Annotated in this window: 54 protein-coding genes, 4 tRNA genes and 1 riboswitch (1 of these 59 running past the window's edge); of the genes, 41 read left to right on the top strand and 17 right to left on the bottom strand. The window is 60.6% G+C overall.

Annotated elements, in window-relative coordinates; all coding sequences use genetic code 11:
- The 4 genes from HU755_RS20635 to HU755_RS20620 form a co-directional block, all read left to right on the top strand.
- Positions 1-129, top strand: the 3' end of a protein-coding gene (locus tag HU755_RS20635; protein WP_186635981.1) for a PaaI family thioesterase. 348 nt of this gene lie to the left of the window's left edge; 129 of the gene's 477 nt are visible here — the last part of the coding sequence; its start codon lies beyond the left edge, outside the window; its stop codon occupies positions 127-129.
- Entirely contained in the window at positions 126-578 is a 453-nt protein-coding gene (locus HU755_RS20630) for a PaaI family thioesterase (protein WP_186551040.1), read from the top strand. Before HU755_RS20635 ends, HU755_RS20630 begins: the two co-directional genes overlap by 4 nt.
- 81 nt (positions 579-659) lie before the next feature.
- Entirely contained in the window at positions 660-2,564 is a 1,905-nt protein-coding gene (htpG, locus tag HU755_RS20625; RefSeq protein ID WP_186635978.1) for a molecular chaperone HtpG, read from the top strand.
- Positions 2,565-2,633: 69 nt separating this feature from the next.
- Positions 2,634-3,362, top strand: a complete 729-nt coding sequence (locus HU755_RS20620; RefSeq protein WP_186635975.1) for a dienelactone hydrolase family protein — start codon at positions 2,634-2,636, stop codon at positions 3,360-3,362.
- A 134-nt stretch (positions 3,363-3,496) separates the two neighbouring features.
- Here the strand turns inward: HU755_RS20620 and HU755_RS20615 are convergent, their stop codons facing one another.
- Together HU755_RS20615 and HU755_RS20610 are read right to left on the bottom strand one after the other, a co-directional pair.
- The gene (locus HU755_RS20615) at positions 3,497-4,360 is read right to left on the bottom strand and encodes a pirin family protein (protein ID WP_186635972.1); all 864 of its coding nucleotides are present in this window, start codon (positions 4,358-4,360) and stop codon (positions 3,497-3,499) included.
- A gap of 61 nt (positions 4,361-4,421) precedes the next feature.
- Positions 4,422-4,838, bottom strand: a complete 417-nt coding sequence (locus HU755_RS20610; RefSeq protein WP_186635969.1) for an OsmC family protein — start codon at positions 4,836-4,838, stop codon at positions 4,422-4,424.
- 153 nt (positions 4,839-4,991) lie between these two features.
- On the opposite strand from HU755_RS20610, the gene HU755_RS20605 reads away from it, so the two are divergent.
- Entirely contained in the window at positions 4,992-6,014 is a 1,023-nt protein-coding gene (locus HU755_RS20605) for an amidohydrolase family protein (RefSeq protein ID WP_186635967.1), read from the top strand.
- Positions 6,015-6,151: 137 nt separating this feature from the next.
- On the top strand, positions 6,152-7,777 hold the full coding sequence (locus HU755_RS20600) for a methyl-accepting chemotaxis protein (protein WP_186635964.1): 1,626 nt from the start codon (positions 6,152-6,154) through the stop codon (positions 7,775-7,777).
- Between the two features lie 181 nt (positions 7,778-7,958).
- Here HU755_RS20600 and HU755_RS20595 read toward each other — a convergent pair whose 3' ends face one another.
- Genes HU755_RS20595 through purM form a run of 3 tightly spaced genes read right to left on the bottom strand, consistent with a single transcriptional unit; the run spans position 7,959 to position 10,389 of the window.
- Positions 7,959-8,672, bottom strand: coding sequence for a DUF3108 domain-containing protein (locus HU755_RS20595; protein WP_186551033.1), 714 nt, complete (start codon positions 8,670-8,672; stop codon positions 7,959-7,961).
- Positions 8,673-8,680: 8 nt separating this feature from the next.
- A complete protein-coding gene (purN, locus tag HU755_RS20590; RefSeq protein WP_186551032.1) occupies positions 8,681-9,331 on the bottom strand; it encodes a phosphoribosylglycinamide formyltransferase in 651 nt (216 codons plus the stop codon).
- Positions 9,331-10,389 carry a phosphoribosylformylglycinamidine cyclo-ligase gene (purM, locus tag HU755_RS20585; RefSeq protein WP_186620336.1) on the bottom strand — a complete coding sequence of 353 codons (1,059 nt, stop codon included), beginning with the start codon at positions 10,387-10,389 and terminating at the stop codon, positions 9,331-9,333. Before purM ends, purN begins: the two co-directional genes overlap by 1 nt.
- A gap of 376 nt (positions 10,390-10,765) precedes the next feature.
- Here purM and HU755_RS20580 point away from each other — a divergent pair, with 376 nt between their 5' ends.
- The 5 genes from HU755_RS20580 to HU755_RS20560 all read left to right on the top strand — a co-directional run bounded on the left by HU755_RS20580 (position 10,766) and on the right by HU755_RS20560 (position 15,427).
- Positions 10,766-11,824 (top strand): DUF2066 domain-containing protein, encoded by a 1,059-nt coding sequence (locus HU755_RS20580; RefSeq protein WP_186635961.1) that lies wholly within the window; start codon positions 10,766-10,768, stop codon positions 11,822-11,824.
- Positions 11,825-11,858: 34 nt separating this feature from the next.
- Positions 11,859-12,932, top strand: a complete 1,074-nt coding sequence (locus HU755_RS20575) for an AI-2E family transporter (protein WP_186620338.1) — start codon at positions 11,859-11,861, stop codon at positions 12,930-12,932.
- 205 nt (positions 12,933-13,137) lie between these two features.
- Positions 13,138-13,842: a DnaA regulatory inactivator Hda gene (gene hda / locus HU755_RS20570; protein ID WP_186551028.1), complete on the top strand. Its 705-nt coding sequence runs from the start codon at positions 13,138-13,140 to the stop codon at positions 13,840-13,842.
- A gap of 214 nt (positions 13,843-14,056) precedes the next feature.
- Positions 14,057-14,674, top strand: coding sequence for a C40 family peptidase (locus tag HU755_RS20565; protein ID WP_186551027.1), 618 nt, complete (start codon positions 14,057-14,059; stop codon positions 14,672-14,674).
- A gap of 216 nt (positions 14,675-14,890) precedes the next feature.
- The gene (locus tag HU755_RS20560) at positions 14,891-15,427 is read left to right on the top strand and encodes a C40 family peptidase (protein ID WP_186551026.1); all 537 of its coding nucleotides are present in this window, start codon (positions 14,891-14,893) and stop codon (positions 15,425-15,427) included.
- Positions 15,428-15,560: 133 nt separating this feature from the next.
- On the opposite strand, the gene HU755_RS20555 is transcribed toward HU755_RS20560, so the two are convergent.
- Positions 15,561-16,874, bottom strand: coding sequence for a sorbosone dehydrogenase family protein (locus HU755_RS20555; protein ID WP_186635958.1), 1,314 nt, complete (start codon positions 16,872-16,874; stop codon positions 15,561-15,563).
- 66 nt (positions 16,875-16,940) lie between these two features.
- Positions 16,941-17,525, bottom strand: a complete 585-nt coding sequence (locus tag HU755_RS20550; RefSeq protein ID WP_186551024.1) for a hypothetical protein — start codon at positions 17,523-17,525, stop codon at positions 16,941-16,943.
- Positions 17,526-17,687: 162 nt separating this feature from the next.
- A riboswitch (cobalamin riboswitch) is annotated at positions 17,688-17,916 on the top strand.
- Positions 17,917-17,996: 80 nt separating this feature from the next.
- On the opposite strand from HU755_RS20550, the gene cobO reads away from it, so the two are divergent.
- The 14 genes from cobO (at position 17,997) to HU755_RS20485 (ending at position 29,551) form a co-directional block, all read left to right on the top strand.
- Entirely contained in the window at positions 17,997-18,608 is a 612-nt protein-coding gene (gene cobO / locus HU755_RS20545) for a cob(I)yrinic acid a,c-diamide adenosyltransferase (RefSeq protein ID WP_186635954.1), read from the top strand.
- Positions 18,605-19,987: a cobyrinate a,c-diamide synthase gene (locus HU755_RS20540; protein ID WP_186635951.1), complete on the top strand. Its 1,383-nt coding sequence runs from the start codon at positions 18,605-18,607 to the stop codon at positions 19,985-19,987. Before cobO ends, HU755_RS20540 begins: the two co-directional genes overlap by 4 nt.
- Positions 19,984-20,634 carry a 5,6-dimethylbenzimidazole synthase gene (gene bluB / locus HU755_RS20535; RefSeq protein ID WP_186635948.1) on the top strand — a complete coding sequence of 217 codons (651 nt, stop codon included), beginning with the start codon at positions 19,984-19,986 and terminating at the stop codon, positions 20,632-20,634. Before HU755_RS20540 ends, bluB begins: the two co-directional genes overlap by 4 nt.
- A complete protein-coding gene (gene cbiB, locus HU755_RS20530) occupies positions 20,631-21,539 on the top strand; it encodes an adenosylcobinamide-phosphate synthase CbiB (protein WP_186635946.1) in 909 nt (302 codons plus the stop codon). Before bluB ends, cbiB begins: the two co-directional genes overlap by 4 nt.
- Complete coding sequence (cobD, locus tag HU755_RS20525; protein WP_186635943.1) at positions 21,532-22,524, top strand: threonine-phosphate decarboxylase CobD; 993 nt, start codon at positions 21,532-21,534, stop codon at positions 22,522-22,524. The genes cbiB and cobD overlap by 8 nt, the downstream gene beginning before the upstream one ends.
- Positions 22,521-23,972, top strand: a complete 1,452-nt coding sequence (locus tag HU755_RS20520; protein WP_186635940.1) for a cobyric acid synthase — start codon at positions 22,521-22,523, stop codon at positions 23,970-23,972. Before cobD ends, HU755_RS20520 begins: the two co-directional genes overlap by 4 nt.
- A gap of 123 nt (positions 23,973-24,095) precedes the next feature.
- Positions 24,096-24,617, top strand: coding sequence for a bifunctional adenosylcobinamide kinase/adenosylcobinamide-phosphate guanylyltransferase (gene cobU, locus HU755_RS20515; RefSeq protein ID WP_186635937.1), 522 nt, complete (start codon positions 24,096-24,098; stop codon positions 24,615-24,617).
- Entirely contained in the window at positions 24,614-25,669 is a 1,056-nt protein-coding gene (cobT, locus tag HU755_RS20510; RefSeq protein WP_186635933.1) for a nicotinate-nucleotide--dimethylbenzimidazole phosphoribosyltransferase, read from the top strand. Before cobU ends, cobT begins: the two co-directional genes overlap by 4 nt.
- A complete protein-coding gene (gene cobC, locus HU755_RS20505; protein WP_186635930.1) occupies positions 25,666-26,241 on the top strand; it encodes an alpha-ribazole phosphatase family protein in 576 nt (191 codons plus the stop codon). Before cobT ends, cobC begins: the two co-directional genes overlap by 4 nt.
- Before the next feature lies 1 nt (position 26,242).
- On the top strand, positions 26,243-26,974 hold the full coding sequence (locus HU755_RS20500) for an adenosylcobinamide-GDP ribazoletransferase (protein WP_186635926.1): 732 nt from the start codon (positions 26,243-26,245) through the stop codon (positions 26,972-26,974).
- A 173-nt stretch (positions 26,975-27,147) separates the two neighbouring features.
- Entirely contained in the window at positions 27,148-27,552 is a 405-nt protein-coding gene (locus tag HU755_RS20495; RefSeq protein ID WP_186623748.1) for a MarR family winged helix-turn-helix transcriptional regulator, read from the top strand.
- 54 nt (positions 27,553-27,606) lie between these two features.
- Positions 27,607-28,815: an MFS transporter gene (locus tag HU755_RS20490; protein ID WP_186635923.1), complete on the top strand. Its 1,209-nt coding sequence runs from the start codon at positions 27,607-27,609 to the stop codon at positions 28,813-28,815.
- Complete coding sequence (locus tag HU755_RS27715; protein ID WP_272978114.1) at positions 28,812-28,934, top strand: hypothetical protein; 123 nt, start codon at positions 28,812-28,814, stop codon at positions 28,932-28,934. Before HU755_RS20490 ends, HU755_RS27715 begins: the two co-directional genes overlap by 4 nt.
- A gap of 56 nt (positions 28,935-28,990) precedes the next feature.
- The gene (locus HU755_RS20485; protein ID WP_186635920.1) at positions 28,991-29,551 is read left to right on the top strand and encodes a glutathione peroxidase; all 561 of its coding nucleotides are present in this window, start codon (positions 28,991-28,993) and stop codon (positions 29,549-29,551) included.
- Between the two features lie 198 nt (positions 29,552-29,749).
- Here HU755_RS20485 and HU755_RS20480 read toward each other — a convergent pair whose 3' ends face one another.
- The 3 genes from HU755_RS20480 to HU755_RS20470 form a co-directional block, all read right to left on the bottom strand.
- Positions 29,750-31,021, bottom strand: a complete 1,272-nt coding sequence (locus HU755_RS20480; protein WP_186623750.1) for an OmpP1/FadL family transporter — start codon at positions 31,019-31,021, stop codon at positions 29,750-29,752.
- A 146-nt stretch (positions 31,022-31,167) separates the two neighbouring features.
- Positions 31,168-31,650 (bottom strand): hypothetical protein, encoded by a 483-nt coding sequence (locus HU755_RS20475; RefSeq protein ID WP_186551011.1) that lies wholly within the window; start codon positions 31,648-31,650, stop codon positions 31,168-31,170.
- 274 nt (positions 31,651-31,924) lie between these two features.
- Complete coding sequence (locus HU755_RS20470; protein ID WP_064586664.1) at positions 31,925-32,149, bottom strand: hypothetical protein; 225 nt, start codon at positions 32,147-32,149, stop codon at positions 31,925-31,927.
- A 962-nt stretch (positions 32,150-33,111) separates the two neighbouring features.
- On the opposite strand from HU755_RS20470, the gene HU755_RS20465 reads away from it, so the two are divergent.
- Positions 33,112-33,435 (top strand): sel1 repeat family protein, encoded by a 324-nt coding sequence (locus HU755_RS20465; protein WP_186551010.1) that lies wholly within the window; start codon positions 33,112-33,114, stop codon positions 33,433-33,435.
- Positions 33,436-33,610: 175 nt separating this feature from the next.
- A complete protein-coding gene (gene rmuC / locus HU755_RS20460; RefSeq protein WP_186623768.1) occupies positions 33,611-34,975 on the top strand; it encodes a DNA recombination protein RmuC in 1,365 nt (454 codons plus the stop codon).
- Between the two features lie 94 nt (positions 34,976-35,069).
- Here rmuC and HU755_RS20455 read toward each other — a convergent pair whose 3' ends face one another.
- Together HU755_RS20455 and HU755_RS20450 are read right to left on the bottom strand one after the other, a co-directional pair.
- Positions 35,070-38,540 carry a PAS domain-containing hybrid sensor histidine kinase/response regulator gene (locus HU755_RS20455; RefSeq protein WP_186635917.1) on the bottom strand — a complete coding sequence of 1,157 codons (3,471 nt, stop codon included), beginning with the start codon at positions 38,538-38,540 and terminating at the stop codon, positions 35,070-35,072.
- A gap of 224 nt (positions 38,541-38,764) precedes the next feature.
- Positions 38,765-39,307: a TetR/AcrR family transcriptional regulator gene (locus HU755_RS20450; RefSeq protein ID WP_186623758.1), complete on the bottom strand. Its 543-nt coding sequence runs from the start codon at positions 39,305-39,307 to the stop codon at positions 38,765-38,767.
- Between the two features lie 103 nt (positions 39,308-39,410).
- Here HU755_RS20450 and HU755_RS20445 point away from each other — a divergent pair, with 103 nt between their 5' ends.
- The 4 genes from HU755_RS20445 to HU755_RS20430 all read left to right on the top strand — a co-directional run bounded on the left by HU755_RS20445 (position 39,411) and on the right by HU755_RS20430 (position 44,184).
- Complete coding sequence (locus tag HU755_RS20445) at positions 39,411-40,598, top strand: MFS transporter (RefSeq protein ID WP_186636061.1); 1,188 nt, start codon at positions 39,411-39,413, stop codon at positions 40,596-40,598.
- A 49-nt stretch (positions 40,599-40,647) separates the two neighbouring features.
- Positions 40,648-40,959, top strand: a complete 312-nt coding sequence (locus HU755_RS20440; RefSeq protein WP_186551007.1) for a cupin domain-containing protein — start codon at positions 40,648-40,650, stop codon at positions 40,957-40,959.
- 105 nt (positions 40,960-41,064) lie between these two features.
- A complete protein-coding gene (locus tag HU755_RS20435) occupies positions 41,065-42,216 on the top strand; it encodes a TDT family transporter (protein ID WP_186635914.1) in 1,152 nt (383 codons plus the stop codon).
- A 96-nt stretch (positions 42,217-42,312) separates the two neighbouring features.
- Positions 42,313-44,184, top strand: a complete 1,872-nt coding sequence (locus HU755_RS20430) for an MFS transporter (protein ID WP_186635911.1) — start codon at positions 42,313-42,315, stop codon at positions 44,182-44,184.
- Positions 44,185-44,282: 98 nt separating this feature from the next.
- Here the strand turns inward: HU755_RS20430 and sugE are convergent, their stop codons facing one another.
- The 3 genes from sugE to rdgC all read right to left on the bottom strand — a co-directional run bounded on the left by sugE (position 44,283) and on the right by rdgC (position 46,751).
- Positions 44,283-44,597: a quaternary ammonium compound efflux SMR transporter SugE gene (gene sugE / locus HU755_RS20425; protein ID WP_007962927.1), complete on the bottom strand. Its 315-nt coding sequence runs from the start codon at positions 44,595-44,597 to the stop codon at positions 44,283-44,285.
- 120 nt (positions 44,598-44,717) lie between these two features.
- The gene (locus HU755_RS20420; RefSeq protein ID WP_186551004.1) at positions 44,718-45,683 is read right to left on the bottom strand and encodes a bile acid:sodium symporter family protein; all 966 of its coding nucleotides are present in this window, start codon (positions 45,681-45,683) and stop codon (positions 44,718-44,720) included.
- A gap of 147 nt (positions 45,684-45,830) precedes the next feature.
- Positions 45,831-46,751 carry a recombination-associated protein RdgC gene (rdgC, locus tag HU755_RS20415; protein ID WP_186551003.1) on the bottom strand — a complete coding sequence of 307 codons (921 nt, stop codon included), beginning with the start codon at positions 46,749-46,751 and terminating at the stop codon, positions 45,831-45,833.
- Between the two features lie 159 nt (positions 46,752-46,910).
- Between rdgC and HU755_RS20410 the strand changes: the two genes are divergently transcribed.
- From HU755_RS20410 to HU755_RS20395, 4 genes are all read left to right on the top strand, one after another.
- Positions 46,911-46,986: transfer RNA gene (locus HU755_RS20410), tRNA-Val, on the top strand.
- A 19-nt stretch (positions 46,987-47,005) separates the two neighbouring features.
- Positions 47,006-47,082: transfer RNA gene (locus HU755_RS20405), tRNA-Asp, on the top strand.
- Between the two features lie 191 nt (positions 47,083-47,273).
- Positions 47,274-47,349, top strand: a tRNA-Val gene (locus tag HU755_RS20400).
- Between the two features lie 19 nt (positions 47,350-47,368).
- Positions 47,369-47,445, top strand: a tRNA-Asp gene (locus tag HU755_RS20395).
- A 168-nt stretch (positions 47,446-47,613) separates the two neighbouring features.
- Here the strand turns inward: HU755_RS20395 and HU755_RS20390 are convergent.
- Complete coding sequence (locus HU755_RS20390) at positions 47,614-48,792, bottom strand: catalase family protein (RefSeq protein WP_186635908.1); 1,179 nt, start codon at positions 48,790-48,792, stop codon at positions 47,614-47,616.
- Positions 48,789-50,597, bottom strand: coding sequence for a di-heme-cytochrome C peroxidase (locus tag HU755_RS20385; protein ID WP_186635905.1), 1,809 nt, complete (start codon positions 50,595-50,597; stop codon positions 48,789-48,791). Before HU755_RS20385 ends, HU755_RS20390 begins: the two co-directional genes overlap by 4 nt.
- Before the next feature lie 269 nt (positions 50,598-50,866).
- Between HU755_RS20385 and HU755_RS20380 the strand changes: the two genes are divergently transcribed.
- From HU755_RS20380 to HU755_RS20355, 6 genes are all read left to right on the top strand, one after another.
- Positions 50,867-51,583, top strand: a complete 717-nt coding sequence (locus HU755_RS20380) for an FKBP-type peptidyl-prolyl cis-trans isomerase (protein WP_186551000.1) — start codon at positions 50,867-50,869, stop codon at positions 51,581-51,583.
- A gap of 292 nt (positions 51,584-51,875) precedes the next feature.
- Positions 51,876-52,331 carry a YkvA family protein gene (locus HU755_RS20375; protein WP_186550999.1) on the top strand — a complete coding sequence of 152 codons (456 nt, stop codon included), beginning with the start codon at positions 51,876-51,878 and terminating at the stop codon, positions 52,329-52,331.
- A gap of 112 nt (positions 52,332-52,443) precedes the next feature.
- Positions 52,444-52,785, top strand: coding sequence for a helix-turn-helix transcriptional regulator (locus HU755_RS20370; RefSeq protein WP_186635902.1), 342 nt, complete (start codon positions 52,444-52,446; stop codon positions 52,783-52,785).
- Positions 52,782-53,153 (top strand): hypothetical protein, encoded by a 372-nt coding sequence (locus HU755_RS20365; RefSeq protein ID WP_003223109.1) that lies wholly within the window; start codon positions 52,782-52,784, stop codon positions 53,151-53,153. The genes HU755_RS20370 and HU755_RS20365 overlap by 4 nt, the downstream gene beginning before the upstream one ends.
- On the top strand, positions 53,154-53,561 hold the full coding sequence (locus HU755_RS20360) for an SEL1-like repeat protein (RefSeq protein ID WP_186635899.1): 408 nt from the start codon (positions 53,154-53,156) through the stop codon (positions 53,559-53,561).
- Positions 53,562-53,799: 238 nt separating this feature from the next.
- On the top strand, positions 53,800-55,427 hold a 1,628-nt coding region (locus tag HU755_RS20355), incomplete at its 3' end, for a DUF6531 domain-containing protein (RefSeq protein ID WP_238350019.1).

The raw sequence follows: 55,427 nt of genomic DNA, 5'->3' as shown, positions 1-55,427 counted from the left end.
CGAGGTTTCGCCTACCAGGACGATCCCGAACAGCCGATCGCCCATGTCGTCGGCACGTTTATGCGCATGGGGATTGGTCTGAAGGGCAGCAAAGGCTTCGCTGGCACGATCAAGGGTGCCAACCAATGAGCCATGACCTCAAGGCGCAGCTGCAGCAGGCCCACGCGCAGGGCGATTACGCACCGCTGCTGGCATTGATTCCTTACGCCGGACTGATCGGCATCGAATGCTCGCGAGTAGGCGATGAGCTGCTGTTCAAGCTGCCGGCGAACAAAGACAACATTGGTAACCCTTTATTGCCGGCGATCCACGGCGGGGTGATTGCCGGGTTCATGGAGCTGGCCGCGGCCCTGCATCTGCTGATCTTTACCGGCACGCCAGGGGTGCCGAAGATCATCGACTTTTCCCTCGATTACCTGCGCGCCGGGCAGTTTCGCGATACTTGGGCCAGGTGTCAGGTGTGCAGGCAAGGGCGGCGCGTGGCCAACGTCGCGATCACTGCTTGGCAAAGCACTGAGGGCGAACCCATCGCCACCGCGCGCGCACACTTCAAAATCGATGAGCCCTTGAAATCCTGAACAGCGCCCCCAACTCAGATGACAACCCGCCGCCGACCATTCGGGTCGCGGCCAATGCCATCTGATTGGAGTTTGATGACCATGAGTGTGGAAACTCAAAAGGAAACCCTGGGCTTCCAGACCGAGGTAAAGCAGCTGCTGCACCTCATGATCCATTCGCTGTATTCGAATAAGGAAATTTTCCTTCGCGAATTGATCTCGAACGCCTCTGACGCTGTCGACAAGCTGCGCTTCGAAGCCCTGGCCAAGCCTGAGTTGCTCGAAGGTGGCGCTGACCTGAAAATCCGTGTGAGCTTCGACAAGGACGCCAAGACCGTCACCCTCGAAGACAACGGTATCGGCATGAACCGTGACGATGTGATCACCCACCTGGGTACCATCGCCAAATCCGGCACCGCCGATTTCATGAAGAATCTTTCCGGCGATCAGAAGAAAGATTCGCACCTGATCGGCCAGTTCGGCGTTGGCTTCTACTCGGCCTTCATCGTTGCCGACAAGGTTGATGTCTACAGCCGTCGTGCCGGCACTGCCGCCAGCGAAGGCGTGCACTGGTCGTCGAAAGGCGAGGGCGAGTTCGAAGTTGCCAACATCGACAAGCCAGAGCGCGGCACCCGCATCGTTCTGCACCTGAAATCCGGTGAAGACGAATTCGCCGATGGCTGGCGTCTGCGCAACATCATCAAGAAGTACTCCGACCACATCGCTTTGCCAATCGAACTGCCGAAGGAAGTCACTCCGGCCGAAGGCGAAGAGGCTCCGGCCGTTGAATGGGAAACCGTCAACCGCGCCAGCGCCCTGTGGACCCGTCCGCGCACTGAGGTGAAGGACGAGGAATACCAGGAGTTCTACAAGCACATCGCTCACGACTTCGAAAATCCGTTGTCCTGGAGCCATAACAAGGTCGAAGGCAAGCTTGAGTACAGCTCGCTGCTGTACGTACCGGCCCGTGCACCGTTCGACCTGTACCAGCGTGAAGCGCCGAAAGGCCTGAAGCTGTACGTGCAGCGTGTATTTGTAATGGATCAGGCTGAGTCGTTCCTGCCGTTGTACCTGCGCTTCATTAAAGGTGTGGTTGATTCCAACGACCTGTCGCTGAACGTGTCGCGGGAAATCCTGCAAAAAGACCCGATCATCGACTCGATGAAAACAGCGCTGACCAAGCGTGTGTTGGACATGCTGGAAAAACTGGCGAAGAACGAGCCTGAGCAATACAAGGGCTTCTGGAAGAATTTCGGTCAGGTCATGAAAGAAGGCCCGGCAGAAGACTTCGCCAACAAAGAGAAAATTGCCGGTCTGCTGCGTTTCGCATCGACCAACGGTGACGACGGCGAACAGGTTGTCGGTCTGGCTGATTACCTGGCCCGCGCCAAGGAAGGCCAGGACAAGATCTACTACCTCACCGGCGAAACCTACGCGCAGGTCAAGAACAGCCCGCACCTGGAAGTCTTCCGCAAGAAAGGCATCGAAGTGCTGCTGCTGACCGACCGCATCGACGAGTGGCTGATGAGCTACCTCAGCGAGTTCGACGGCAAGACGTTTGTCGATGTGGCGCGCGGTGATCTTGATCTGGGCAACCTGGACTCGGAAGAGGACAAGAAAGCCGCAGAAGAAGTTGCCAAGTCCAAAGAAGGTCTGGTCGAGCGTCTGAAAACCGCGCTGGGCGATTCCGTGGCTGAAGTCCGCGTATCCCATCGTTTGACCGATTCGCCAGCCATTCTGGCCATCGGTGAACAGGACCTGGGCCTGCAAATGCGCCAGATCCTCGAAGCCAGCGGGCAGAAAGTGCCGGATTCGAAGCCGATCTTCGAATTCAACCCGAACCACCCGCTGATCGAGAAACTCGATGGCGAGCAGAGCGAAGAGCGTTTTGGCGATTTGTCGCACATCCTCTTCGATCAGGCCGCCCTCGCGGCGGGCGACAGCCTGAAAGACCCGGCGGCGTATGTACGTCGTCTGAACAAGCTGTTGGTTGAACTGTCGGTTTGATCACGTTGTAGGAAAAACCCGCTTCGGCGGGTTTTTTCATTCTGGTGTTTAAGCAATCAGGAGTCAGAAATGAGCCAAGTCACTGTACGTTCCGTGGTCTATCAGATTGATGGTCAGCCTTATGAAGGTCGGCTGGCGTTCGACACCGGGCACGCAGGCGCGCGCCCGGGTTTGTTGATGGCGCCGAACTGGATGGGCGTCAGCGCCGGTGCCGAAGAGATCGCCAAATCGGTGGCGGCCAAGGGCTACGTGGTATTGATCGCTGACGTCTATGGTCAGGCTGTGCGTCCGCAAAACGCCGATCAGGCGCTTGCCGCGATGATGCCGCTCAAGGACGACCGTGCGCTGCTGCGCCAACGTCTGCAAGTGGCCTTCGAGCAGTTGCAAGCGCAGGGCGAGGCGGCGGTGGATACCTCGAAACTGGCGGTGTTCGGTTTCTGCTTCGGCGGCTGCTGCGCGCTGGATCTTGCGCGTACCGGCGCGCCGGTCAAAGCGGCGGTGTCGTTCCACGGTACGCTGGATTCACCGAACCCTGCGGATGCGCAGAACATCAAGGGGGCGGTGCTGGTGCTGCATGGCGCGTCCGATCCGTTGGTGCCGAAAGAGCAACTGCCAGCGTTCGAAGATGAAATGAATGCGGCGGGCGTGGACTGGCAACTGCTGAGCTACGGCGGTGCGGTGCACTCGTTTACCGATCCGCACGCCAATGTGCCGGGCAAGATGATGTACGACGAGAAGACCGCCAAGCGGGCGTTCAAGTCGATGCATGATTTGCTGGACGAGGTGTTCAAGGGCTGATTTTGCTTCCAGACGCTGGCTTGTGCAGTGTCTGTAAGGGCCTCTTCGCGAGCAGGCTCACTCCTACAATTGGAATGCGTTCCTCTGTAGGAGTGAGCCTGCTCGCGATAACAATTTTCCAGACGATGGAGATCTCAGGGCAGTTCAATCCGCTCGACTTCCCCCGGCACCGTCGGCCAATCCCTGGCCGCCCACTTGCGCCGTGCCTCATCAATCGCCGCCGGATCACTGGCAACGAAATTCCAGTTGATCCGCCTCGGCCCGTCCAGCGGCGCGCCGCCAAACACCACGGCGTGCACATCGCTTTCGGCAAACAGACTCATTTCTTCGCCAGCGGGCAGCACCACCAGTGCATGCGGCTCGATCGCTTCGCCATTCAACTGTGCATCACCACTCAACACATACACTGCGCGCTCGGCATGCTCGGTCGGAATCAGCAGTGTGGTCGCGGTTTGCATCTTCACTTCGGCGTACAGCGTAGGAGAAAGCACTGGTACCGGCGATTCCAGGCAAAAGCCCGACCCGGCAATCATCCGAATCTGCACGCCGAGGTTATCGCTGACCGGCAATGTTGCCGCCGGGTGATGGCTGTAATGCCCCGGGCCCTGCTCATGTTCTTTGGGCGAGGCCAGCCAGACTTGCAGGCCGTGCAGAGTGAAGGTTTCGGCGAGCAGTGGCACAGGCGTGCGCTCGACATGGGCAATCGCGCTGCCGGCAGTCATCCAGCTGACATCGCCAGCGCTGACCACCTGATCGGAGCCAAGACTGTCCTTGTGCTGCAACTGCCCCTGGAACAAATAGGTGAGGGTCGACAGGCCGATGTGCGGGTGCTGTCGGATGTCCATGCCTTTGCCCGACGGATAAACCGTTTCGAGCATGTGGTCGAAAAACACGAATGGGCCAACGCTGCGGCATCTGGCTGACGGCAGCGGGCGCAGAATCGGCTGGCCTTCGACGTCTTCGGCGCGCGGGCGGATGATCAGGGGTTGCGTGTCCATGGGGTATTCCAGGCTGAGCGGGTAATGCCAGAAGCATAACCCGCCGCTGGCAACAGGAGGATTACTGGCTGTCAAAGCCTTGAGGCGCATGGGTTTCGATGGTCACTTCGCTGGTGGTCATCAGCTTGTGAATCGGGCAGCGATCGGCGACGCGCAGCAGCTCTTCGCGCTGGGCGTCGGTCAGAACGCCTTTGAGGGTAAGGGTGACGTGCAGCGCATATTTGCCTTTCTGTTCTTCGCTGCTGTCACGTTTTACTTCGACACCGACGCCGGTCAGCGGAATGTCTTTCTTCTTCGCATACATCTTCAGGGTCAGCGCTTTACAAGCGCCGAGCGCAGCATCGAAGTAATCGTGTGGCTCGGGCGCGGTACCTTCGCCGCCGGCCGTCTTCGGCACGTCGGCAAATAATTCGTGGTCATCGATCTGCACGGTGTGACGAAAACCTTCGGCAGAGACGGTATTGACGGTAACAGTCATGGGAACCTCACAGGCAGTAGGAAGAGTCGTTCGAGGGAACAGGGTCTTGCAGTTATAGAACATTCCCACCGGTACGCGTTCCGCTTTCCCTGAGGGATGAACCCTTGTCGTCCGGGCGCGGTCTAGGCTATGCCCATCTGCCGGAGATTACTTGTGTCCTTGTCCCGTTTGAGTCTCGCCTGCCTGCTGGCGTTTGCCGCCAGTGCCAGCGCCCGTGAATACACCTACAGCGATGCGCATCTGCATTACGTGGATTTTTTCCAGGAAACCGCGGGCATGCAGAAATTGCTGACGGCCATGCAAGAGAACTCCATCGAACACGTGATGATTTCCGGCATCCCCGTGGCGAAGAAATGGCACGAAGACGAGCCCAAGCGTCCTCGCTACTACGCGGGTGATGATGCCGATGCCTATTGGTACAGCGCCACTGATGTCATCGTGGCCGATGCGGTGCAAAAACTCCCGCCTGAGCAGCGCCAGTACTTTCATCCGTTTCTTTCCGGTTTCAATCCCAACGACAAGAATTCCGCCGCGCACATTCAGCGCATGCTCGATTTGTATCCGGGGTTGTGGCAGGGCATTGGCGAAGTGTTCACCCGGCATGACGACCTGACGGCGCTGACCTCAGGTGACACGCCGCGGGCCAACAATGAAGCGATGACCAGGATTTATCACCTGGCCGCCGAGAACGATCTGCCGGTCATGCTGCATTCCAATATCACTTCCAAGCGTGAGAAAAATCCGCTGTACCTGAAGGAAGTAGAGGAGCCCCTGCGCAACCATCCGCACACCCGGTTCATTTGGGCGCACGCGGGCACCAGCGCCGAAATCCATCGGCACCAGACACAGTTGCCGTTTCTGCTGCCGACCCTGACACGCTTGCTGGAAGCCTATCCGAATCTGTTTATCGACCTGTCGTGGAGCATGCTCACGCCGTATCTGCTGGACGAGCAGGGCAAGCCTCGCGCGGAATGGCTGGCGCTGGTGGAAAAGTATCCGGATCGCTTTATGCTCGGCTCTGACGTGGTGGGACGGTTCAACAAGCTCGGTCAGGAAATGCACAGCTACCGACCGTTTCTCGATGCGCTGCCGGAAGCGGTGGCGCGGAAAGTTGCAAGGGACAACTTCCTGGCGATATTGCCTCGCAATACAGGCAAAACCGCTGATCAGCGCTGAACGTCGAGTTCTCCGGTTCGAACTAGCCGTTCGTCTCCCTATCGCCTTTTCGTCTTACGCAATTTCAGGGCAGTGCCGATACCTTCTAAAGCAACCCGCTGCAGGCTGATGCAGCGTCTTTGGAAGGAGCCAGTGTCATGAACATCCGTAATTTCAATATTGCCCCGCGCGCCGGCGTGGGGTTTGGCCTGTTGGCGTTGATGGTCTTCGCCCTTGGGGCGTTCGCTCTGCTGCAAATGTCGAACATGCGCGCGCAGTCCGATGAGGTCGACAACAACTGGCTGCCGAGCGTGATGGCGGTCGGGGACATGAGTCAGGACATGCTGCGTCTGCGCGCATTGACCATGCGCCTGCTGCTCAATCGAGACCCCAAGGCGCTTGAGCAGAACGTTGCCAAGCTCAACGAGCTGCGCAATGGTCTGACCGACACGCAGCGACGTTATGAGGGGCTTATCGCCTTGCCTGAAGAGCGAGCGTTGTTCGATCGCTTCAAGGTCGCCGAACACAAGTACCTTGAGCTTCAAGCGCAGGTGGTGCAGCTGTCGGGGCAGAACCGAGTAGCCGAAGCTTCAACGATTCTCAACGAGCAGATGAGCGCGCTGGCCGACGAGATCGCCGTCACCCTGCGCGAACTGGTTGATCTGAACAAGCAGAATGCCAATCTAGCCACCGAGGCGGCACGTCAGGTGTTCAACCATTCACGGGTCTGGGTCGGGGTGATGATTGCAGTGGCTGCGCTGATTACCATTGGGTTGGCGTTGCTGCTCACCCGCAGCATCGTCGTGCCATTGTCGCAGTCGCTCAGCGTGGCTGAAGTTGTGGCCGGTGGTGATCTCACCGGCGACATTCATATCGCTGGCAAAGATGAGCCGGCGCGCCTGCTGCAAGCGTTGAAGAGCATGCAGCACAACTTGCGCGATACGATCCGGCGAATCTCCGAGTCGTCCACTCAATTGGCCTCGGCCGCCGAGGAGCTGAGCAGCGTCACCGAAGACGCCACGCGCGGTCTGCACCAGCAGAGTCAGGAAATCGAACAGGCGGCTACTGCGGTCAACCAGATGACGGCGGCGGTCGAGGAGGTGGCGAACAACGCTGTGGCCACCTCCGAAGCCTCCCGCGAGTCTGATCGCATTGCCCAGCATGGCCGCGAGCAAGTGCAGCAGACCGTGTCGTCGATCGAATTCCTTGCCGAGGACGTGACCCATAACGCGGCCCGGGTGGAGGATCTGGCGCAAAAGGTTCATGGCATCAGCAAGGTGCTGGATGTCATCCGCTCGATTGCCGAGCAGACCAACCTGTTGGCCCTGAACGCGGCGATCGAGGCGGCGCGGGCTGGTGATGCCGGGCGCGGATTTGCGGTGGTGGCCGATGAGGTGCGCGCGCTGGCCCATCGTACCCAACAGTCCACGCAGGAAATCGAGCAGATGATTGGCGGCATTCAACAGGGCACCGATTCGGCGGTCAGCTCGATGCAGCAGAGCAATGCCCGGGCCCGTTCGACACTGGCGCTGGCCCAGGAGGCCGGAGCTGCGCTGGAGGAAATCGCCTCGGCGTTTACGCTGATCAACGAGCGCAACCTGGTGATTGCCAGCGCCTCGGAAGAACAGGCAGCGGTGGCGCGGGAAGTGGATCGCAACCTGATGAATATTCGTGATCTGGCGACGCAGACGTCGGCGGGGGCCAATCAGACCAGTGCAGCGAGTCAGGAGTTGTCGCGGCTGGCGGTGGATTTGAATGCGCTGGTGGCGAGGTTTTCAGTCTAAGCAGCGCTGCCCTTTGTAGGAGTGAGCCTGCTCGCGATTGCTTTCTGACATTCGATGATGTGCTGCCTGACGGTCCGCTATCGCGAGCAGGCTCACTCCTACAAGGTGGCGTCCGGCTCCAGTTGGATGTTCAGGCGAAAAAAAGCCCCGCATTCGCGGGGCTCTTTGTTCTTGCTTCGGATCAGCTGCCTTTGACAGCCTTGCCGTTGACCGTACCGTCGAGGAGCATGATGTTGTACTCCTTACCGTCGGTTTCAACCTGTTGCAGGCGCACCAGCAGGTAATCCCAGTCCTTGGCGAACCACAGGACGGTGATGCGCTTGCTTTGCGTCGGGTCGCGCACGCGCTCGACCTTGATCGCTTCGATCTGACCCGCCTTGGTTTCGACTTTTTCCGAACCCAGCACGCGGAAGTCATACGTATCGACTTCGCCGTCGTCGACCACCTGATAACTCATGGTCTTCTTGCCGGCGGCCACGTCATGTTGCAGCGCCAGTTGATAGGTGGACTTGTCGACCATGCCACGGTTCAGCGGGATCTTCACCGGGTCGCCACGGTCGGTGCCGGTGACCAGTTTGTTGGCCCAGTCGAAATCCAGGTCGGCCTTTTTCGCTTTGCCCAGACCACCGCGTTCAAAGTGGTAGGACTGTGGCAGCAAGGTGTCCTTGTCCAGGGTCAGGGTGCTTTCTTCGGTCAGGCTGGCGATCATCATCGACGCCTTGAAGCTGAGTTTCCAGACGCCATTGGCTTCCTTGGTCAGGCTGCGTTCGGCAGTGCCGCTCATGGGCAGCTGTTTCCAGTCGGCGGTGTAGCTGGCGGAGAACGGTTGAAGGTCCGCTGCCTGCGCAAAGGGCAGGGCGAGCAGAGCGCAAGCGAAGAGCAGGGCGCGACGCATAATATCTCCTAGTGTCGAATCAAGTGGCCGCTGGCCGCGAGTAACTGACCGTCGAGTAAAGCACCGTGCTCCCCGAGTGCCAGCCTGCCTTCGGCAAACCAGCGTACGGCCATCGGGTAGATCAGGTGTTCCTGAACATGCACTCGCTGCGCCAGACTCTGCGGCGTGTCGTGCAACTCTACCGGTAATACTGCCTGTACGACCAGTGGTCCGCCGTCGAGTTCCTCGGTAACGAAGTGCACGGAGCAGCCGTGTTCCGTGTCGCCGGCCTCCAGCGCCCGTTGGTGAGTGTGTAACCCTTTGTATTTGGGCAGCAGCGACGGGTGAATGTTGAGCAGGCGACCCTGATAGTGGCGGACGAAATCTGCGCTGAGAATGCGCATGAAACCGGCCAGCACCACCAGTTTCGGTTGGAATTCGTCGATCAGTTCGATCAGCGCGGCATCGAAGGCCTCGCGACCTTCGAACGTCTTGTGATCCAGCGAGCGGGTGGCGATGCCCGCATCGCGGGCGCGTTGCAGGCCGTAGGCGTCGGCGCGGTTGGAAATCACCGCAGCGATGCGAACCGGGCTGTCGCCGGTTCGCGTGCTGTCGATCAGAGCCTGCAAGTTACTGCCGGTGCCGGACAACAACACCACGACATCACAGGTTGCGGACATTAATGAGCCTTAAGGTTCTTCAGATCGACCTGGGCAGCGCCTTCGGCCGCTGCAGCGATCTGCCCGATGACCCATGGCTGTTCGCCGGCGTCACGCAGGGTGCTCAGCGCCACTTCAACGTGTTCCTGCGCCACGCAGATGACCATGCCGACGCCGCAGTTCAGCACGCGGTGCATCTCGGTTTCGTCAACGTTGCCTTTCTCTTGCAGCCAGTCGAAGACCGCCGGGCGAGTCCAGCTGGCGACGTCGACAACTGCCTGGGCGCCTTTTGGCAGAACGCGCGGAATGTTGTCTAGCAGGCCGCCGCCAGTGATGTGGGCCATGGCCTTGACTGCGCCGGTGTCTTTGATCAGTTTGAGCAGCGGCTTGACGTAGATGCGGGTCGGGGCCATCAGCAGATCGGTCAGCGGCTTGCCGTCGAGCTGGATGTTTTCGATGTCGGCGCCGGACACTTCGATGATCTTGCGGATCAGCGAGTAGCCGTTGGAGTGCGGACCGGACGATGGCAGGGCGATCAGGGCGTCACCGGTGGCGACTTTCGAGCCGTCGATGATTTCCGATTTTTCCACCACGCCGACGCAGAAACCGGCCAGGTCGTAGTCTTCGCCTTCGTACATGCCTGGCATTTCAGCGGTTTCACCGCCAACCAGCGAGCAACCCGACAGTTCGCAGCCAGCGCCGATGCCGGTGACCACCTGAGCGGCGGTGTCGACGTTCAGCTTGCCGGTAGCGTAGTAATCAAGGAAGAACAGCGGCTCGGCACCGCAGACCACCAGGTCGTTGACGCACATGGCGACCAGGTCGATGCCGATGCTGTCGTGCTTGTTCAGGTTCAGCGCCAGGCGCAGCTTGGTGCCGACGCCGTCGGTGCCGGACACCAGCACAGGCTGCTTGTAGCCGGCCGGGATCTCGCAGAGGGCGCCGAAACCGCCCAGGCCGCCCATGACTTCCGGGCGCGCAGTGCGCTTGGCGACGCTCTTGATGCGTTCGACCAATGCTTCACCGGCGTCGATGTCTACACCGGCGTCCTTGTAGCTCAGGGAGGGTTGCTTGCTCATGATCCAGGCCTTTAGGGGAGGGGATTCAGGGGGTAACGACCGAGTTCAGCGCGAACGTCGAAACCGATGGGGCGATGGCCTCACGCGAGTTTCGAGGTGCACGGCTGTTGCCGGTCTGCGAAGGCGCGCGATTTTATCAGGCTTGAGGGGCAGCGGCCATCCTCGCACCGACGGGCAGGGCCATAATCCACGGAAATTTTTTGCAATTGAGCCCTGTTACTGCCTGTATAAGGTGTGGCAATTAACCGTCTATCGTTATCACTGTGCAAAAACTTACCGCCGCCGTGTGAATGTTTTGCAACGGCTGAAGGTCACAAGCCTTGCTCAATCGGTTCACGCGGCCTGTTCCAGCCGCTCCTGTCGACGGGAATACTCCATGCGTTTGCGTAAATTGTTGCTTGTAGGTTGCTTGTCTCTGGTCAGCCTGGCGGGTCACGCCGAAAACCTCAAAGGCCTTTATCAAGTGCGTCAGCCGGTCAGCGGCCAGGCGCCGCAAGAGCGCGACCGCGCCACGCAGGCGGCGCTCGATACGCTGGTGTTGCGTCTGACCGGCGATCCGAAGGCTGCGCAGAACCCGGGTCTGGCGGCGATTCGCAAGGATCCGCAGCAGATCATCAGTCAATACGGTTTTGACGCCGGACCGCCGGAGGTGCTGAAGGTCGATTTCGATCCGGCGAGCACCGAACAGGCACTGCGCCGGGCGGGGCTGTCGCTGTGGGGCGCCAGTCGTCCGTCGATTCTGAGCTGGTGGCTGAATGACTCGGCAGACAGTTCGAGCCTGGTCGGTGATGGTCAGGCGGCCGCCGCGCCGTTGCGCACGGCGGCTCAACATCGCGGTTTGCCGTTGCGCTTGCCGCTGGCGGATCTGAGCGAGCAACTGGTGGCGACGGCGCCGGTGCTGGACGGCGCGGATCCGGCGACTTTGCGCAGCGCATCGGAGCGCTATAACGCCGACGCCTTGCTTGCGGTGCATGCACGTGAGGACGGCGGCCAGTGGCAAGCCAAATGGCAATTGTGGCTGGGCGAGCAGAAAGAGGCGGGCAGCGTGCAGGGCGCCGATCAGGCCGCCGTTGCCGATGCGGTGATGCTGGCGGTCGCCGAACGGCTGGCGCCGCGCTTCGCCGCCAGACCCGGCGCGTCGGGCCAGCAGACGCTGGAGGTGCAAGGGATGAATCTTGAACGCTACGCGGCGCTGTTGCGGTTACTCGAACCGTTTGGCGTGCGTCTGCAAAGTGTCGATGGCGATCGTATCGTGTATCGAGTCAATGGCAGTGCCGAGCAGATGCGTGCGCAGTTGTCGCTGGCGAAGTTGCAGGAGCTGCCTGCCGAAGCACCGGCTCCGGTGGCGCCTGCGCAGCCTGCGGTTGAGGGTGCGCCCGCGGTTACGCCACCAACCCCGACAGCGGCGGCGCCGTCCTTGCGGTTTCGCTGGTAAGTCTTTCCTTATATAGAAGCATCAGGAGTGGTAAATGGCCGATACGCGGCGTTGGTTCTGGCTCGGTGGGGTAGTCCTGCTTTGCGCGTTTGTATGGTTGCTGCACCCGATCCTCACGCCGTTTCTGGTGGCGTTGCTGCTCGCGTACCTGTTCGACCCGCTGGTCGATCGCCTGGAGCGACTCGGTCTGTCCCGGACCTGGGGCGTGATTTCGGTCTTCGCCTTGTTCACCTTGATCGTCACGGCGTTGATGCTGGTGCTGGTGCCGATGCTCGCCAAGCAGTTGCTACGCCTCTATGAGCTGGCGCCGCAAATGCTCGACTGGTTGCAGCACAGCGCTGTGCCGTGGGCGCAGGCGAAGCTGGGCTTGTCGGACGGCTTCTGGAAGTTCGACAAGGTCAAGGCGGCAATCAGCGAGCACATGGGGCAGACCACTGACATCGTCGGTGTGGTGCTGAGTCAGGCGACGGCGTCGAGCCTGGCGCTGATCGGCTGGCTGGCGAACCTGGTGCTGATCCCGGTAGTGAGTTTTTATCTGCTGCGTGACTGGGACGTGATGATGGGCAAGATCCGCAGCCTGTTGCCGCGTGATCGCGAAGCGCGCGTGGTTTCGCTCGCCGGTGAGTGCCATGAAGTCCTCGGCGCGTTTGTGCGCGGGCAGTTGCTGGTGATGGTTGCGCTTGGGGTGATCTATGCTGCCGGCCTGATGATCGTCGGCCTTGAGCTGGGGCTGTTGATCGGCCTCATCGCGGGGCTGGCGGCGATCGTGCCGTACATGGGATTTGTGATCGGAATTGGCGCGGCGCTGATTGCCGGGTTGTTCCAGTTCGGTGGCGACCTGTACCCGATGATCGGGATTGTCGCGGTGTTCATGGTCGGCCAGGCGCTGGAAGGGATGGTGCTGACACCGTTGCTGGTCGGCGACCGCATCGGCCTGCACCCGGTCGCCGTGATCTTTGCGATTCTGGCCGGCGGCGAGCTGTTCGGCTTTACCGGTGTGCTGCTGGCGCTGCCGGTCGCGGCGGTGATCATGGTGCTGGTGCGTCATGTGCACGACTTGTACAAGGACTCGGACATTTACAGCGGTGTGGACGAGCCGCAGTTGTAAGGGCGCAGGGCGGCCCGGCGAATCGTCGGGCTGGCCCGCGTCCTGCGGGCGCTGGCGTCAGAGAATCTTCATGAAACCAGTGTGTTAACGCAAACCTTTGATTTTGCTTGGACTCTGTCGCATTGTGCGCTCAGCTTCACGGGTATAAACTTCGCAAACTTTACACAGAGGCCACTAACGGTTCCTTGGGAACTGTTCAGTCAGCATGAAACCGATTCAGCTGCCCCTAGGTGTGCGTCTGCGTGACGACGCCACCTTCATCAACTACTACCCAGGCGCCAATGCCGCTGCACTCGGCTATGTCGAGCGCCTATGCGAAGCCGACGCCGGCTGGACAGAAAGTCTGATCTACCTGTGGGGCAAGCACGGCGTAGGGCGTACGCATCTGTTGCAGGCGGCGTGCCTGCGTTTCGAACAAATGGGCGAACCGGCGGTGTATCTGCCGCTGGCCGAGTTGATGGATCGCGGCGTCGAAATCCTCGACAACCTTGAACAGTACGAACTGGTCTGCCTGGATGACTTGCAGGTGATCGCCGGCAAGGCGGACTGGGAAGAGGCGATGTTCCATCTGTTCAACCGACTGCGTGACAGCGGTCGGCGTCTGCTGATTGCCGCCGCCACGTCGCCGCGCGAATTGCCGGTCAAGCTCGCGGACTTGAAATCGCGCCTGACCCTGGCGCTGATCTTCCAGATGCGTCCGCTCTCCGATGAAGACAAACTGCGTGCGCTGCAATTGCGGGCTTCGCGGCGTGGTCTGCACCTGACCGACGAGGTCGGGCATTTCATTCTGACCCGCGGCACTCGCAGCATGAGTGCGTTGTTTGAGCTGCTCGAACAGCTCGATCAGGCCTCGTTGCAGGCACAACGCAAACTGACCATTCCCTTTCTCAAGGAAACGCTGGGCTGGTAACGGCGCGGCTTTCAGCGCGATCCGGCATATTCCAGGCGCCAGAAAATCCGCTGTCGCGCATGCTGTGAAGGCTGCCAAACGGCCCAAACGGGCTTAAGCGCTTAGATGTAAACGAGAAACCGGGAAGTCACAAAAAGATCGATTGAATTTGCAAATGAGGCTGATAGCGGGCATAGTCTCGGCTTCTTTACAACTATCAGCCACGGTCGTGCCCATGCTAAAGCGCTTCGCACCCCTCGTGCCTCTCGCACTCGTCACCCTGTTGTTCGGTTGCGCTGCTCATTCTCCGGTTCAAGAGCAGCCTCAACAGGTTAAAAATTCTGCTACTGCCCAGTCCTCCGTTATTTACCAGGAAGAGCTGGACACCGAAAAAGAACTCAACGCATTCAACGGCAGCAAGCCTTATCAGCTTCCTGTTCTGGCCGACAGCATCCTCGAACGCGGCATGTCCCTGATCGGTACTCGTTACCGTTTCGGCGGTACTTCTGAAGCCGGTTTCGATTGCAGCGGTTTCATCGGTTATCTGTTCCGTGAAGAAGCCGGCATGAACCTGCCACGCTCGACTCGCGAAATGATCAACGTCGATGCGCCACTGGTGTCGCGCAGTAACCTTGAGCCGGGCGATCTGCTGTTCTTCGCCACCAATGGTCGTCGCGGTCGTGTCAGTCACGCCGGGATTTACCTGGGCGACAACCAGTTCATTCACTCCAGCAGTCGTCGCAGCGGCGGTGTTCGCATCGACAGCCTGGGTGACAGCTACTGGAGCAAGACCTTCATCGAAGCCAAGCGTGCACTCGCCATGGCACCGACCGTGGTCACTGCTCGCAAGTAATCGGCCGAGGTCGCTGCGTTCGCGGCGACCATCAGGCTCCCGGTAACGAAGTAGACACAAACTTTACAAGGTGAAGTTAAAGTCTTACTTGAAGTTTGCCGCGTAGCCGCTAGAATCTTGATCATATTGATGGCAAACCGCCTGCGTGTTGACGCAGGCGGTTTTGTTTTCTGTCCGTCGGCAGGAAAGCCGCAGCCAGATCAGGATGTTCTGCTTATGACGATGTCGGCCCGCCTCACCTTGATTCTTTGTGCCGCGCTGCTCAGCGCCTGCGCCAGTCGTACGCCGCCTCCTGCGCCGGTGGTTCGCGCCCCGGTCGTGTTCGGCCCCTCCCAAGCCTTTTCGCCTGCTGCCGAAGATGTGCTGTTTCGCGCCCTCGGTCTGGTCGGCACGCCGTATCGCTGGGGCGGCAACACGCCGGATTCCGGTTTCGATTGCAGCGGTCTGATCGGTTTCGTTTACCGTGACGCGGCCGGGATTTCGCTGCCACGCTCGACCCGCGAAATGATTGTCATGCGGGCACCGAATGTCGGCAAGGAAGGCTTGCAGACCGGCGACCTGATTTTCTTCGCCACCAATGGCGGTTCGCAGGTCAGTCATGCGGGGATCTATGTCGGCGAAGGGCGCTTCGTCCATGCACCGGCCACGGGCGGCACGGTGAAGCTCGACAGCCTGTCGAAGGCCTATTGGCAGAAGGCTTATCTGAGTGCCAAGCGGGTGTTGCAACCGGGGCAGTTGGCGCATAACCCGTAAATCAAATCTGACAAAATCCAATGTAGGAGTGAGCCTGCTCGCGATTGCGGTGTACCTGTGACGTAGATGTCGACTGGGACGCCGCAATCGCGAGCAGGCTCACTCCTACAGTTGTTATGCGTCAGGCGTCAGGTTATTTGGCAGAAGACACGCGCCACACCTTGTTCCCCACGTCATCTGCCACCAGCAACCCGCCTTGCTGGTCGATCACCACGCCCACCGGGCGGCCCAGCGCGTTTTCGTCCTTGTCGAGGAAACCGGTCAGCACATCCAATGGTTGCCCCCTCGGCTTGCCGCCGGTAAACGGTACGAAAATCACTTTATAGCCACTGTGCGGCTTGCGGTTCCATGAGCCGTGCTGGCCGATGAAGGCGCCTTCCTTGAACTGCGCCGGCAGCGCGTTGCCCTCGGCGAAGGTCAAGCCGAGCGAGGCGGTGTGCGGGCCAACGGCATAATCCGGCACGATGGCTTTGGCGACCAGATCGAGGTTCTGCGGTTTGACCCGCACATCGACGTGTTGGCCGTAGTAGCTGAACGGCCAGCCGTAGAAACCGCCATCCTTGACCGAGGTGATGTAATCCGGCACCAGATCGCTGCCGATCTCGTCGCGTTCGTTGACCGCCGTCCACAGTGCGCCGCTGGTGGGTTCCCATGCGAGGCCGTTAGGGTTGCGAATGCCTGAGGCGAAGATGCGGTGGTTGCCGGTTGCCCGGTCCACTTCCCAGATGGCGGCGCGGCCTTCTTCCTGATCCAGACCGTTTTCGCCGACGTTACTGTTCGAGCCAACCGTGACGTAGAGCTTGCTACCGTCCTTGCTGGCGATGACGTTCTTGGTCCAGTGGTGATTCAACGTGCCGCCAGGCAGGTCGACGACCTTGATTGGCGGCGTCTTGATCTCGGTGGTGCCAGGCTCGTAGTTGAAGCGCAGCAGGCGATCAGTGTCGGCTACGTACAAATCGTTGCCGACCAGCGTCATACCGAACGGCGAATTAAGATTCTGCAGAAACACCGTGCGGGTTTCTGCGACACCGTCGTGGTCAGCATCGCGCAGCAGGGTGATGCGGTTCGGGCTCGGTACGCCAGCGCCGGCCTTGCCCATGACCTTTTTCATCACCCAGCCGCGAATGCCTTTGCTGTCGTCAGGCTTGGGCGGCGCGTTGGTTTCCGCTACCAGCACATCGCCGTTTGGCAGCACGTAAAGCCAGCGCGGGTGGTCGAGACCCTCGGCAAACGCCGCCACCTGTGTGCCTGCCGCCGCCGTCGGTTTGCCACCCTCGGGCCAGCCGACGGCCGGGGCGATGTTCACCGTCGGGATCAGGGTCTTGTTCGGTTCTGGCAGTTTCGGTGTCGGCCCGGTGCCGTCGGAGACTTGCAGGCTGGAGGTTTCACCGCAGGCGGCGAGTCCACCGGCCAGGGCGATGACGAAAACGAGTTGGGGCTTGCGCATTGCTGATCTTCCCTATGAATGCATTCCTAAACATAGAGGAGGGCGCAGGCCCGATGGTTCAACCGCTCAACCGCGGGCTTCCTTGAACAGGACGGCGATGCCGGGGTGATAGTTGCCGGCTTCGCTGTGCAACTTGCGGTAGGCGTAAGGGAAATACCAGGCGACGGCGCAGGTATGCTCCTTTTGCAGGTCGTCGACCATGTCCTGCAACTCTTCGGGGCTGGCGCTGTGCTGAGCTTTTTGCGGTGCCACGAACAGGCAACCGAGCTTGAGGTCGCTGGCATAGCTGATGCGCCTGGCATCGAAGGTGATATCGAGCAGAGCCTGGGTCAGGTTGAGGTTGCTGACTTTCGGCCAGCGTTGCGTAGCCTGAATGAACGCGCGGTCTTCGGCGCCGGCAATGAGCAGATCGGCACGGGCGTTGCGCTCGCCTTCTTCGTTCTGTTTGCGCGTGGCCGTATCGTTCAGCGTAACCATTTCGGCCATCCACGCCGCTGCCGAGAGCAGTCCGAGATTGGCTTTTTCGTCGTGCCAGTACGGCGTGTCGTTGTCGCCGCGTACGGTGTTGTAGCGATCGATACAGTCAAACCAGCGTTCCAGCACCGGGCGCAGAAATTCCAGGCGCGGGTTGCTGATGATCATGCCTTGCATCGTCGTCATCCTTATTGTTGTAGTGGGCTTTTTCGGAAAAGCATGGCTCTTTGATATCACTTGTCGCAGTCTGGCACAAGATTGCCAGCCGATAATTGATTGGCAGCAGTTATTCATCATCCGGACGCCTCTTTAATTGACGCTCCACCCCCAACCCTCTAACCTTCGCCGCTTGTTTCAGGTGCTCTGTGACGTGCGTCGACAGAGTGAAACAGGGAAGCCGGTGAGGGTGTCTTCAAGCGAAGCGCATCACGATCCCGGCGCTGCCCCCGCAACGGTAAATGAGTGAAAACTGCGCCTTGAGCCACTGCCTCGAAAGAAGCGGGAAGGCGCGCAGTCAGGCGTACGCCGCTCATGAGCCCGGAGACCGGCCTGATCCATCCAGCGGCATCACGGTGGGCGATGCCAGGCTTTTTGCCGTCTATTCCTGTGCCTGCCCGCCGTTATCCAGCCTCAACGGAGAGCTCCCCCATGACTGATTCCCCCGAGCGTGACGAGCGCCATCTGGCGCGTATGCAGCGCAAAAAAGCCGTGATCGACGAACGCATCGCCAATTCGCCCGACGAGTGCGGACTGGTGCTGGTGCTCACCGGCAATGGCAAAGGCAAAAGCAGCTCGGCCTTCGGCATGCTCGCGCGCGCCATGGGGCACGGCATGCAGTGCGGCGTGGTGCAGTTCATCAAGGGCCGCAACAGCACCGGCGAAGAGTTGTTCTTCCGCCGCTTCCCCGAGCAGGTGCGTTTCCACGTCATGGGCGAAGGCTTCACCTGGGAGACTCAGGATCGCCAGCGCGACATCGCCGCCGCCACTGCCGCTTGGGAAGTCTCCCGCGTGTTGCTGCGTGATCCGTCGATCGGTCTGGTGGTGCTCGATGAACTGAACATCGCCCTCAAGCACGGCTACCTCGATCTCGATCAGGTACTCAGCGATTTGCAGGCGCGGCCGCCGATGCAGCACGTTGTCGTCACTGGTCGCGGCGCCAAGCCGGAAATGATCGAAATGGGCGACACGGTCACTGAGATGGGCATGCTCAAACACGCTTTCCAGGCCGGCATCAAAGCGCAGAAAGGCGTCGAACTTTGAATCAGCCCCGTCACTGCCCGGCGGTGCTGATCGCCGCGCCGGCCTCCGGTCAGGGCAAGACCACCGTCACCGCTGCGCTCGCCCGTTTGCATCGCAATCAAGGGCGCAAGGTACGCGTATTCAAATGCGGCCCGGACTTTCTCGACCCGATGATTCTCGAGCGCGCCAGCGGTGCACCGGTGTATCAACTGGACATGTGGATGGTCGGCGAGCAGGAAAGCCGTCGTCTGTTGTGGGAAGCGGCAGCCGAGGCGGATCTGATTCTGATCGAAGGCGTGATGGGGCTGTTCGACGGTACGCCGTCCAGCGCTGATCTGGCGCGGCACTTTGGCGTGCCGGTGCTCGCGGTGATCGACGGTACGGCAATGGCGCAGACGTTCGGTGCACTGGCGCTGGGTCTGGCGCGCTATCAGCCAGACCTGCCGTTTGCCGGCGTGCTGGCCAACCGTGTCGGCACCTTGCGCCATGCGCAATTGCTCGAAGGCAGCCTGACTGAAGGCCTGCGCTGGTACGGCGCGTTGTCCCGCGAGACGGGCATCGAACTGCCGAGCCGGCACCTCGGTCTGGTCCAGGCCAGTGAATTGAATGATCTGGATCTGCGCCTCGACGCGGCGGCCGATGCGCTGGCCAGCAGTTGCGAGGTCGCGCTGCCGCCGGCCGTCGAATTCGCCGCGCCGGATGTGTTGACTGCCGAGCCGTTGCTCGATGGCGTACGTATTGCCGTCGCCCGTGACGAAGCGTTTGCCTTCACCTACGGCGCCAGTCTCGATCTGCTGCGTGCGATGGGCGCCGAGCTGCGCTTCTTCTCGCCGATCCGCGACAGCCAATTACCCGAGGCGGACAGCCTTTATCTGCCGGGCGGTTATCCGGAGTTGCATCATGTTGCGCTGTCGAAAAACACGCCGATGCTTGAAGCGATCCGCGCGCATCATTTGGCGGGTAAACCATTGCTCGCCGAGTGTGGCGGGATGTTGTACCTGCTCGACTCCTTGACCGATGTCGACGGCACCCGCGCGGAACTGGTCGGGTTGCTGAAAGGCGATGCGGTGATGCAGAAGCGTCTGGCGGCGTTGGCGCTGCAAGCGGTCGATCTGCCGGAAGGTTCGTTGCGCGGGCATACCTATCACCATTCGCTGACCACAACAGAGTTGACGCCGATTGCCCGGGGCTTGAGTCCGAATGGCGGGCGTGGGGCGGAGGCGGTATACCGGGAAGGGCGGATGACGGCTTCTTATGTGCATTTTTATTTTCCGTCGAATCCTGCGGCTGTCGCTGCGCTGTTTGCGCCACACCTTGAAACCGCTATCGCGAGCAGGCTCACTCCTACAATGGAACACCCAAACCCTGTGGGAGCGAGCCTGCTCGCGAAAGGGCCATGACCGACCACACCTTCTCCGAAGCCGAACGCGCAGCGGTTTACAAAGCCATCGCCGAACGCCGCGACATGCGCCACTTCACCGGCGGCACCGTTGCGCCCGAGCTACTGAGTCGTCTGCTTGAAGCCGCACATCAGGCGCCGAGCGTCGGCCTGATGCAGCCATGGCGTTTCATCCGCATCAGCGATCGCGCCCTGCGTGGGCAAATCCGCAACCTGGTCGAAGAAGAACGCATCCGCACAGCCGAAGCCCTCGGCGAGCGCAGCGACGAGTTCATGAAGCTCAAGGTCGAAGGCATCAACGACTGCGCCGAAGTGCTCGTCGCGGCGCTGATGGACGATCGCGAAAAACATATTTTCGGCCGGCGCACGCTGCCGGAAATGGACATGGCGTCGCTGTCCTGCGCGATCCAGAATCTCTGGCTGGCTTCTCGTGCCGAAGGCTTGGGCATGGGCTGGGTCTCGCTGTTCGAGCCGCAGGCGCTGGCCGATTTGCTCAAGCTGCCGGCAGGCGCCAAGCCGCTGGCGGTGTTGTGTCTGGGCCCGGTCAAGGAATTCTATCCGGCGCCGATGCTGGTCCTCGAAGGCTGGGCGCAGGCGCGACCGCTCAATGAGTTGCTGTATGAAAATTATTGGGGAGTGAGGCCATGAGTGTGGCGTTGTTGAGTGTCGCCGCGGTGGCGCTGGATGCGCTGCTCGGTGAACCGAAACGCTGGCATCCGCTGGTCGCGTTCGGCAATTTTGCCGGGCGCATCGAGCAGCGTTTCAACGCCGGCGGCCGTGGCTGGCGCAGCCATGGCGTCACCGCATGGGTGATCGCGGTGCTGCCGCTGACCTTGCTCGCCACCGCATTTTCCTGGGCGCCCTATATCGGCTGGATCGTCGAGATTGTGGCGCTGTATTGCGCCCTCGGCATGCGCAGCCTCGGCGAGCATGTCGCGCCGGTCGCAGCAGCCTTGCGTGCCGATGATCTCGGCGAGGCGCGCAAGCGGGTCGGTTATCTGGTCAGCCGTCAGACCGATGAACTCGACAGCAATGCTGTGGCCCGTGCCGCCACCGAATCGGTGCTGGAAAACGGCAGCGATGCGGTGTTTGCCGCGCTGTTCTGGTTTGCCATTGCCGGTGCGCCGGGCGTGGTCCTCTATCGCTTGAGCAATACCCTCGACGCGATGTGGGGTTATCGCAACGAACGCTTCGAACGGTTCGGCTGGGCGGCGGCGAAAATCGACGACGTGCTGAACTACATTCCTGCGCGTCTGGTGGCGTTGACCTACGCGCTGCTGGGCAAGACCCGACTGGCCTTGAAGTGCTGGCGCACCCAGGCACCGCAGTGGGACAGTCCCAACGCCGGGCCGGTGATGGCCTCGGGTGCCGGGGCGCTGGGCGTCGAACTGGGTGGCCCGGCGATCTATCACGGCGAACTGCATGAGCGTCCTCAGCTCGGCGAGGGGCAGGCGGCGGATGCCGATTCGATCGAGCGTGGCTGGCAATTGGTCCAGCGCGGGGTATGGTTATGGTTGCTGATTCTCTGCGTGGGGGCTGAATTCTATGCTTGAGCACGGTGGCCGGCTGCGCAAGGCGGCACTCGATTACGCGATTGCCGAAGCCGACTGGCTCGACCTGTCGAGCGGCCTGGCGCCATGGCCGTTCCCGATCCCGGAGATCCCGCTGCGCGCCTGGGCACGCTTGCCGGAAACCGATGACGGTCTGGAGCAGGCCGCGTGCGATTACTACGGCGCTGCGCAGGTGTTGCCGGTGGCCGGTTCGCAAATGGCCATCCAGTTGCTGCCGCGTCTGCGCCGGGCCGGCAAGGTTGGCGTGTTGTCGCCGTGCTATGCCGAGCATGCCGAGGCCTGGCGCCGCAGCGGTTACATCGTCCGTGAAGTGCTGGAGCAGGAAGTCGAATTCTTTCTCGACAGCCTCGACGTGTTAGTGGTGGTCAACCCGAACAACCCGACCGGCCGGAGCCTGACCCCGGCGCGCCTGCTCGACTGGCATGCACGGCTGGCGCAACGCGGTGGCTGGCTGGTGGTTGATGAAGCGTTTATGGACAACACCCCGCAACTGAGCCTGGCGCCGTATGCGCATCAGGTCGGGCTGGTGGTGTTGCGTTCGTTCGGCAAGTTTTTCGGCCTGGCGGGGGTGCGACTCGGCTTTGTCCTGGCCGAGCGCAAGTTGCTCAAACTGCTCGCCGAGCAAGTAGGACCGTGGGCGGTGAGCGGGCCGACGCGAGTGCTCGGTACGGCTTGTCTGCAAGACACCGAGGGCCACACTCGCCAACGGATACGCAGCGATGAGGCCAGCGAACGGCTGGCGGCATTGCTGGCGCGTTATGGCTTTGAGCCGCAGGGCGGCTGCGCGCTGTTTCAGTGGTTGATCACCGAACACGCCCAGACGCTGTACGAATTCATGGCCCGTCGCGGCATCCTCTTGCGCCTGTTTACGCACAACAGCAGTGTGCGTTTCGGCCTGCCTGCCGATGCGGCTGAAGAGTTACGTCTCGAACAGGCGTTAATCGCCTTCGCCAAGGACCACCCATGACCACTTTGATGGTGCAAGGCACCACTTCCGACGCCGGCAAAAGCACGCTGGTGACCGCGTTGTGCCGCTGGGCGACCCGCCAGGGCGTGGCGGTGGTGCCGTTCAAGCCGCAGAACATGGCGCTCAACAGCGCCGTGACCGCTGACGGCGGCGAGATCGGCCGCGCGCAAGCGGTGCAGGCACAAGCGGCGAATCTGCAACCGCACACCGACATGAACCCGGTGTTGCTCAAGCCCAACAGCGACACGGGCGCCCAAGTGATTATTCATGGCCGCGCTGTGACCACGATGAACGCTGTCGCCTATCACGACTACAAGGCCATCGCGATGCAAGCGGTGCTCGCCTCCCACGAGCGACTGAGTGCGGCGTATCCGCTGGTGATGGTCGAAGGCGCAGGCTCGCCCGCCGAGATCAACTTGCGCGCCGGCGATATCGCCAACATGGGGTTTGCCGAAGCGGTAGATTGCCCGGTGCTGTTGATTGCCGACATCAATCGCGGTGGCGTCTTCGCGCATCTGGTCGGCACCCTGGAGTTGCTGTCGCCGAGCGAGCAGGCGCGGGTCAAGGGTTTCATCATCAACCGTTTTCGCGGCGACATCGCCTTGCTGCAACCGGGCCTCGACTGGCTCGAACAGCGCACCGGCAAACCGGTGGTCGGCGTGTTGCCGTACGTGATGGACCTGCATCTTGAGGCCGAGGACGGTATCGATCAGCGGCAGACCGACAAGGCCGAACAGGTGTTGAAAGTGGTGGTACCGGTGCTGCCGCGCATCAGCAACCACACCGACTTCGACCCGCTGCGCTTGCACCCCCAAGTGGATCTGCAATTCGTCGGCCCGGGGCAGGCGATTCCTGGCGCCGACCTGATCATCCTCCCAGGCTCGAAAAGCGTGCGCGGCGATCTCGCCTATCTGCGCGCCAATGGCTGGGACACGGCGATCAGCCGGCATCTGCGCTACGGCGGCAAGGTGCTGGGGATTTGCGGCGGTCTGCAAATGCTCGGCGAGCAGGTGCATGATCCGCTCGGGCTCGAAGGCGCTGCCGGCTCCAGTACCGGGCTGGGGTTACTGGCGTTCGAGACGCAGCTCGAAGCCGATAAGCAGCTGCGCAACGTCCGTGGACGGCTGGCGCTGGAAAACGCCGAAGTCAGCGGTTATGAAATTCATGCTGGCGTAACCACCGGGCCGGCGCTGGAAAACGCGGCGGTGCATCTGGACGATGGCCGTTGTGACGGTGCGCAAAGTGCGGACGGTCAAGTGTTCGGCACCTATTTGCATGGCTTGTTCGAATCGCCCCAGGCCAGTGCCGCGTTGTTGCGCTGGGCCGGGTTGAGTGACGTGCAAGAGGTCGATTACCACGGCTTGCGCGAGCGTGATATCGAGCGCTTGGCGGATCTGGTGGAGAAGCATCTGGATACCGGGCTGTTGCGTCAGCTTTGTGGGATTTGAGTGGGCTTCAAGGGCCTCATCGCGAGCAGGCTCACTCCTACATTTGAAATGCGTTCCCCTGTAGGAGTGAGCCTGCTCGCGATAGCGCCCTTAGCTTCAATGCATATTTTTCGGGATGAACTGATGCTCCAACTGATCCTCGGCGGCGCCCGCTCCGGCAAAAGTCGCCTGGCGGAAAAACTCGCCAGTGACAGCCATCTCGCCGTCACCTACATCGCCACCAGCCAACCGCTGGACGGCGAGATGAACCAACGCGTCGCCCATCACCGCGCGCGCCGCCCGGCCGAATGGGTATTGATCGAAGAACCGCTGGAACTGGCCCGCGTGCTGCGCGAAAGCGCCAGTGCCGAGCGTTGCCTGCTGGTCGATTGCCTGACGCTGTGGCTGACCAACCTGCTGATGCTCGACGACGCCGAACGTCTCAGCGCCGAACGTGAAGCCCTGCTCGAGTGCCTGGCCGCGCTGCCGGGGGAAATCATTTTTGTCAGCAACGAGACCGGAATGGGTGTCGTGCCGCTGGGCGAATTGACTCGCCGTTATGTCGATGAAGCCGGTTGGCTGCATCAAGCTCTGGCCGAGCGCTGTCAGCGTGTTGTCCTGACCGTCGCCGGCCTGCCCCTGACTTTGAAAGGACCTGCGTTATGACCCAACCCTGGTGGCTGAATCTGTGCAAACCGGTCGATCTCGACGCCGTCGCAAGCGCGGCAGCGCGACAGCAGCAACTGACCAAACCGGCCGGCTCGCTCGGGCGCCTGGAGTCGGTGGCGGTGCAACTGGCCGGTCTGCAAGGTCAGGTCAAACCGACGCTTGCGCAGGTGTGGATTGCGATTTTTGCCGGCGATCACGGTGTGGTGGCGGAAGGCGTTTCGGCTTATCCGCAGGAAGTCACCGGGCAAATGCTGCTCAATTTTGTCAGCGGCGGCGCGGCGATCAGCGTGCTGGCGCGTCAGCTCGGTGCGCAGCTGGAAGTGGTCGATCTGGGCACGGTGAATCCGGCGCTGAATCTGCCGGGCGTGCGCCATTTGAACCTCGGCGCAGGCACGGCGAATTTCGCTCAAGGCGCAGCGATGACTCAGGCGCAGGGCGAACTGGCGTTGCAGGCTGGTCGCGACAGCGTGTTGCGCGCGAAAGCCGCCGGCACGCAATTGTTTATCGGCGGCGAGATGGGCATCGGCAACACCACGGCGGCCAGTGCGCTGGCGTGTGCCTTGCTTGATTTCCCGGTGGCGCACCTGACCGGTCCTGGCACCGGGCTGAATGCCGAAGGCGTCAGCCATAAAGCGCAAGTGATCGAGCGCGCGCTGGCGCTGCATGCCGCACAGCGTGGCGATGCCTTGCAGACGCTGTGCAATCTCGGCGGTTTCGAGATTGCCGCGTTGGTCGGCGCTTATCTGACCTGCGCGCAGGAAGGGATCGCGGTGCTGGTCGACGGTTTTATCTGCACCGTCGCTGCGCTGGTCGCGGTCCGTTTGAATCCGGCCTCGCGTGATTGGCTGTTGTTCGGCCATCGCGGTGCCGAGCCGGGCCATCGCCATGTGCTGGAAACCTTGAGCGCCGAGCCGTTGCTGGAGCTTGGCCTGCGCTTGGGCGAGGGCAGTGGCGCGGCGTTGGCGGTGCCATTGTTGCGCCTGGCGTGTGACCTGCACGGGCAGATGGCGACGTTCGCCGAAGCCGCGGTGGCGGATCGTCCGGCATGACGCTGCGGGTGGATCTGCTGCGTCATGGCGAGACGGAGTTGGGCGGCGGCTTGCGCGGCAGCCTTGACGATGCGCTCACCGAAAACGGTTGGACGCAGATGCGCACAGCGGTGGTCGCGGGTGGGCCGTGGGATCGCATTGTCAGCTCGCCGTTGCAGCGCTGCGCGCGGTTTGCCGCCGAACTCGGTGAGCGACTGAACCTGTCAGTGCACCTCGACAAGGATTTGCAGGAACTGCATTTCGGCGCCTGGGAAGGGCAGAGCGCAGCAGCGTTGATGGAAACGGATGCCGAGGCACTGGGGCTGTTCTGGGCTGATCCGTATGCGTTCACGCCACCGCAAGGCGAGCCGGTCAGCGAGTTTTCCTTGCGGGTGTTGGCGGCGGTTGCGCGGTTGCACGCGGCGTACGCAGGAGAGCGGATTTTGTTGGTCAGCCACGGCGGTGTGATGCGCCTGTTATTGGCGCAGGCGCGCGGATTGCCGCGCGAACAATTGCTCAATGTCGAAGTCGGCCACGGCGCGCTGTTTGCGCTGACGGTCGCGGCGGACGGCGCGCTCAAGGAAGGTCACTGACATGTTGCCGCTGTGGATCGCCCTGCAATTTCTCAGCAGTCTGCCAATCCGCCTGCCGGGCATGCCTGAGCCGGAGCAACTTGGGCGGTCGCTGCTGTTCTATCCGCTGGTGGGATTGCTGTTCGGGCTGATCCTCTGGGCGCTGAATCTGCTGTTGGCCGGCGCGCCGTTGCTGCTGCACGCGGCGCTGTTGCTGACGGTGTGGGTGTTGCTCAGCGGTGCGCTGCACTTGGATGGCCTGGCTGACAGCGCCGATGCCTGGCTTGGTGGTTTCGGTGATCGCGAACGCACGCTGACGATCATGAAAGATCCACGCAGCGGGCCGATTGCAGTAGTCACGCTGGTGTTGGTGCTGCTGCTGAAATTCGCTGCGCTGCTGGCGCTGATTGAGCAAGGGCAAGGGATGGCGCTGATCATCGTGCCGGTGCTGGGCCGGGCGGCGCTGCTGGGGTTGTTTCTGACCACGCCGTATGTGCGTGCGGGTGGCTTGGGCCAGGCGCTGGCCGATCATCTGCCGCGCAGGGCCGGGTGGTGGGTGCTGGGGTTGAGTGCGCTGGGTTGCCTGTTGATCGCGGGGATCGGTGCGGTCGTGGCGCTGCTGATTTCACTTGGGGTGTTTGTCTGGCTGCGGCGGGTGATGCTGCGACGGTTGGGCGGGACTACCGGGGATACGGCGGGGGCGTTGCTGGAGTTGCTGGAAATGATGGTGTTGGTTGGGCTGGCGTTAGGCTGACAGTTTTGTAGTGATAATGCCGGCCTTATCGCGAGGAGGCTCACTCCTACAATTGAAATGCGTACCCCTTGTAGGAGTGAGCCTGCTCGCGATGGCGATTTTTCAGGCAGCAAAAATATCAGGAATTTCATCTGTAACTTGATTTAACACAGTCGCGGGTATATACACGCACCATGCTTCCTTCTCAGTGTTTGTGCACCAACCTGCGTCGCGCCGCGCGTGGCGTCAGCAGGCATTACGACGGCGCCCTCGACGGCTTCGGGATCAACGTTGCCCAGTATTCTCTGCTGTGCAATCTGCAGCGTCTGGATCAGCCGAGCATTTCCGAACTGGCCGAAGCCATGGGACTGGACCGCAGCACCCTTGGGCGCAATCTGCGCGTGCTGGAAGGCGAAGGGCTGGTGGCGTTGGCTGAAGGCGACGACCTGCGTAACCGCATCGTCAAACTCACCGAAACCGGCGTGCAACGCCTGGCAGCGGCACTGCCCGCCTGGGAAGCGGCGCAACAGCGGTTGATTGACCGTCTCGGTGCCGAGAAGCGCGAAACCTTGCTCAGACTGCTGGATGAACTGGCCTGAGGCCGGTTTTTTTCCAAACTCAAGCGGGTATATACCCGCAAGCGGAGAACAATAATGACAACGATGTGGCGTACGTGCGGTTGGGTGTTGCTGGGGAGTGCGCTGATCCTGGCGTTGTCATTGGGCATACGGCACGGCTTCGGCCTGTTCCTGTCGCCAATGAGTGCGCAGTTCGGCTGGGGGCGTGAGGTATTCGCCTTCGCCATCGCCTTGCAGAACCTGATCTGGGGCCTGGCACAACCGTTTACCGGCGCGCTGGCCGACCGCTTCGGCGCGGCAAAAGTGGTGCTGATCGGCGGCGTACTGTATGCCGCGGGCCTGGTCTGCATGGGCCTGGCTGATTCGCCGCTGAGCCTGTCGCTGAGCGCCGGCCTGCTGATCGGTATCGGTCTCTCCGGAACCTCGTTTTCGGTGATCCTCGGCGTCGTCGGTCGCGCTGTACCGCCAGAGAAACGCAGCATGGGCATGGGCATCGCCAGCGCCGCCGGCTCCTTTGGCCAGTTCGCCATGCTGCCGGGCACGCTCGGCCTGATCGGCTGGCTCGGCTGGTCGGCGGCGCTGTTGGTGTTGGGGCTGCTGGTGGCGATGATCGTGCCGCTGGTGAGCATGCTCAAAGACAAACCGTTGCCGCTGATGGGGCATGAACAGACGCTCTCCGAGGCGCTGCGTGAAGCCTGTGGGCATTCCGGTTTCTGGCTGCTGGCGTTCGGTTTTTTCGTCTGTGGTTTTCAGGTGGTGTTCATCGGCGTGCATCTGCCGGCCTATCTGGTCGATCAGCATCTGCCGGCGACCGTCGGCACCACGGTGCTGGCGTTGATCGGGCTGTTCAATATCTTCGGCACCTATACAGCCGGCTGGCTCGGCGGACGCATGTCCAAGCCGCGCCTGTTGACGGCGTTGTACCTGCTGCGTGCGGTGGTGATCGTGCTGTTCCTGTGGTTGCCGGTGACGACCATGTCGGCTTATCTGTTCGGCATGGCGATGGGGTTCCTGTGGTTGTCGACGGTGCCGTTGACCAACGGTACGGTGGCGACCTTGTTTGGCGTGCGCAATCTGTCCATGCTCGGTGGCATCGTGTTCCTGTTCCATCAGCTCGGCTCGTTCCTCGGCGGCTGGCTGGGCGGGGTGGTGTATGACCGTACCGGGAGTTATGACTTGATCTGGCAAGTGGCGGTTCTGTTAAGTCTGCTGGCGGCGGCGCTGAACTGGCCGGTGCGCGAGCGTCCGGTCGAGCGCCTGCAACCGCGCGCGAGCGCCGCATGAGCCGAATCGGGTCGCGACTGGTCCTCATCACACTCGGCGCCGCGCTGCTGGCGCTGGCGTGGTGGGGTTGGCAGCGCGGCGGGCTGGCGCTGATGCAGCTGGGCATGAGCATTTGCTAGAAGCACGCGTGGCGAGTAACGTCGGCAGTCTGATGACTGCTCAAAGGATGCTCGACATGCTGATGCGCTGGTGTGCTGTTCCCGCGTTGCTGATGACGTTGACTGGCCTGGCCGGGGCTGCGGATTGTCCGGACCTGCTGCAAGGTTCGCTGCCCAAGCTGCGGGCCAAGGAATCCATCGATCTGTGCCAGCGTTACGCCGACAAACCGCTGGTGGTCATCAATACGGCGAGCTTCTGCGGGTTCGCTCCGCAATTCGAAGGGCTTGAGGCGCTCAATCAGCGCTACAAGGCGCAAGGGCTGGAAATGCTCGGTGTGCCGTCCGATGATTTCAAGCAGGAGTCCAAGGACAGTGCCGAAACCGCCAAGGTCTGTTATGCCAACTATGGCGTGACGTTCAACATGACCGAGCCACAGAAGGTCCGCGGTGATGGCGCCACGCATCTGTTCAAGGTGCTGGCCGAGCAGAGCAGTGCGCCGAAGTGGAACTTCTACAAGTACGTGGTCGATCGTCAGGGTAACGTCATCGCCAACTTTTCCAGCCTGACCAAGCCGGATGATCCGGAGTTTATTGCGGCGATCGAAAAGGCCATCGCTTCAAAGCCGCTGAAGCCTTGATTCCCTATGTACCCTGTGGGAGCGAGCCAGCTCGCGAATGCGGTCTCTCATTCAAAGTAAGAGTCGGCTGATCCATCGCTTTCGCGAGCAGGCTCGCTCCCACAATGGCTTGGCGTAGTGCCGGAAACCAAAAAGCCCCGCCTCTGCAAAAGAGAGCGGGGCTTTTTATGGGCGAGGGGTTAGCCTCGCCGTACAGCATCAGAAGCGGTAGGTCGCGCCGACACCGAAACCGTTTGCCGAGTTTTCATACTTGGACTCGTAGCTTTGGCCACGATTGTTTTCGTTGCGGATATTGACCGATTCTTCCTTCAAGTACGAATAAGCGACGTCGATAGTCAGGTCTTCGGTAGGACTCCAGCCAGCACCGATACTGAAGATGGTGCGGTCGCCGGTAGGAATGCGTGGCGAACGATCTTCGTTATTGGTCGGCGACTGGTCGAACGTCAGGCCGGTACGCAGTACCCATTCCTTGTTCAACTGATACGACGTACCTACGGCGTAAGCCCAGGTGTCATGCCAGTTCTGATCTTCGTTGATCGAGCCAAACTGACCGGCCAGCAGTGGCTGCACGCCGGAGTTCTTGACGGTGATCTTGTCCAGCTGGCTCCAGCGCGTCCAGGTGGTACCGGCGTAGACGTTCCAGCGATCGTTGATCGCCTGGGTAACCGACAGGTCCACGGATTCAGGCGTGGTGATCTTCAACGAAGCGTCGTATTTCTGGTTGGCGCCCAGGCCCGCCAGCGCCAGTGCGCCGTACTTGACCTTGGTGTCGCCTTCGAGCTTGTAATCGACTTTGGAGTGATAGGTCAGGCCCACGCGGGTGGTGTCGGTGGCTTGTACCAGTACGCCGATGTTGTAGCCCAGCGCGGTGTCGTCACCCTTGATCTTGACCTTGCCGTCCGGCAGCGCCTGGGTGATCGACAGGTTCGATTCCAGAGAGCCGTCGATGCGGTTGATGGTCGGACCGAAACCGATCGACACCTTGTCATTGAAGGCGTAGCTGACGGTTGGCTGGAAAGTGATGACCTGGACTTCGGACTTGCTGCCGAAGTAACGGCCGGCAAAGCCGTTTTCGTAATCGGTGATCAGGCCGAATGGCACGTAGACGCCCAGGCCGAATGCCCAGTGATCGTCGATTGGCTTGACGTAGAAGCCCATCGGTACGGCGGTGAGGGGCACCATGTCGCCTTTGTTGCTGCCGCCGTTCGGGCTGGAGCTGCCGTTACTGATATCGGTATGAGCATCGACAAAAGCGACGCCGCCGGTGACTTGTTCGCGCTTGAGGCGCGACATGCCGGCAGGGTTGCCATAAACAGTGCTTGCGTCGTCGGCAGCAGAAGATCGCCCGGCAAAACCAGTCCCCATCCCGCTAATGCTTTGTTCGTTGAGGGCAAAACCCGCCGCGAAAATCTGGGTGGATGCCATGGCAACGGCGAGGCTAAGGGTGGTTTTGAGCATTACTTTTTTCATTATTAGAACTCCTGGTGATCACCGGGGCGAAAATTACCAACATTTTCGTCCCAGCGCTATAGCCTGTATGCCTTGAGTTAGAGCGGTTTTGTAGGACAATCCGACCAAAATGCCGACCTGTTGCGAGAACTTCTGAAACCACTCGGTCAACAAGCGACCTGATTCAGCGGTGAAACACAGGTCTGCCAGGCGTCGGTGAAATCGCGCAGACGACCCTGAGGCTGGAATGTCTGACGCCAGATACGCGCCATGCCCAGCAAATCGTTCGGGTCGGGGAGGGTGGGGGCTTGCTCTTCGATCAATAGCCAGGCGATGGCAGTGGCGTAACGCAGATTGACGGTCAGTTCCAGGTGCGGCCCGCTGAGGAATGCGTGCTGGCTGGCCAGGCCGCGCACCAGGCTGGCGCGCTCCGGATCGAGCGCCAGGTAATCGTCCCAAAGCATTTGGTGGCGCTGCTCGGCGATGCGGTACAGGCCATGGCCGCGGCGGTCATGCAGTGCGGAGCCGAGGGCGGACTGGCTGGCGGCGATACCCAACAGCAGGGATTCGGCAGTTGCACAGTGGCGTCCCAGGTAGATCAAAGTAGGACGGATCACGTAGCGGCACAGTTCGCTGGCAGCGATACCCATAAAACCCTCGGATCTTGTAATGGGGGCGAGTCCTGAAAGGGGGGCTTGGCAGCGGTGGATCGGCTCAGGCTCGCCACAAGCGGATCAAGCCGCTCGAGTTGAAGTGTAGTGTCATATTCAGGGTGTAAAGGACTGTTTTTAAAATATTTCCGGCTTCGGGTTTTAACCGTTATATCCAATGATGCTTAACGGCGAAGCGGTAAAAGCGAAACATCAGGCAATAAAAAGCCCCGCATTGTGTGCGGGGCTTTGGCTTTTGCAGCGCGTTCGGCTATCAGGCAACCAGTGCCTGGCGCGTACGGTCGATCACGGCCTGCAGCGGTTCGGCGCTGGAGTATTGATCGGGGTACAAGCGCTCGCTGTGACGAGCGATCCCGTGTTCATTGACCACGGTGAAGCTGAAGCAGCCTTTGCGAGCGGCCATGATCAGGCAGTTCATTGGGGCAAAAGCGTTGGTTAGGGTGCGAATGGCATCCTGAGTGTGGATTTGAGTAGACATAGTTATTAGGTGTTCCTACAAATGACACGGATAAGAACCGTGCAACGTTAAAACGTTCCAGTAACGTCGATCACCATTGATCGAACGAAGAACCCGACTGGAACAAAGCAGCCAGTTTGAAGCGCTGATAAGTGGGCGCGCTTGGGCTGGCAGGTAGGTACTTAGGAGGACAGGCATCACAACAAGGGCAAAGGTTCTGGGCCCGGGGTGAAGATCCTGATCAATTTGCAGGTTGGTTCGGTCAGAGTAAACGGTCTTCGCAACACCCTTTGCATTCGATCAAAGGCTGTGTCGTCGCAAGATTTACCTGGAAACCATCGAGGGGTCGTTCCCGCTCTTTTCGGCAGAGGCTTCGATAACGAAGGTTTACCGTGGGGATGTGTTCGACCGGAATTGACTTTCAGCTTGGTACTAACGCCGCGGATAGTAACGGATCGAATGATGCAAAGCAAATGCCTCGCAAAAAAACTTCCCGTGCGCCGGTTGGGACAGCTTGCCGGCAGGCCGGATCGCTTATGTCGGGTCAGTTTTCTTCGCCGTTTGTCGGCGCAACGTGCTTGCTCTCAAGGTGATCAGGCCGGTTTATCCCCGGTAGGCTGCCAGACTGGCCCGAAAAAGCGCACCGATATAACCGGGCAGCAGGTACTTGTGCACATCAGTGGCGCGGACTGTCACCGCACTGTCATATCAATCCTGACCCCGACGGCTGCCTGTATCAAAAGTTTAAGTCAATGAAAAACATCGCTTTTTTTTGTTGGTGAAAAAATCGTCAGTTTGACTGCGAGGCCCATTCCATAAGGCTTTGCGAGGGTTGCAGGGCGGTTGTCCACTGAGTTATCCACAGCTTCTGTGGATTGTCCCGAGCGCTTGCTCTAGCACGGGCGTGCCGACTGATTTTTCGACTTTACCTGTAAGAAAAAGAGAGTAGAGTGGCGCGCCTTCCGATCTGCCCCAAGTGCTTTATGAAGTTTCGCTCAGTATCAGACTCTGTTACCTCAGAACCTCCTCGTGTTACCTCCCCCAAGCGTTTTTCCGTGCGTGTGGCCGAATGGTTGCTCGACAGCCCGCGTCTGGGTGATAGCCGCAATGCCAAACACCTTGCCGGGCGTTTGCTTAAGCAGCCTGCTCGTGAGGGCGTCGTCGTTGCGCAAAGCCGTCTGGGCCAGTTGATGTGTCGCGAGTGCGGCAATGCCCGTGACCGGCGCATCGGCCAGGACCTGTTGCGCCAGGCCGCCCGCGCCGGCGACGTGCGTGCGCAACAGGAACTGGGCCTGATCGAAGACTGAGCTGTCCAAGCTCTGACACCTTGGTTAACCTTCAAGCTTTATCGGATCGGCAGGAGTCGCTATGGCTATGGACTTGACCAGCGTGTTGCTGGGGCTTGCAGGCGCAGGGTTGCCGCTGTTGGTGCTGGCCTGGCAGTTGCAGCGCCGCGCGCGGGATGGCCAGGCCGACATCGCTGTGCTTGAAGAGCGGCTGGCCATGGCGCAGCTGGCTCAGGACGGTCTCAACGCTCAGCTGGAGGCCAGTCGTGACGAGATTGCCGACCTCAGCCAGGCCAATACCCTCAAACAGGCTGACCTGGCGGCCCTGCGTCGTGAAGTCGAGTTACTGCAAATCGAGCGCGATGACGCTCGCGATGCGTCCCATGCGTGGAACCTTGAGCGTGCCAACAAGGAAGCCGAGCTGCGGCGTCTTGATGCGCAGGCCGCCTCACTGAGCGCCGAACTGCGTGAGCAGCAGGAAAGCCATCAGCAACGCCTCAGTGACCTGCAAGGCTCGCGTGACGAGCTGCGTGCGCAGTTCGCCGAACTGGCCGGGAAGATCTTCGATGAACGCGAACAACGCTTTGCCGAGACCAGCCAACAGCGTCTCGGCCAACTGCTTGATCCGTTGAAAGAGCGCATTCAGTCTTTCGAAAAACGCGTGGAAGAAAGTTATCAGGCCGAAGCCCGCGAACGCTTTTCCCTGGCCAAGGAGCTGGAGCGTTTGCAGGCGCTCAACCTGCGCCTGAGCGATGAGGCGACCAACCTGACTCGCGCACTCAAGGGGCAGAAGACCCAAGGCAACTGGGGCGAGCTGATTCTGGAGCGAGTGCTTGAACACGCTGGCCTGGAGAAGGGGCGCGAATATCAGACGCAGGTCAATCTCAAGGGGCCGGACGGCGAGCGCTTCCAGCCTGACGTGATTATTTATCTGCCCGGTGACAAGCAGGTGGTGGTCGATTCCAAAGTCAGTCTGACGGCCTATCAGCAATACGTCGCAGCGGACGATGACAGCCTTGGACAGATCGCGATCAAGCAGCATGTGCTGTCATTGCGCAACCACGTCAAAGGCTTGGCCGGCAAGGATTACAAGCGGCTCGACGGTCTGCACAGCCTCGATTTCGTTTTGCTGTTCGTGCCGATCGAGGCGGCGTTTTCCGCAGCCTTGCAGGCCGAACCGACGCTGTTTCAGGAAGCCTTCGACCGTAACATCGTGATTGTCAGCCCGACGACGTTGCTGGCGACATTGCGCGTGATCGACAGCCTGTGGAAGCAAGAGCGGCAAAGCCAGAACGCACGGGAAATCGCCGAGCGTGCCGGCTGGCTGTACGACAAGTTCGTGCTGTTCATTCAGGATCTCGACGAGGTCGGCAATCGCCTGCAACAACTGGACAAGGCTTACAGCTCAGCGCGCAACAAGCTGACCGAAGGACGCGGCAACCTGGTCAGCCGCAGCGAACAACTCAAATTGCTCGGAGCCCGGGCGAGCAAAAGCTTGCCGGCGGATTTGCTCGAGCGGGCGATGACTGATGTTGATGGGTTGGTTGAGTTGCCTGAGTAACGGCAAAGGCTTCGCGAGCAGGCTCGCTCCCACAGGGGCACGCATTTCAATGTGGGAGCGAGCCTGCTCGCGAAGGCGTCAGCGAAATCGCCACCTACAGCGGCAAATACCGACTCAATAACGCCCGCAACGCAGCCGGCTTCACCGGTTTGGCCAGATAATCCAGTCCCGCCGCGTGCACCTGCGCGACCGTCTCCGGGCGTCCATCGGCGCTGATCACTACGCCCGGCACCGGCTCGCCCAGGGTAGTGCGCAGCCAGGCCATCAGCTCGGTGCCGGTGTCGCCGTGATCCAGGTGGTAGTCGACCAGCGCCAGTTGTGGCCGCATCCCCTCATTCAACAGCGCCGCACATTCTTCACGGTTGCGCGCGGTCCAGACCTGGCAGCCCCAGCGGCTCAACAGGCTGTGCATGCCGATCAGAATGCTGTCTTCATTGTCGACGCACAGCACCTGCGCGCCGCTCAATAACGTGCCATTCAACTCCACCACCGCGCTGGCGGCTGGCGTTTGGGTACGAGCCAGCGGCACCGTCACACTGAATACGCTGCCGCGTCCCGGCCACGAGCGCACGCGTAAGGTGTGACCGAGCACGCGGCACAGGCCATCGGCGATCGCCAGGCCTAATCCGAGGCCTTTTTCGGCGCGGGTCTGATGGCTGTCGAGGCGTTTGAATTCCTCGAAAATCACCTGCTGCTTGTCTTCTGGAATACCCGGCCCGCGATCCCACACCTCAAGGCTTAACGCTGAACCTTGTCGACGTACACCCAGCAAAACCGGACCCTTGGCATAGCGGAAAGCGTTGGTGAGGAAATTCTGCAAAATCCGCCGCAGCAGTTTGATGTCGCTGTCGACGCGCAAGTGCGTGCCACGCACGCGGAATGTCAGGCGTTGTTCTTGCGCCAGTGCCTTGAACTCGGCGCCGAGAATGTCGAACAACTCGTTTACGGCAAAGGGTTTGCGATCAGGATTGATCTTGCCGTTCTCCAGGCGCGAGATGTCCAGCAGATCGCTGATCAGGTCCTCGGCTGAACGCAGTGAGCTGTCGAGGTGCTGCACCAGTTTCTGCGCCTCGCTGCTCAGGCCTTCAGCCTGATGGGAAAGGGCGGCCGAGAACAGGCGCGCAGCGTTCAATGGCTGCATCAGATCGTGGCTGACGGCGGCAAGGAAGCGGGTCTTCGACTGGTTGGCGGATTCGGCCGTGCCTTTGGCTTCGGTCAGCGCGACGTTGAGCTGCGACAGTTCCTGGGTGCGTTCGCTGACCCGCTGTTCCAGCCCTTCGTTGGCCTCGGTCAGCGCCTGTTCGGCTTCGCGGAACGCGGTAATGTCGGTGAAACTCATGACGAAGCCGCCGCCGGGCATCGGGTTGCCGATCAGCTCGATCACCCGGCCATTGGGGAACAGGCGCTCGGAGGTGTGCGCCCGGCCCTGGCGCATCCAGTGCAGACGCCGCGCGACGTGGACCTCGGCTTCGCCGGGGCCGCACAAACCGCGCTCGGCGTTGTAGCGAATGATGTCAGCAATCGGCCGCCCGACGCTGATCAAGCCATCGGGGTAATTGAATAATTCCAGATAACGGCGGTTCCAGGCCACCAGCTTCAGCGATTGGTCGACCACGCTGATGCCCTGAGTGATGTTCTCGATGGCGCCTTGCAGCAGCGCGCGGTTGAACTGCAACACTTCCGAGGCTTCGTCGGCGATGCGCACGACGTCCTCCAGTTGCATTTCCCGCCCTTCGATGGCGGCTTTTACCACCGCTCGCGTGGAAGAGGCGCCGAGTACACCGGCGAGCAAGCGTTCGGTATGGGCGATCCATTCCTCGTCAGCATTCTGGTTCGGATTGAAGCCTTTGCCTTGGCGGTAGGCGAAACGGATGAAGCTCTGTCGCGCCCGTTCTTCACCCACGAAGCGTGCCGCCAGTTGGAGCAAGTCATCGATCTGCACGGCCAGCATCGAGCGGGCGCTGGGACGGGCGCTGATTTCCTGACCGATAAAACGCCCGGCCTGCCAGTGCTCGGAAACCCGCGTGCGCGACAGCACCGAGACCCAGGCAAACAGTGTGAAGTTGCCCGCCAGCGACAGCACCACACCTTGGGTCAGCGGCGTAATCGGCAGGTTCAACGGGTTGCTGTGCAGCCACGCCAGCCCCGGAAAACTGTTCAGCGACCAGCCGAGGCTGTGCGCGGCGATCGGCAGAATCAGCGTGTAGAACCACAGGAACGTCCCCGCCGCGAGACCGGCAAACACGCCCCGGCGATTGGCCTGTTTCCAGTACAGCGCGCCGAGCATGGCCGGTGCCAGTTGGGTCACGGCGGCAAAGGCAATCTGGCCGATGGTTGCCAGGCTCGCGGTCGATCCCAGCAAGCGGTAACTGACGTAGGCCAGCAGCAGAATGACCACAATGCTCACGCGGCGCACCGACAGCATCCACTGACGGAACACCTCGAACGGCCGCTCGGCGTTGTTGCGGCGCAGCAACCACGGCAACAGCATGTCGTTGGAGACCATGGTCGACAGTGCCACGCTGGCGACGATCACCATGCCGGTTGCCGCCGAAGCGCCGCCGATGAAGGCGAGCATCGCCAGCGCCGGATGCGCCTGCGCCAGCGGCAGGCTGATCACGAACGAATCGGGCAGCACATCATCGGGGAGCATCATTTGACCGGCGAGGGCGATCGGTACGACAAACAACGCCGCCAGGGCGAGGTAAGCGGGAAACACCCATTTGGCCAGGCGCAGATCCTGTGGGTCGATGTTCTCGACCACCGTGACATGGAACTGCCGCGGCAGACAGATGATCGCCATCATCGCCACGCCGGTCTGCACCACCATCGACGGCCAGTTGATGGTTTCTTTCCAGTACTCCTCCAGGCGCGGCGCGAGCATGGCCTGATTGAACAGGTCATCGAAACCGTCATAGAGGCCATACGTCACGAAAGCGCCGACGGCGAGAAAGGCGAACAGCTTGACCAGCGACTCGAAGGCAATCGCCAGCACCATGCCGCGGTGGTGCTCGGTGGCGTCCAGGTTGCGGGTGCCGAAGACGATCGTGAACAGCGCCAGCACCAGCGACACGATCAGCGCGGTGTCCTGGGCGCGGGTGCCCATGGCGTCGGCCCCGGCGCCAATCAACAGATTTACACCCAGGACGATGCCTTTGAGTTGCAGAGCAATGTAGGGCAGGACGCCGACCAGACAGATCAGCGCGACGACCACCGCCAGCGATTGCGATTTGCCGTAGCGCGCGGCAATGAAGTCGGCGATGGAGGTGATGTTCTCTTGTTTGCTGATCATCACCATTTTTTGCAGCACCCACGGCGCACCCACCAGCAGCAGGATCGGCCCGAGGTAGATCGGCAGGAACGACCACAGCTGTTCCGCCGCCTGGCCGACCGCGCCGAAGAACGTCCAGCTGGTGCAGTAGACCGCCAGCGACAGGCTATACACCCACGCGCGCACGCGCGGCGGCAACGGCGTGCTGCGGCGGTCGCCGTAGAAGGCGATGGCGAACATGATGGCCATATAGGCCAAGGCGACGACGGCGATCAGCCCGGTGGACAACGACATGCAGCACTCCCGACAAAAGACTCCCCCGGCACTCCTGCCCGGGCGGACAGTCTCGCATGAGCGCGGCGGTTAGTCAGTGTCGACCAAGGTCGTGGCGTGGCGGGGTGTCGCAGGGAGTAAAGGCGGGTGGTTTTTGCGGTGGCCGGTCGGGCCTCTTCGCGAGCAGGCTCACTCCTACAAGGGGGACGCATTTCAAGGTAGGAGTGAGCCTGCTCGCGATAGCGTCAGTCCAGACGCAGCGCAATATCAATCAGCCGATGCAACTCATCCACCTCCAGCGCCGCCGCCGAAAACAGAATCCGGAACACCACCGGCGCAACCACCAGATTGATCAACCGATCGACACTCGGCGCGGCCTCGTGCGGGTGGCGATCAAGGATGGTCTGCAACTGCGCACCAATAATCGCCACGCAGTACCCCGGCGTAGCGCTCGCTTGCACATCGCGCATCATGTTGCGGCCAGGCTCGGAACTCATCTCATCGAGATACTGCTCGGCCCACGCGCGGATATCGCCGCGAAGGCTGCCGGTTTCTGCTGGTTCGCTGTCCGGACGCATGCGGGCCAGGGCGACATCTGCCAACAGCGCCGCCAGATCGCCCCAGCGCCGGTAAATCGTCGACGGCGTGACGCCAGCGCGCGCGGCGATTTGCGGGACGGTCACCGTCGAGCGCTCCTGTTCCTGCAGCAGCGCGCGGACTGCCGAATGAATCGCATCTTGCACCCGGGCACTGCGGCCACCGGGGCGTAAACCTTCTTTAATAGCCATGGGGCAGACCTTAACACAAAGAATTTGCTTTAAGCGCGAGGCGGTAGCACACTCCGCAAAAGCAAAATATTAGCTTTTGCGGAGTGTGCCCATGACCAGCCCCTTGAATAATGTCGCTTCCCACCGTGCCAGTCTGTGGTTTCTGGCGATTACCTTACTGAGTTTTCTCGCCGCTTCCACCGCGCCGACGCCGTTGTACCACCTGTATCAGGATCAACTGCAGTTTTCGCCAGCGGTGCTGACACTGATTTTCGCGGTCTACGCTTTCAGTCTGCTGGCTGCATTGCTGACCGTCGGCTCGCTGTCTGATTACTTGGGGCGCAGGCCGGTGATTTTCACCGCGGTATTGCTCAATGGGTTGGCCATGTTGCTGTTCATCTATGCCGACAGCGTGGCCTGGTTGATCGGCGCCCGCGTGCTGCAAGGTTTTGCCACCGGCATGGCGACTGCGGTGCTGAGCGCGACGCTGCTCGACACCGATCGCCAGCATGGGCCGTTGATCAACAGTGTCGCGCCGCTACTGGGAATGGCAATCGGCGGCATGGGCTGTGGTTTGCTGGCGGAGTACGCGCCGGCGCCGCTGCAATTGACCTATTGGCTGCTGCTCATACTGTTTGCGGTGCAGGGCGCCTATGTCTGGCGCTTGCCGGAGCACGTTACCCGGCAGGGCGGGGCATGGGCATCGTTGCGGCCAACCTTGCATGTGCCGGTGCAGGCACGTTCGACTTTGTGGCGAATCCTGCCGCTGAACACCGCAACCTGGGCGCTCGGTGGTTTTTACGCATCGCTGGCACCTTCACTGGTGCGCACCGCCACGGGGTCCACCTCCAATCTGATCGGCGGTGCGACTGTCGCGGCATTGACCGTGACCGGGGCGTTGATGATTTTCACGATGCGCAATCGCCCGGCGACTCAAGCGTTGCGTCTGGGGACACTGCTGCTGCCGCTCGGTCTGGGGTTGATTCTGTTCGGCGTGCACAGCGCCAGTCTATCGCTGTTTTTTCTCGGCACACTGGTCGCCGGTTGCGGTTTCGGCTCGGGCTTTCTTGGCGCGGTGCGCAGCCTGGTGCCGCTGGCCTTGCCCCATGAGCGAGCCGGGATGATGTCAGCTTATTACGTACTGAGTTATCTGGCGTTCTGTTTGCCAGCCTTGCTCGCCGGGCACCTGACCCGCAGCTATGGCTTGCTGGCAACCACTGATGGCTATGGGGCGGTACTGATTGTTTTGGCGCTCGGGGCAGCGGTGCTCAGTTTGCGCGCACCTGCTGTCAAGGTGTGCAGCGCTCCTTAAGCGCAGCCGTTTGGGTTAGCCTTGGCTGACTTCTTTCCGGGATCGGCACATGAAGATTATCCGCAGCAAAACCTTTACCGCCGAACGCGCCTGGGGCGCGCTGGACATTGCCAGCATGAACGGCATCACCACGCGCTTGCACTGGACGGATCAGCCCTACAAATGGCACGTCAACGACGGCGAGGAAGTCTTCGTGGTGCTCGATGGCCAAGTGCAAATGCGCTATCGCGAAGAGGGTGAAGAAAAGCACGTGCTGCTGGAGGTAGGCGACATTTTCTACGCCTCGGTGGGCACCGAGCATGTCGCCCATCCTCAGGGCGCGGCGCGGATTCTGGTCATCGAAAGCGCAGGCAGCGTCTGAGTGCTTATTGGTAAAACAGATAACAGTTAGAGATATTACCCGTTATATAGATATTCGATTCGGTTCTACCATGGACTCAACCTCACACGAGGAGAGGAGTCCACGATGATTTGTCCCAGCAACACCAAACCCGGTATCAAACCGTTCAGCCAGCTTCAGCACCCGCTCGAGGTAATCCGCCAATTCACCCCCAACTGGTTCGCCGCGACCATGGGCACCGGTGTGTTGGCATTGGCGCTGGCGCAACTGCCCTTGAACATTGCCGGCCTGCACGCCATCGCGGAAGGCCTGTGGTTGTTCAACATTCTGCTGTTTACCCTGTTTACCGCAGCCTACGCGGCCCGCTGGATCTTGTTCTTCGACGAAGCGCGGCGGATTTTCGGTCATTCCACTGTGTCGATGTTCTTCGGCACCATTCCCATGGGGCTGGCGACGATCATCAACGGCTTTCTGTTGTTCGGCCTGCCACGTTGGGGCGAGGCGGTGATCGATCTGGCCGAGGTGCTGTGGTGGCTGGATGTGGCGATGTCGCTGGCGTGCGGCGTGCTGATTCCGTACATGATGTTTACCCGTCAGGAACACAGCATCGACCAGATGACTGCGGTCTGGCTGTTGCCTGTGGTCGCGGCGGAAGTGGCGGCCGCCAGCGGTGGCTTGCTGGCGCCGCATCTGAGCGATGCCCATGCGCAACTGGTGGTGCTGACCACCAGTTACGTGCTCTGGGCTTTTTCCCTGCCCGTGGCGTTCAGCATTCTGACGATCCTGTTGCTGCGCATGGCCCTGCACAAACTGCCCCATGAAAACATGGCCGCTTCGAGCTGGCTGGCGCTGGGTCCGATCGGCACCGGTGCGCTGGGCATGTTGCTGCTGGGTGGTGAGGCGCCGGCGATTTTCGCCGCCAATGGCTTGCCGGGCGTCGGTGAAATCGCGGCGGGGCTGGGGCTGGTGGCGGGCATCACGCTGTGGGGCTTCGGGCTGTGGTGGATGCTGATGGCGCTGCTGATCACCGTGCGTTATCTGCGTGACGGTATCCCCTTCAACCTTGGCTGGTGGGGCTTCACCTTCCCGTTGGGCGTGTATTCGCTGGCGACGCTGAAACTGGCGAGTCTGCTCAACCTGACGTTTTTCAGTGTGTTCGGCACGGCGCTGGTGGCGTTGCTGGCGGTGATGTGGTTGATCGTCGGCAAGCGCACTGTGCAAGGCGCATGGCGTGGCGAGCTGTTCGTCTCGCCGTGCATCGCAGGTTTGAAGAAATAATCTGAAAAGTTTAGGTAAGGTGTGGCCTGGACCGCGGTTCGAGATTCCAATGACAAGCACCCAGGCCTCTCTACCTAACATCAGGAAACACGGAAGATGAGTCACCCCTCACAGTTCACCCTGCTGCGCACCCGGCGCTTTTTGCCTTTCTTTATTACCCAGTCCCTCGGCGCGTTTAACGACAACGTATTTAAACAGTCGTTGATCCTCGCCATTCTTTATCGGCTGACCATCGAGGGCGACCGTTCGATCTGGGTCAACCTCTGCGCGCTGCTGTTTATTCTGCCGTTTTTCCTGTTTTCCGCGTTGGCCGGTCAGTTCGGTGAAAAATTCGCCAAGGACGCGCTGATCCGTCTGATCAAACTCGCGGAAATCGCCATCATGATCGTAGGATCGATCGGCTTTCTCTTCGATCATCTTTGGCTGATGCTGGTGGCGCTGTTCGCCATGGGCACGCACTCGGCGCTGTTCGGCCCGGTGAAGTATTCGATCCTGCCGCAGGCCTTGCGTGACGACGAACTGGTCGGCGGCAACGGTCTGGTAGAAATGGGCACCTTTCTGGCGATTCTTGCCGGGACCATTGGCGCCGGGGTCATGATGTCGTCGGAGCACTACGCGCCGGTGGTGTCTGCTGCCATCGTCGGCATCGCCGTATTGGGTTATCTCGCCAGCCGCAGCATTCCACGCGCGGCGGCATCGTCACCGAACATGCGCCTGAACTGGAATATCTTCAGTCAGTCCTGGGCCACCCTGAAGCTCGGCTTGGGCCAGACCCCGGCGGTGTCGCGCTCGATTGTCGGCAACTCGTGGTTCTGGTTTGTCGGGGCGATCTACCTGACGCAGATTCCGGCGTATGCCAAGGAATGGATGCACGGTGATGAAACCGTAGTCACCCTGATTCTTACGGTTTTCTCGGTCGGTATCGCCCTCGGTTCGATGCTGTGTGAAAAGCTTTCCGGGCGTAAGGTCGAGATCGGTCTGGTGCCGTTCGGTTCGTTCGGTCTGACCGTGTTTGGCCTATTGCTGTGGTGGCATTCCGGCGGGATTCCCGACAGCGTCACCGGGCATAGCTGGATCCAGGTGCTGGGCTTCGTGCACACCTGGGCGGTGTTGATCGACATCCTCGGCCTGGGCATTTTCGGCGGCTTCTATATTGTGCCGCTGTACGCACTGATCCAGTCGCGCACGGCGGAGAACGAGCGCGCGCGGGTGATCGCCGCCAATAACATTCTCAACGCGCTGTTTATGGTGGTGTCGGCGATTGTTTCGATCGTTTTGTTGAGCCTCGCCAAGCTGTCTATCCCGCAACTGTTCCTCGTGGTCTCGCTGCTCAACATCGGCGTCAACGCCTACATCTTCAAGATTGTTCCCGAATTCAGCATGCGCTTCATGATCTGGCTGCTCAGCCATTCGATGTACCGTGTCGAGCATCGCAATCTCCAAGCGATCCCTGACGAGGGCGCGGCGCTACTGGTGTGCAACCACGTGTCGTTCGTCGATGCCTTGCTGATTGGCGGCGCGGTGCGTCGGCCGATTCGCTTTGTCATGTACTACAAGATCTACAACCTGCCGGTGCTGAACTTTATCTTTCGCACGGCGGGGACCATTCCCATCGCCGGTCGCAACGAAGATATTCAGATCTACGAAAAGGCCTTCGCCCGCATTGCCCAGTATCTGAAGGACGGCGAACTGGTGTGCATCTTCCCGGAAGGCAAGCTGACCGCCGATGGCGAGATCAGTGAATTCAAGGGCGGGCTGACGCGGATTCTCGAGGAGACCCCAGTGCCGGTCATTCCGCTGGCGTTGCAGGGGCTGTGGGGGAGTTTCTTCAGTCGCGACCCGAACAAGGGCATGTTTCGCCGATTGTGGTCGCGGGTGACATTGGTGGCGGGGCCGGCGGTGACTGAAGGCGCCGAGCCGGCGAAGTTGCAGGTGTTGGTGGGCGAACTGCGTGGCTCTGTCAGATAGTCGCTGACTGGGCCGGCGCCATCGCGAGCAGGCTCACTCCTACATTTGAAATGCGTTTCCCTTGTAGGAGTGAGCCTGCTCGCGATAGCTATAGATGCCTAAGCGCTGACCTTAAGCCCGATCAACCCGGTAACGATCAACGCCACACTGGCCAGCCGAATCAACGCCATCGACTCGCCGAACAAGATGATCCCGGCAATCACCGTGCCCACGGCACCGACCCCGGTCCAGATCGCATAAGCCGTGCCCAACGGCAATTCCTTCATCGCCAGACCGAGCAGGCCAAGGCTGATGGCCATGGCAGCAACGGTCAGAACGGTAGGCAGCGGGCGGGTGAAGCCGTCGGTGTATTTCAGGCCGACGGCCCAGCCGACTTCGAACAGGCCGGCGAAAAACAGAATGATCCAGGACATGGCAAACCTCCATCGATTGACGGGGTCGTCCCCAGATTAAATGACTCGATCGAGCCGCGGGGTCGTCCCCGCGTTGTGCGATAGTTTGACCAGCCTTAACCCGGGGATCAAGTTTTGCGCTCAGTCCGTCGCTTGACGCGACAGCTCCTCGCGGTCTTCTTTTTCGCTCATGCGCCGGAAGTACGTCGACAGCAGCGCCCCGGAAATATTGTGCCAAACGCTGAACAAGGCACTCGGCACCGCCGCCAGTGGCGAGAAATGTGCGCTGGCCAGCGCGGCGCCCAGCCCCGAATTCTGCATGCCGACTTCCAGTGCCAGCGACTTGCGCTGCGCCAATGGCAAGCCGAACAGGCGCCCGGTGAAGTAACCCAGCAAATAGCCGAAGCTGTTGTGCAGCATCACCACCGCCATGATCAACAGGCCGGATTCAGCGATTTTCGCCTGACTCGCCGCAACGACGGCAGTCACGATAATCACGATGCTGACCACCGACACCAGCGGCAATACGTCTACCGCATGGCGGACCTTGTCGCCCAGCAAACGCTGCGCGGCCACGCCGAGAACGATCGGCAGCAACACCACTTGCAGGATCGACCAGAACAGCTCCATGAACGACACCGGCAGCCAGGCCGAGGCCAGCAGCCAGATCAGCGCCGGGGTCAGCAATGGCGCGAGCAGGGTGGTGACGGCGGCGATAGCCACCGACAGCGCCAGATCGCCGCGCGCCAGCCAGGTCATCACGTTCGACGAAGTGCCGCTCGGGCAGCAGCCGACCAGAATCACCCCGACGGCGATTTCCGGCGGCAGGTGAAAGACCTGGCAAAGCAACCACGCCACACCGGGCATGATCACGAAATGCGCGACCACGCCCAGCGCCACACGCCATGGATGGCGGGCGACTGCGGCGAAGTCGTCAAGTTTGAGGGTCAGGCCCATGCCGAACATGACCAGACCCAGCAGCGGCACGATCGCGCTTTTAAGGCCGATGAACCACGCCGGTTGCAGGAACGCGATGACCGCGAATATCAGAACCCAGTAAGCGAAGGTGTTGCCGACAAAACGGCTGAGTGCAGCCAGTGCGCGCATGGCTTGATCCTTGTTATTAAAAGAACACCGCAAAATCAAACTGTGGGAGCGGGCTTGCTCGCGAAAGCGTCCGATCAGTCAATGCACCTGTGAATGACACACCGCATTCGCGAGCAAGCCCGCTCCCACATTGCCTATCACAAGACGTCAGATACCCTGCGGCATCTCTTCCCCACCCAACGCTTCAACCAGCGCTGGCAGGAAGTCGCCAAACGTCAGCATCATCAGGGTAAAGCTGGCATCCAGCTGACCCAGTGCCTCATCGCCGCCATCCTGTTCTGCCTGATCCTGCAACAGATCTTCGAACTTCAGGCGTTTGACGGTCATCTTATCGTCGAGCATGAACGACAGTTTGTCCTGCCAGGCCAGCGACAGTTGAGTCACCACTTTGCCGGTGCTCAAATGCAGCTGGATTTCATCGCTGGTGAGGTCCTGGCGCTTGCAACGGACGATGCCGCCATCTTCGTGGGTGTCGCGCAGCTCGCACTCGTCCAGCACATAGAAATCGTCGGCGGCTTTCTGCGTGGTGACCCACTCGGTCATGACCGCGGTCGGCGCCATTTTTACCGTCAGCGGACGGACGGGCAGGGTGCCGATGACTTCGCGCAGGGTCGAGAGCAGGTCTTCGGCGCGTTTCGGGCTGGCCGAGTTGACCAGGATCAGGCCCTGTTTCGGCGCGATCGCGGCAAAGGTCGACGAGCGACGGATGAACGCGCGCGGCAGGAACGCCTGGATGATTTCATCCTTGATCTGATCGCGCTCCTTCTTATAGACCTTGCGCATCTGTTCGGCTTCGATCTCTTCGACCTTTTCCTTGACCGCGTCACGTACGACGCTGCCCGGCAGAATGCGTTCTTCCTTGCGTGCGCTGATCAGCAGGAAATCACCGCTGACGTGCACCAGCGGTGCATCTTCGCCCTTGCCGAACGGCGCGACGAAACCGTAAGTGGTCAACTCCTGGCTTGCACATGGACGCGCCAGTTTGGTGGCCAGTGCAGTTTCCAGCGCCTCGGCATCGACAGGCAGGTCTTGGGTCAGGCGATAGATAAGCAGGTTCTTGAACCACATGGGGTGAGTCTCTCCTTTATACAAAGGGGGGCATTATTGTCTTCGCCGGGGCATAGGCCAACCCTTCTCTAAGCCTTTGGAAGGCCTCGGAAAATTATTTAAAAAAGTGCTTGCCAGAGGTGGGGGCGCTCCGTAGAATGCGCGCCACACCGAAGCGAAGGGTGATTAGCTCAGCTGGGAGAGCGTCTGCCTTACAAGCAGAATGTCGGCGGTTCGATCCCGTCATCACCCACCATTCGTTTCAAGTGTTACGCGCAGCGGTAGTTCAGTCGGTTAGAATACCGGCCTGTCACGCCGGGGGTCGCGGGTTCGAGTCCCGTCCGCTGCGCCATATTCGGTAACCTGGAACACTGAACGCCAGGTCACCACGGAAAAACCCGCCAAGGCGGGTTTTTTTCTGCCTCAAGGTTGTACCCGCGGGACGTGTCGTTTCACTTTTTTTCGGATTTAATTGAGAAAAACTTCAATTAAATCAACACATTACGAAAACTTGTGGCATAATGCGCCCCGTAACGAAGCGAAGGGTGATTAGCTCAGCTGGGAGAGCGTCTGCCTTACAAGCAGAATGTCGGCGGTTCGATCCCGTCATCACCCACCATTCGTTTCAAGCGTTTCGCGCAGCGGTAGTTCAGTCGGTTAGAATACCGGCCTGTCACGCCGGGGGTCGCGGGTTCGAGTCCCGTCCGCTGCGCCATATTCGGTATCTGGAACTGAACGCCAGATCACCACAGAAAGCCCGCCTTGTGCGGGCTTTTTGCTGTCCGGGGTTTATGCAAATCATGTAGGAGCTGCGGAACGCTGCGATCTTTTGATCTTGTTTGAAATATTCGAAAGATCGCAGCCTCGTTGCACTCGACAGCTCCTACAGGGGCTGTGAAGCGCCATTTTGGCTGTGCCGGTAATCGCTGACCGCCTCATACACCGCCTTGCGCAGGCGATTGATCCCGCCAATCGGCCGATGCGCCTCGATCCCGAACCACGGATTGAACGACAGGTTGTCGCACGCCAGATTCAGCGCCGGCGTATCGAAGTCCTGCGCTGGCAAGGTAATCCGTGCCACTGTCTCGAACGGCGAATCCGCTTCGCGCCATTCAATGCTGGTGTCTTCAATCGGCATGTACTGGTGCGCATCCTGGCGCTGAATCTGCAAGACGAAACACGCCGGCACCCGATCCGCCGACAGTTGTTGCTTCAGCGCGCCGCGCAAGAAGTTCGGCAAGTCGTGATTCTGCCGGGGCAGCGTGTAAGCGGGGCAACTGCCGGGATCCGGCATCACGCGGAATTTGGCATTGGCCTCACCGAATTTGTAGGGCGATACCGAAAAGTACGTGGTCGCGGTCGGGCTGTCAGGCGGCGGTGCCAAGGTGGCCAGGGCAATGAACAAATGACGGACCTGCCAGGTGCGTGGGTCCCATCCCGGAAAAAACGCCATGACTTTTTTGCCATCCGCCTGCGCCGCCACGTTCTGACGGTATTCGGCGACATCGCTGACAAAGAAGTTCGGATGGCTGAACATCACGAAGTCTTGCTCGTGCTGTTGCTGGCGGTTGTCGAGCAATTGTCTTCCTGGTACGTCCAGCAGCTTGATCGCCATGCCACGGGCGTCGCGCAGGCTGTCGAATTGCGGATAGGCATTGCCGTTGGACAGACGAATCAGCGCCTGCCAGGTCTTGCCAGGTTCGCTGAATACGCCCTGACGCAGCGGCTGCGCCAGCTCCGGCAATACCTGCACTTGCGCCTTCACGCAGCCATGCGCCTTGGCGTGTGCGTCACGCAGATAGCGCGTGCCTTCGCGGTGTTGGTCGACAATTCGCACGGCGGTCTGAATCACGTCCTGAGTCATCGCCGCTTCACCGGCCGGAACCTGTTCCTGCGCCGACACCGGACCGCGATGTTGCCAGGTCCACCAGGCCGTGGCGCTGCCCCAGCCAAGCAGGCCGATGACCAGCACGATCAACACGACCCTGCCGAGCAAGCGTCCCAGCCCTAACCAGAGGCGGGCCATTAGCGGCAGTTGTGTTTTGAAGGTCGGCATGATCATGGCAACTGCGCCTCCAGGGGGCCACCCAGCACTTTCAGGTATTCGAGCAGCGCCCAGCGCTCCTCGGGTTGCAACAGTCTGCCGATGACACCGTTGCCGCGCTCGCCGGCACGAAATTCGTGGCCGCTGTTGTGGTTGCCGCTAATCCGCGTGTCGAACAAAAAGCCATTGGCGAAGGCTTCGGTGCGATAGCCCAAGTGACGTGGATCGTATTCGAAGGTGCCTTTATAGAACGTGCTTGCGCGTTCATCCTGAGGCGAGAGCAACTGATAGAGGCTCGGCACCGAACCGTTGTGCAGAAACGGTGCAGTGGCCCAGACACCGGCCAGCGGTCGCGCCTTGTAGGCGACTTTTTCACGCACGCCGATTGGCAGGCCGAAACCGTCCAGGCGAGGTTTTTCCGCAGGCGTCACACCTGCCTCGCGATAGGCGCGGTTTTCCACGAAGGCGGTGACATAAGCCAGCCCCTTGGCGACCGACAATTGGCTGAGGTCGAGCGGTTCTTTGGGCGTCGGATGAAGTTTCACATCCATGCCCTCAAGCTCTTTCAAGTCCCATTGCAGGGCGGTCAGGTCAAAGCGATGGCTGGCAATGTTATTGGCCGCGTTCGGGTCTGTGCCGATGGCGGCTACGGGCAGCATCGGCAGTTGCAACACTCGGCGTTCGCCTTCCTGCGTCTGCGGCGGTACGTGACAAGCGGCGCAGTTTTCGGCAAACAGTGCGCGGCCTTTCGCCGCCAGCGGTTTGTCGATGGCGCCGAACAGCTCTTGAGGCCAGGAGGGCGGCTTTAATTGCTGCAGGGTTTCTTCGATCTTGTGCAGATCGCGCACCCGCACGCTGGAGGCATAGCGCTCATCGCCGCGCAGTGGCTGGCCGTCGGCATCGAAGAAATTCAGGGTTGCGCCGACGCCCAGTGCTTCGCCGATGTTACGGGCCATGGGCTGCTGCGCGGAGCCGTTCCACTGCACCCAGTCGAACGTCCACATGTCCCATAGTTGCGGGTAATCCACCGGGGCGTTGGCCACGCGATAGTTGGCCGGAGAAATGGCATCACCGAACGTGGCGTTGGCGATTCGGCCGAACGCATCTGTGCGACCGGGGCCCTCTTCGGTGGGATAGAGGCCGCGATGGGTATCGTTCCATGCGACTTTGAGAAAAGTATCCAGCGAGGTTTTGAAGTCCCGGCGCAGTTGCTCATGGCGCGCGTCGTATTCAGCGCCGAGGACGTGGCGGGCGAAGCGTTCGAATTTCCAGGGGTTGTAGTAAGTCGCTGTCAGGCTTGCGACCAGAGCTTGTCCGAAACTGCCACCACGTAGCGTCGGAACACTGGAAGGCAGCACATGCTGCGCCGTGCCGCCATCAATTCGCACAGCCTGGCCTTTAAAACGCAATTCACCGGTGTGGCAGGCCGCACAAGTGATGTCCAGATAGTGCTCGGAACTGCCGGGATTTTGATGGCGCGCAAAGCCAACGGGCAGGTTGCCAGGATTATTCGGCGTGGCTTTTTGTTGTGGGCCGACCAGAAAACCGAAGCGGGCGAGGTACTCGGGGGCGGCAAAACGCTGCTCGGAGAACGGCAACTCCAGTGCCTGAAACCATTCGTAACGCAGGCCTTTGACCTGTGTGCCTTGGGGCGTGAAATAGTAGGTTTGCCGTTCTTGCTCGCTCCACTGATCCAGGTAATGCACCTGTTCGACGGGGGAGTAGAAGGGCAGTTTCGGGTTGGCGACGTAGTACAAGACTACCGCGAGGACGAGTCCCAGCAGCACCACGATCAGGGTCAGCACACGGAATAAGAGGCGCAAGATAAACATCCTTGTCAAATTGTTGCGTTGTTATGCCTGAGCACGCCCTTCTGGGCAAGTGGCCATTACTTTAAACATTCCCTGAAGATCGTGCGGCCATCGTCGGGCCCGGATGACAGAAGCTTCATCATGCTGCGCGGCCAATGCGTTTTAATCCCTGAACTTATCGGAAGTTTCCTGCTCTCATGCCGGTAGCCATTGGTCGTGGCGGCCTGATAAGCTCGCGGCTTTACTCGATTGCCCATTCGGCGCATGAACAAGGAAATAGCATGAAACAGCATCGGTTGGCGGCGGCGGTAGCCCTGGTTAGCCTGGTCCTCGCGGGTTGTGATTCGCAGACCAGCGTAGAGCTGAAAACCCCGGCGCAAAAAGCTTCCTACGGCATCGGCCTGAACATGGGCAAAAGCCTTGCTCAGGAAGGCATGGATGATCTGGACTCCAAAGCGGTAGCCCAGGGCATCGAAGATGCCGTCGGCAAGAAAGAACAGAAGCTGAAAGATGAAGAACTGGTCGAAGCCTTCGCCGCGCTGCAAAAGCGTGCTGAAGAGCGCATGGCCAAGATGAGCGAAGAGTCGGCAGCCGCCGGCAAGAAATTCCTCGAAGAAAACGGCAAGAAGCCTGGCATCACTACCACCGCTTCCGGCCTGCAATACGAAGTGGTCAAGAAGGCCGACGGCGCACAGCCCAAGCCGACCGACGTAGTGACCGTTCACTACACCGGCAAGCTGACCAACGGCACCGTATTCGACAGCTCCGTCGAGCGTGGCAGCCCGATCGATCTGCCGGTCAGCGGTGTGATCCCGGGTTGGGTTGAAGGTCTGCAACTGATGCACGTTGGCGAGAAGTACAAACTGTACATCCCTAGCGATCTGGCTTACGGCGCTCAGTCGCCAAGCCCGGCGATCCCGGCTAACTCGGTTCTGGTTTTCGACCTGGAACTGCTGGCCATCAAGGATCCAGCCAAAGAAGACGCCGCTGCCAAGTAACTCGCAACGGCTTTAAAACAACGCCTCGCTTATGCGGGGCGTTGTTGCATCTGGCCGTCGGCAAGGGTAAACAGAGCGAACTGACGCCGATCAACACAGTCATAGCTTTGAGGCTGCCCGCGCTAGACGCCCTGAGCCGCCAAGTCAATGAAATATTGGGGTTTTTTATGTGAGTAAAAAACGCCCGATCTAAGCGCAGCCCTTATGAAACGGGGCTCTCAGCGCTGAAATGCAGCTCTGTTCACAAGGTTATCCACAATTTGTGTGGATAACATTTCAACGGGAAGAATAGATGAAAGCTCCGTGGAATTTCGCTCGATTCCTGCCCTTGGCTGGTCGCCTGCTGGCCCGTGGACGTCTGCCAACGCTTTTGTTTGCCGTGGCCAGTAAAGGTGCTGCGCAAGGTAACCGTCTGGGCAAGCTCAAGGATGATCTGCGCTTGCTGCAGGCGCTGTGCCTGGCTTACTGGCGCGGCGAATACCGCGCGATCAGTACCAAATCGCTGATCTCTGTCGTCGCGGGCCTGATGTACTTTCTCAGCCCGGTCGATGCGATCCCGGACTTCATTCCAATGTTCGGCATGCTCGACGACATCGCCGTCCTTGCCTGGCTGATGAAAACCCTCGATAACGAACTCAACGCCTTCCGCCTCTGGCGCAACCGGCAAAATCCGGAAAAACTGGCAGTGGTAGAACGCCTGCCCGATTCTCCTGAGCAATTGCAGTTGCAGGGGCCGAAAAAGCCCTGACTGACGAATACTGCCTACAGATAGATACCCCCCGCGACCTTGGCCGCTGTTAGGATTACACTTCTAGGGAAAAGTGCCGACTCGCTAAGTGTTGTTGTCCTACGGGGTAGTCATGGATATTCAGATAATTGCACGCGATGGCGAACCCGAATACGCGGTTCTGCCGTGGGCTCAATATCAGGCTTTACTGAAAGCAGCAGGGATCAACGAAGCATCGTCGCGACCGGCTCCAGCGCCACTCGCGACTTCACCAGACCCGATTCTTCCAGGTCTGGATCAACTACGCAGTTTGCGCGAAGGGAAGGGCATCGCCATCGAGGCGCTGGCCCGCACGGTAGGCATCAGCCCGTCTTATCTGGCCATGATCGAAAGTGGTGAGCGTCTACCCGACGCCGCGATTCGCCGCAGCCTGGCCTGGGAATTGACGGTGCCAGGTTGGAGGGACGAATCGTGAGCGTACGCATCAGCCGTCAACATTGGGACGGATTGTTGGGGGAGCTGGATCAGGCGCGCCGCCAGCGCCATCTACTGACGTATCGAGCGCTGCTGGAACGTTTGCAGTTGCCGACACCGGCGATGCAAACCCTGACGGCCGCGCTCGAGCATCTGGCCGCGCTGGACGCCAAAGCCGAGCAGCCGTTGCGCAGCTCGCTGGTCATCAGTCAGGGTGCCAGTCGCTTGCCGCGTACCGGTTTTTTTGAATGTGTCGAGCGTCTGGGGCGATTCTCCGGGCCGTCGGATGGCGTCGCCGCGGCGTCCTGGCATGCCTCGGAAGTGGTCCGGGTCTTCGAATACGAATACCCGGAATCGGCGGAGGCCTGAGTGTTTTTACGCCTCAAGGCGCGGGTCGGTTACTGGCTGGCCCGCAGGCTGTTTCATTGGTCGTGGTTTGTCCGCCAGCCGCGCGGCTGGCGCTGGCTCGAGGGCCAGTTTGCGCGCATGGCCAATCTCGGTGATGTCAGCGCGCAAAGCTTTTATGGGCACATCCTGACTTTTCGCGGCGTTGGCCTGGGCGCGCGTGAAGAAGGCGTACGTTTGCTGCGTCTGGCGGCGTTGGCCGGGGATGGCAAAGCGGCGTATCAAGTCGGTGTAATCAGCCTCGCCGGTACGCCTAGCCAAACGCCGGACCCTGCTGAAGCGGCGCACTGGTGGAGCATGGCCGCCAAGGCCGGACATCCGTTGGCTGAGATGAAGCTACAGCAACTGAAGGCTGGAGATTCAACGCAGTAAATCCAATCATGTCTTTGCCGATAAACGCGGCGTGAGGTTTTCCTCACGCCGCGTTTGCGTTTTTGCCTGGCTGTTTCTGCTGGTCGCTCGATTGCAGATTAGTCCTACGTCCTTTGCCTACTCGCCTGACTTCTTTCCTGTTTGATCCCCAGCACAGTTCCCGCGACTAATTTTTGCGCGAGGGACCGCTTATGCTCCAGCCCGTTTTTCAGCTCACCTTGTCCGCCTGCGTGTGTTGATGGAAGTCATCGCTCGCATCGAGCAGGAACTCGACAGCTTTCCCGACACCCTCAGCCTTTACCGCAAACAGCTCGACCACTGGTTCAGTCGAGCGGCGGATCAGATCAGCGACGCAGCGGACCTGCCGTCGCTGATGGGCATGGAGCGGATCATCCGTTTCGGCGATCGCAGCACGGCGGTCAGTAGCAGCGACGGCGAATTTTCCTCCAGCGTCGTCCAGTGCCCGCAGGGCGGGCTGATGCAGATCGAGAGCAAGTTCGAATCGGTCTACGACATCCCGCTGGGCAACATCACCGTCGATGTGGTTGACGTGGAAAGCGGCGAGACCGCCCCAATCACCCTTGATCAGCAGGGCAAGGGCCAGTTCAGAGGCGACGAGGGCAAGTTCTACCGCGTTCTGGTGCACAGCGCTGTCACCTCCGATCAGGTCGCGGAGCTGTTCAAGTCCTACGACGGCTTGACCGGCGAACTGGACGGCTGGCTTCGTAGCGAGTGGCAGGGTTTCAAGCCGCAGTGGTCGCAGTCGGTGGCGACAGCGGCGAGCAACGGCATGCTTGCGGGAAGCTGGGCAGCAATCGAAGGGGTATGGGACAGCCTCGGTTTGCTGTCGGAAATTCTCCAGGACCCCGGCAAGTTCGCCGGGCGTCTAGGCAGCGGCGCGGCTGACCTGATCAAGCTTGCGCAGACCGCGCCGGATCTCATGGAAAAGCTGCAGTTGCTGGTCAGTGACGAGGCGGCGATGTGCTTGCTGCTAAGGTCGGCGAGCCTGTGGCTGGACATGCTGCCGCCCAGCGAGATTGCCGGCAAGTCCGCTGAAGTGGCGTCGATGATGATCGTGCAATTGATCATCGATGTGTTGATCAGCGTAGTTCTGACGTTTGTCGGGGCGGGGGCGGGGATTGCTTATCTGACGCTGCGTCTGGCTGATCGCGCAGCGCAGCTGTTCAATTTGGCCAAGCGTCTGGTCAAGGCGCTGTTCGGCATCGTCAGCACGTTTATTGAATACGTCGACCGCTACAAAGCCGTTGCCGCGCGGGGCATCGCCGCCGGGGTGAAAAAAGGCCGGATGCAATTGCGCTGGGATGCCAAGCGCAACACCACGCTGAAGAAAGACGAACCTCACGACGACGTTCCCGAGCAGGCGAAAAACCCCAACGGCGATGCGGTCGATTGTGCCCCCAACACCTGCACCAACGGCTGCCCGGTGTCGATGGTTACCGGCGAAGAACTGCTGACCCTCACCGACGCGGTACTGGATGGCGTGCTGCCGTTCGAGTTCAGCCGCTTGTACCGCTCCAGCGCGGTGGAGATCGACATCGGCCTCGGGTTTGGCTGGAGCCATTCGCTGGCCCATCGCCTGGTTTTCGATGGCGACGGCGTCGTCTGGATCGACCACGAAAACCGCCGCACGCGGTTTCCGCTACCCAACGCTGCGCGCCCGGCGATTCACAACAGCTTGTCGCGGGCGGCGATCTTTCTGGGCGATGAACCGGAAGAGCTGATCCTCGTCCTGGCCGGCGACAGTCCGCGGTTTTACCACTTTCGCGCGGGACGGCTGACAGCGATCAGCGATGTGTTCGGCAATCGTCTGACCGTGCAGCGCGATCGCGCCGACCGGATTCAGCG

Source organism: Pseudomonas sp. SWRI111, from assembly GCF_014268555.1.
GTDB lineage: Bacteria > Pseudomonadota > Gammaproteobacteria > Pseudomonadales > Pseudomonadaceae > Aquipseudomonas > Aquipseudomonas hamedanensis.
The sequence above is the reverse complement of the archived record's forward strand: the minus strand, read 5'-3'. Positions and strand labels throughout refer to the sequence as shown.

Bases quoted from the DNA above. Each gene is read 5' to 3' on its own strand.
- HU755_RS20630 (WP_186551040.1), top strand. From the start codon at position 126: ATGAGCCATGACCTCAAGGCGCAGCTGCAGCAGGCCCACGCGCAGGGC.
- htpG (WP_186635978.1), top strand. From the start codon at position 660: ATGAGTGTGGAAACTCAAAAGGAAACCCTGGGCTTCCAGACCGAGGTA.
- HU755_RS20620 (WP_186635975.1), top strand. From the start codon at position 2,634: ATGAGCCAAGTCACTGTACGTTCCGTGGTCTATCAGATTGATGGTCAG.
- HU755_RS20615 (WP_186635972.1), bottom strand. From the start codon at position 4,360: ATGGACACGCAACCCCTGATCATCCGCCCGCGCGCCGAAGACGTCGAA.
- HU755_RS20610 (WP_186635969.1), bottom strand. From the start codon at position 4,838: ATGACTGTTACCGTCAATACCGTCTCTGCCGAAGGTTTTCGTCACACC.
- HU755_RS20600 (WP_186635964.1), top strand. From the start codon at position 6,152: ATGAACATCCGTAATTTCAATATTGCCCCGCGCGCCGGCGTGGGGTTT.
- HU755_RS20595 (WP_186551033.1), bottom strand. From the start codon at position 8,672: ATGCGTCGCGCCCTGCTCTTCGCTTGCGCTCTGCTCGCCCTGCCCTTT.
- purN (WP_186551032.1), bottom strand. From the start codon at position 9,331: ATGTCCGCAACCTGTGATGTCGTGGTGTTGTTGTCCGGCACCGGCAGT.
- purM (WP_186620336.1), bottom strand. From the start codon at position 10,389: ATGAGCAAGCAACCCTCCCTGAGCTACAAGGACGCCGGTGTAGACATC.
- HU755_RS20580 (WP_186635961.1), top strand. From the start codon at position 10,766: ATGCGTTTGCGTAAATTGTTGCTTGTAGGTTGCTTGTCTCTGGTCAGC.
- HU755_RS20575 (WP_186620338.1), top strand. From the start codon at position 11,859: ATGGCCGATACGCGGCGTTGGTTCTGGCTCGGTGGGGTAGTCCTGCTT.
- hda (WP_186551028.1), top strand. From the start codon at position 13,138: ATGAAACCGATTCAGCTGCCCCTAGGTGTGCGTCTGCGTGACGACGCC.
- HU755_RS20565 (WP_186551027.1), top strand. From the start codon at position 14,057: ATGCTAAAGCGCTTCGCACCCCTCGTGCCTCTCGCACTCGTCACCCTG.
- HU755_RS20560 (WP_186551026.1), top strand. From the start codon at position 14,891: ATGACGATGTCGGCCCGCCTCACCTTGATTCTTTGTGCCGCGCTGCTC.
- HU755_RS20555 (WP_186635958.1), bottom strand. From the start codon at position 16,874: ATGCGCAAGCCCCAACTCGTTTTCGTCATCGCCCTGGCCGGTGGACTC.
- HU755_RS20550 (WP_186551024.1), bottom strand. From the start codon at position 17,525: ATGCAAGGCATGATCATCAGCAACCCGCGCCTGGAATTTCTGCGCCCG.
- cobO (WP_186635954.1), top strand. From the start codon at position 17,997: ATGACTGATTCCCCCGAGCGTGACGAGCGCCATCTGGCGCGTATGCAG.
- bluB (WP_186635948.1), top strand. From the start codon at position 19,984: ATGACCGACCACACCTTCTCCGAAGCCGAACGCGCAGCGGTTTACAAA.
- cbiB (WP_186635946.1), top strand. From the start codon at position 20,631: ATGAGTGTGGCGTTGTTGAGTGTCGCCGCGGTGGCGCTGGATGCGCTG.
- cobD (WP_186635943.1), top strand. From the start codon at position 21,532: ATGCTTGAGCACGGTGGCCGGCTGCGCAAGGCGGCACTCGATTACGCG.
- HU755_RS20520 (WP_186635940.1), top strand. From the start codon at position 22,521: ATGACCACTTTGATGGTGCAAGGCACCACTTCCGACGCCGGCAAAAGC.
- cobU (WP_186635937.1), top strand. From the start codon at position 24,096: ATGCTCCAACTGATCCTCGGCGGCGCCCGCTCCGGCAAAAGTCGCCTG.
- cobT (WP_186635933.1), top strand. From the start codon at position 24,614: ATGACCCAACCCTGGTGGCTGAATCTGTGCAAACCGGTCGATCTCGAC.
- cobC (WP_186635930.1), top strand. From the start codon at position 25,666: ATGACGCTGCGGGTGGATCTGCTGCGTCATGGCGAGACGGAGTTGGGC.
- HU755_RS20500 (WP_186635926.1), top strand. From the start codon at position 26,243: ATGTTGCCGCTGTGGATCGCCCTGCAATTTCTCAGCAGTCTGCCAATC.
- HU755_RS20495 (WP_186623748.1), top strand. From the start codon at position 27,148: ATGCTTCCTTCTCAGTGTTTGTGCACCAACCTGCGTCGCGCCGCGCGT.
- HU755_RS20490 (WP_186635923.1), top strand. From the start codon at position 27,607: ATGACAACGATGTGGCGTACGTGCGGTTGGGTGTTGCTGGGGAGTGCG.
- HU755_RS27715 (WP_272978114.1), top strand. From the start codon at position 28,812: ATGAGCCGAATCGGGTCGCGACTGGTCCTCATCACACTCGGCGCCGCG.
- HU755_RS20485 (WP_186635920.1), top strand. From the start codon at position 28,991: ATGCTGATGCGCTGGTGTGCTGTTCCCGCGTTGCTGATGACGTTGACT.
- HU755_RS20480 (WP_186623750.1), bottom strand. From the start codon at position 31,021: ATGAAAAAAGTAATGCTCAAAACCACCCTTAGCCTCGCCGTTGCCATG.
- HU755_RS20475 (WP_186551011.1), bottom strand. From the start codon at position 31,650: ATGGGTATCGCTGCCAGCGAACTGTGCCGCTACGTGATCCGTCCTACT.
- HU755_RS20470 (WP_064586664.1), bottom strand. From the start codon at position 32,149: ATGTCTACTCAAATCCACACTCAGGATGCCATTCGCACCCTAACCAAC.
- HU755_RS20465 (WP_186551010.1), top strand. From the start codon at position 33,112: ATGAAGTTTCGCTCAGTATCAGACTCTGTTACCTCAGAACCTCCTCGT.
- HU755_RS20455 (WP_186635917.1), bottom strand. From the start codon at position 38,540: ATGTCGTTGTCCACCGGGCTGATCGCCGTCGTCGCCTTGGCCTATATG.
- HU755_RS20450 (WP_186623758.1), bottom strand. From the start codon at position 39,307: ATGGCTATTAAAGAAGGTTTACGCCCCGGTGGCCGCAGTGCCCGGGTG.
- HU755_RS20440 (WP_186551007.1), top strand. From the start codon at position 40,648: ATGAAGATTATCCGCAGCAAAACCTTTACCGCCGAACGCGCCTGGGGC.
- HU755_RS20435 (WP_186635914.1), top strand. From the start codon at position 41,065: ATGATTTGTCCCAGCAACACCAAACCCGGTATCAAACCGTTCAGCCAG.
- HU755_RS20430 (WP_186635911.1), top strand. From the start codon at position 42,313: ATGAGTCACCCCTCACAGTTCACCCTGCTGCGCACCCGGCGCTTTTTG.
- sugE (WP_007962927.1), bottom strand. From the start codon at position 44,597: ATGTCCTGGATCATTCTGTTTTTCGCCGGCCTGTTCGAAGTCGGCTGG.
- HU755_RS20420 (WP_186551004.1), bottom strand. From the start codon at position 45,683: ATGCGCGCACTGGCTGCACTCAGCCGTTTTGTCGGCAACACCTTCGCT.
- rdgC (WP_186551003.1), bottom strand. From the start codon at position 46,751: ATGTGGTTCAAGAACCTGCTTATCTATCGCCTGACCCAAGACCTGCCT.
- HU755_RS20390 (WP_186635908.1), bottom strand. From the start codon at position 48,792: ATGATCATGCCGACCTTCAAAACACAACTGCCGCTAATGGCCCGCCTC.
- HU755_RS20380 (WP_186551000.1), top strand. From the start codon at position 50,867: ATGAAACAGCATCGGTTGGCGGCGGCGGTAGCCCTGGTTAGCCTGGTC.
- HU755_RS20375 (WP_186550999.1), top strand. From the start codon at position 51,876: ATGAAAGCTCCGTGGAATTTCGCTCGATTCCTGCCCTTGGCTGGTCGC.
- HU755_RS20370 (WP_186635902.1), top strand. From the start codon at position 52,444: ATGGATATTCAGATAATTGCACGCGATGGCGAACCCGAATACGCGGTT.